The sequence below is a fragment of the Candidatus Campbellbacteria bacterium genome (assembly GCA_024653945.1).
Classification (GTDB): Bacteria; Patescibacteriota; Minisyncoccia; order Phycocordibacterales; family EsbW-18; genus EsbW-18.
Genome location: JANLIT010000003.1, coordinates 113694 through 169899, shown reverse-complemented (window position 1 = coordinate 169899; position 56206 = coordinate 113694). Strand labels below are relative to the sequence as shown.

At 42.2% G+C, this 56206-nt stretch carries 66 protein-coding genes and 7 tRNA genes (2 of these 73 only partly in view); 48 read left to right on the top strand and 25 right to left on the bottom strand.

Features of this window, described 5'->3' with window-relative positions; genetic code table 11:
- The 4 genes from NUW02_02715 to NUW02_02700 all read left to right on the top strand — a co-directional run.
- Positions 1–1242, top strand: partial view of an HAD-IC family P-type ATPase gene (locus NUW02_02715; protein MCR4274934.1) — the 3' portion only. 1422 nt of this gene lie to the left of the window's left edge; 1242 of the gene's 2664 nt are visible here — the last part of the coding sequence; its start codon lies off the left edge, out of view; its stop codon occupies positions 1240–1242.
- A gap of 18 nt (positions 1243–1260) precedes the next feature.
- Positions 1261–2310 carry a DNA recombination protein RmuC gene (locus NUW02_02710; protein ID MCR4274933.1) on the top strand — a complete coding sequence of 350 codons (1050 nt, stop codon included), beginning with the start codon at positions 1261–1263 and terminating at the stop codon, positions 2308–2310.
- 89 nt (positions 2311–2399) lie between these two features.
- Positions 2400–2912: a hypothetical protein gene (locus NUW02_02705; GenBank protein ID MCR4274932.1), complete on the top strand. Its 513-nt coding sequence runs from the start codon at positions 2400–2402 to the stop codon at positions 2910–2912.
- Positions 2897–3022 carry a hypothetical protein gene (locus tag NUW02_02700; GenBank protein ID MCR4274931.1) on the top strand — a complete coding sequence of 42 codons (126 nt, stop codon included), beginning with the start codon at positions 2897–2899 and terminating at the stop codon, positions 3020–3022. Before NUW02_02705 ends, NUW02_02700 begins: the two co-directional genes overlap by 16 nt.
- A 34-nt stretch (positions 3023–3056) precedes the next feature.
- Here the strand turns inward: NUW02_02700 and NUW02_02695 are convergent.
- From NUW02_02695 to NUW02_02680, 4 genes are all read right to left on the bottom strand, one after another.
- Positions 3057–3128: transfer RNA gene (locus NUW02_02695), tRNA-Met, on the bottom strand.
- A gap of 45 nt (positions 3129–3173) precedes the next feature.
- Complete coding sequence (locus NUW02_02690; protein ID MCR4274930.1) at positions 3174–3950, bottom strand: SIMPL domain-containing protein; 777 nt, start codon at positions 3948–3950, stop codon at positions 3174–3176.
- 315 nt (positions 3951–4265) lie between these two features.
- Positions 4266–4339: transfer RNA gene (locus NUW02_02685), tRNA-Asp, on the bottom strand.
- Positions 4340–4737: 398 nt separating this feature from the next.
- Positions 4738–4811, bottom strand: a tRNA-Met gene (locus NUW02_02680).
- 319 nt (positions 4812–5130) lie between these two features.
- On the opposite strand from NUW02_02680, the gene NUW02_02675 reads away from it, so the two are divergent.
- From NUW02_02675 to NUW02_02640, 8 genes are all read left to right on the top strand, one after another.
- On the top strand, positions 5131–5775 hold the full coding sequence (locus tag NUW02_02675; protein MCR4274929.1) for a hypothetical protein: 645 nt from the start codon (positions 5131–5133) through the stop codon (positions 5773–5775).
- 82 nt (positions 5776–5857) lie between these two features.
- The gene (locus tag NUW02_02670) at positions 5858–6463 is read left to right on the top strand and encodes a hypothetical protein (GenBank protein ID MCR4274928.1); all 606 of its coding nucleotides are present in this window, start codon (positions 5858–5860) and stop codon (positions 6461–6463) included.
- A gap of 349 nt (positions 6464–6812) precedes the next feature.
- A tRNA-Thr gene (locus NUW02_02665) sits at positions 6813–6885 on the top strand.
- Between the two features lie 10 nt (positions 6886–6895).
- Positions 6896–7795 carry a PCRF domain-containing protein gene (locus NUW02_02660; protein ID MCR4274927.1) on the top strand — a complete coding sequence of 300 codons (900 nt, stop codon included), beginning with the start codon at positions 6896–6898 and terminating at the stop codon, positions 7793–7795.
- Positions 7796–7816: 21 nt separating this feature from the next.
- Entirely contained in the window at positions 7817–8497 is a 681-nt protein-coding gene (gene ftsE / locus NUW02_02655) for a cell division ATP-binding protein FtsE (GenBank protein MCR4274926.1), read from the top strand.
- 134 nt (positions 8498–8631) lie between these two features.
- On the top strand, positions 8632–9558 hold the full coding sequence (locus tag NUW02_02650; GenBank protein ID MCR4274925.1) for an ABC transporter permease: 927 nt from the start codon (positions 8632–8634) through the stop codon (positions 9556–9558).
- A 6-nt stretch (positions 9559–9564) separates the two neighbouring features.
- Complete coding sequence (locus tag NUW02_02645; protein MCR4274924.1) at positions 9565–11229, top strand: CTP synthase; 1665 nt, start codon at positions 9565–9567, stop codon at positions 11227–11229.
- Positions 11230–11236: 7 nt separating this feature from the next.
- Positions 11237–11773: a cob(I)yrinic acid a,c-diamide adenosyltransferase gene (locus tag NUW02_02640; protein ID MCR4274923.1), complete on the top strand. Its 537-nt coding sequence runs from the start codon at positions 11237–11239 to the stop codon at positions 11771–11773.
- 10 nt (positions 11774–11783) lie between these two features.
- On the opposite strand, the gene NUW02_02635 is transcribed toward NUW02_02640, so the two are convergent.
- The 4 genes from NUW02_02635 to NUW02_02620 all read right to left on the bottom strand — a co-directional run bounded on the left by NUW02_02635 (position 11784) and on the right by NUW02_02620 (position 15412).
- Entirely contained in the window at positions 11784–14111 is a 2328-nt protein-coding gene (locus NUW02_02635) for an ATP cone domain-containing protein (GenBank protein ID MCR4274922.1), read from the bottom strand.
- A 217-nt stretch (positions 14112–14328) separates the two neighbouring features.
- Positions 14329–14682 carry a hypothetical protein gene (locus NUW02_02630; protein ID MCR4274921.1) on the bottom strand — a complete coding sequence of 118 codons (354 nt, stop codon included), beginning with the start codon at positions 14680–14682 and terminating at the stop codon, positions 14329–14331.
- 93 nt (positions 14683–14775) lie between these two features.
- Positions 14776–15117: a hypothetical protein gene (locus NUW02_02625; GenBank protein ID MCR4274920.1), complete on the bottom strand. Its 342-nt coding sequence runs from the start codon at positions 15115–15117 to the stop codon at positions 14776–14778.
- Positions 15098–15412: a hypothetical protein gene (locus NUW02_02620; GenBank protein ID MCR4274919.1), complete on the bottom strand. Its 315-nt coding sequence runs from the start codon at positions 15410–15412 to the stop codon at positions 15098–15100. Before NUW02_02620 ends, NUW02_02625 begins: the two co-directional genes overlap by 20 nt.
- A gap of 187 nt (positions 15413–15599) precedes the next feature.
- Between NUW02_02620 and NUW02_02615 the strand changes: the two genes are divergently transcribed.
- The 16 genes from NUW02_02615 to NUW02_02540 all read left to right on the top strand — a co-directional run bounded on the left by NUW02_02615 (position 15600) and on the right by NUW02_02540 (position 28307).
- Positions 15600–15670: transfer RNA gene (locus tag NUW02_02615), tRNA-Gln, on the top strand.
- A gap of 11 nt (positions 15671–15681) precedes the next feature.
- Positions 15682–16251, top strand: coding sequence for an alpha/beta hydrolase (locus NUW02_02610; GenBank protein ID MCR4274918.1), 570 nt, complete (start codon positions 15682–15684; stop codon positions 16249–16251).
- A 102-nt stretch (positions 16252–16353) separates the two neighbouring features.
- The gene (locus tag NUW02_02605; GenBank protein ID MCR4274917.1) at positions 16354–16962 is read left to right on the top strand and encodes an HD domain-containing protein; all 609 of its coding nucleotides are present in this window, start codon (positions 16354–16356) and stop codon (positions 16960–16962) included.
- 230 nt (positions 16963–17192) lie between these two features.
- Entirely contained in the window at positions 17193–17750 is a 558-nt protein-coding gene (locus tag NUW02_02600; GenBank protein MCR4274916.1) for a CYTH domain-containing protein, read from the top strand.
- A gap of 122 nt (positions 17751–17872) precedes the next feature.
- Entirely contained in the window at positions 17873–18298 is a 426-nt protein-coding gene (locus NUW02_02595) for a hypothetical protein (GenBank protein MCR4274915.1), read from the top strand.
- Positions 18299–18411: 113 nt separating this feature from the next.
- Positions 18412–19605, top strand: a complete 1194-nt coding sequence (locus tag NUW02_02590) for an MFS transporter (protein MCR4274914.1) — start codon at positions 18412–18414, stop codon at positions 19603–19605.
- A 118-nt stretch (positions 19606–19723) separates the two neighbouring features.
- On the top strand, positions 19724–20257 hold the full coding sequence (locus NUW02_02585) for a DoxX family membrane protein (protein MCR4274913.1): 534 nt from the start codon (positions 19724–19726) through the stop codon (positions 20255–20257).
- Between the two features lie 196 nt (positions 20258–20453).
- Entirely contained in the window at positions 20454–21098 is a 645-nt protein-coding gene (locus tag NUW02_02580; protein ID MCR4274912.1) for a YdcF family protein, read from the top strand.
- 15 nt (positions 21099–21113) lie between these two features.
- Entirely contained in the window at positions 21114–21698 is a 585-nt protein-coding gene (locus tag NUW02_02575; protein MCR4274911.1) for a VTT domain-containing protein, read from the top strand.
- Between the two features lie 199 nt (positions 21699–21897).
- Positions 21898–22800 (top strand): M14 family metallopeptidase, encoded by a 903-nt coding sequence (locus NUW02_02570; protein ID MCR4274910.1) that lies wholly within the window; start codon positions 21898–21900, stop codon positions 22798–22800.
- Positions 22801–22834: 34 nt separating this feature from the next.
- Complete coding sequence (locus NUW02_02565) at positions 22835–23710, top strand: M14 family metallopeptidase (GenBank protein ID MCR4274909.1); 876 nt, start codon at positions 22835–22837, stop codon at positions 23708–23710.
- A 19-nt stretch (positions 23711–23729) separates the two neighbouring features.
- Positions 23730–24581, top strand: a complete 852-nt coding sequence (locus tag NUW02_02560; protein MCR4274908.1) for a peptide-methionine (R)-S-oxide reductase — start codon at positions 23730–23732, stop codon at positions 24579–24581.
- Between the two features lie 75 nt (positions 24582–24656).
- Positions 24657–25040: a hypothetical protein gene (locus NUW02_02555; protein ID MCR4274907.1), complete on the top strand. Its 384-nt coding sequence runs from the start codon at positions 24657–24659 to the stop codon at positions 25038–25040.
- 84 nt (positions 25041–25124) lie between these two features.
- Positions 25125–26108 carry a peptidoglycan DD-metalloendopeptidase family protein gene (locus NUW02_02550; protein ID MCR4274906.1) on the top strand — a complete coding sequence of 328 codons (984 nt, stop codon included), beginning with the start codon at positions 25125–25127 and terminating at the stop codon, positions 26106–26108.
- 5 nt (positions 26109–26113) lie between these two features.
- Positions 26114–26761 carry an HAD family phosphatase gene (locus NUW02_02545; GenBank protein ID MCR4274905.1) on the top strand — a complete coding sequence of 216 codons (648 nt, stop codon included), beginning with the start codon at positions 26114–26116 and terminating at the stop codon, positions 26759–26761.
- 46 nt (positions 26762–26807) lie between these two features.
- Positions 26808–28307 (top strand): ATP-binding cassette domain-containing protein, encoded by a 1500-nt coding sequence (locus tag NUW02_02540; GenBank protein MCR4274904.1) that lies wholly within the window; start codon positions 26808–26810, stop codon positions 28305–28307.
- Between the two features lie 11 nt (positions 28308–28318).
- On the opposite strand, the gene NUW02_02535 is transcribed toward NUW02_02540, so the two are convergent.
- Both NUW02_02535 and NUW02_02530 read right to left on the bottom strand, forming a co-directional pair.
- Positions 28319–29026, bottom strand: a complete 708-nt coding sequence (locus NUW02_02535; GenBank protein MCR4274903.1) for a pseudouridine synthase — start codon at positions 29024–29026, stop codon at positions 28319–28321.
- A gap of 70 nt (positions 29027–29096) precedes the next feature.
- Positions 29097–30368 carry an NAD(P)/FAD-dependent oxidoreductase gene (locus tag NUW02_02530; protein ID MCR4274902.1) on the bottom strand — a complete coding sequence of 424 codons (1272 nt, stop codon included), beginning with the start codon at positions 30366–30368 and terminating at the stop codon, positions 29097–29099.
- Between the two features lie 75 nt (positions 30369–30443).
- Between NUW02_02530 and NUW02_02525 the strand changes: the two genes are divergently transcribed.
- From NUW02_02525 to NUW02_02485, 9 genes are all read left to right on the top strand, one after another.
- A complete protein-coding gene (locus tag NUW02_02525) occupies positions 30444–31160 on the top strand; it encodes a ZIP family metal transporter (protein MCR4274901.1) in 717 nt (238 codons plus the stop codon).
- 33 nt (positions 31161–31193) lie between these two features.
- Entirely contained in the window at positions 31194–31598 is a 405-nt protein-coding gene (locus NUW02_02520) for a cupin domain-containing protein (GenBank protein MCR4274900.1), read from the top strand.
- A 69-nt stretch (positions 31599–31667) separates the two neighbouring features.
- Positions 31668–33092, top strand: coding sequence for a methionine--tRNA ligase (gene metG, locus NUW02_02515; protein ID MCR4274899.1), 1425 nt, complete (start codon positions 31668–31670; stop codon positions 33090–33092).
- Between the two features lie 3 nt (positions 33093–33095).
- A complete protein-coding gene (locus tag NUW02_02510; protein ID MCR4274898.1) occupies positions 33096–33638 on the top strand; it encodes a hypothetical protein in 543 nt (180 codons plus the stop codon).
- Between the two features lie 10 nt (positions 33639–33648).
- Positions 33649–34149 (top strand): VIT1/CCC1 transporter family protein, encoded by a 501-nt coding sequence (locus tag NUW02_02505; protein ID MCR4274897.1) that lies wholly within the window; start codon positions 33649–33651, stop codon positions 34147–34149.
- Between the two features lie 21 nt (positions 34150–34170).
- The gene (locus tag NUW02_02500; protein MCR4274896.1) at positions 34171–34596 is read left to right on the top strand and encodes a Gmad2 immunoglobulin-like domain-containing protein; all 426 of its coding nucleotides are present in this window, start codon (positions 34171–34173) and stop codon (positions 34594–34596) included.
- 7 nt (positions 34597–34603) lie between these two features.
- Positions 34604–35521 (top strand): serine protease, encoded by a 918-nt coding sequence (locus tag NUW02_02495; GenBank protein MCR4274895.1) that lies wholly within the window; start codon positions 34604–34606, stop codon positions 35519–35521.
- A 32-nt stretch (positions 35522–35553) separates the two neighbouring features.
- Positions 35554–35829, top strand: a complete 276-nt coding sequence (locus NUW02_02490) for a hypothetical protein (GenBank protein ID MCR4274894.1) — start codon at positions 35554–35556, stop codon at positions 35827–35829.
- A gap of 9 nt (positions 35830–35838) precedes the next feature.
- Positions 35839–36234: a hypothetical protein gene (locus NUW02_02485; protein MCR4274893.1), complete on the top strand. Its 396-nt coding sequence runs from the start codon at positions 35839–35841 to the stop codon at positions 36232–36234.
- Positions 36235–36309: 75 nt separating this feature from the next.
- Here the strand turns inward: NUW02_02485 and NUW02_02480 are convergent, their stop codons facing one another.
- The 5 genes from NUW02_02480 to secG all read right to left on the bottom strand — a co-directional run bounded on the left by NUW02_02480 (position 36310) and on the right by secG (position 41868).
- On the bottom strand, positions 36310–36588 hold the full coding sequence (locus NUW02_02480) for a glutaredoxin family protein (GenBank protein ID MCR4274892.1): 279 nt from the start codon (positions 36586–36588) through the stop codon (positions 36310–36312).
- A 69-nt stretch (positions 36589–36657) separates the two neighbouring features.
- A complete protein-coding gene (locus tag NUW02_02475; protein ID MCR4274891.1) occupies positions 36658–37815 on the bottom strand; it encodes an MFS transporter in 1158 nt (385 codons plus the stop codon).
- 12 nt (positions 37816–37827) lie between these two features.
- Entirely contained in the window at positions 37828–39804 is a 1977-nt protein-coding gene (locus NUW02_02470) for a ribonuclease J (GenBank protein MCR4274890.1), read from the bottom strand.
- 83 nt (positions 39805–39887) lie between these two features.
- Positions 39888–41603: a peptide ABC transporter substrate-binding protein gene (locus tag NUW02_02465; GenBank protein ID MCR4274889.1), complete on the bottom strand. Its 1716-nt coding sequence runs from the start codon at positions 41601–41603 to the stop codon at positions 39888–39890.
- Between the two features lie 43 nt (positions 41604–41646).
- The gene (gene secG / locus NUW02_02460) at positions 41647–41868 is read right to left on the bottom strand and encodes a preprotein translocase subunit SecG (GenBank protein ID MCR4274888.1); all 222 of its coding nucleotides are present in this window, start codon (positions 41866–41868) and stop codon (positions 41647–41649) included.
- Between the two features lie 109 nt (positions 41869–41977).
- Here secG and NUW02_02455 point away from each other — a divergent pair, with 109 nt between their 5' ends.
- The 8 genes from NUW02_02455 to NUW02_02420 all read left to right on the top strand — a co-directional run bounded on the left by NUW02_02455 (position 41978) and on the right by NUW02_02420 (position 48507).
- Complete coding sequence (locus tag NUW02_02455; GenBank protein ID MCR4274887.1) at positions 41978–43663, top strand: FAD-binding oxidoreductase; 1686 nt, start codon at positions 41978–41980, stop codon at positions 43661–43663.
- Between the two features lie 71 nt (positions 43664–43734).
- Positions 43735–44067, top strand: a complete 333-nt coding sequence (locus NUW02_02450; GenBank protein ID MCR4274886.1) for a co-chaperone GroES — start codon at positions 43735–43737, stop codon at positions 44065–44067.
- 96 nt (positions 44068–44163) lie between these two features.
- Positions 44164–45795: a chaperonin GroEL gene (groL, locus tag NUW02_02445; GenBank protein ID MCR4274885.1), complete on the top strand. Its 1632-nt coding sequence runs from the start codon at positions 44164–44166 to the stop codon at positions 45793–45795.
- A gap of 72 nt (positions 45796–45867) precedes the next feature.
- Positions 45868–46419 carry a LemA family protein gene (locus tag NUW02_02440; GenBank protein ID MCR4274884.1) on the top strand — a complete coding sequence of 184 codons (552 nt, stop codon included), beginning with the start codon at positions 45868–45870 and terminating at the stop codon, positions 46417–46419.
- Positions 46420–46424: 5 nt separating this feature from the next.
- Positions 46425–46907: an NUDIX hydrolase gene (locus tag NUW02_02435; GenBank protein ID MCR4274883.1), complete on the top strand. Its 483-nt coding sequence runs from the start codon at positions 46425–46427 to the stop codon at positions 46905–46907.
- A gap of 8 nt (positions 46908–46915) precedes the next feature.
- The gene (locus tag NUW02_02430) at positions 46916–47101 is read left to right on the top strand and encodes a hypothetical protein (protein ID MCR4274882.1); all 186 of its coding nucleotides are present in this window, start codon (positions 46916–46918) and stop codon (positions 47099–47101) included.
- 122 nt (positions 47102–47223) lie between these two features.
- A complete protein-coding gene (locus NUW02_02425) occupies positions 47224–48120 on the top strand; it encodes a M48 family metallopeptidase (GenBank protein MCR4274881.1) in 897 nt (298 codons plus the stop codon).
- A gap of 3 nt (positions 48121–48123) precedes the next feature.
- Complete coding sequence (locus NUW02_02420) at positions 48124–48507, top strand: hypothetical protein (protein ID MCR4274880.1); 384 nt, start codon at positions 48124–48126, stop codon at positions 48505–48507.
- Positions 48508–48587: 80 nt separating this feature from the next.
- Here NUW02_02420 and NUW02_02415 read toward each other — a convergent pair whose 3' ends face one another.
- The 8 genes from NUW02_02415 to miaA form a co-directional block, all read right to left on the bottom strand.
- Positions 48588–48797, bottom strand: a complete 210-nt coding sequence (locus NUW02_02415; protein MCR4274879.1) for a hypothetical protein — start codon at positions 48795–48797, stop codon at positions 48588–48590.
- Between the two features lie 52 nt (positions 48798–48849).
- Positions 48850–49002, bottom strand: a complete 153-nt coding sequence (locus NUW02_02410) for a lmo0937 family membrane protein (protein MCR4274878.1) — start codon at positions 49000–49002, stop codon at positions 48850–48852.
- 465 nt (positions 49003–49467) lie between these two features.
- Positions 49468–49668 (bottom strand): YHS domain-containing protein, encoded by a 201-nt coding sequence (locus NUW02_02405; protein ID MCR4274877.1) that lies wholly within the window; start codon positions 49666–49668, stop codon positions 49468–49470.
- Positions 49669–49775: 107 nt separating this feature from the next.
- Positions 49776–51200, bottom strand: a complete 1425-nt coding sequence (locus tag NUW02_02400; protein MCR4274876.1) for a hypothetical protein — start codon at positions 51198–51200, stop codon at positions 49776–49778.
- Positions 51201–51261: 61 nt separating this feature from the next.
- The gene (locus NUW02_02395) at positions 51262–51723 is read right to left on the bottom strand and encodes a hypothetical protein (GenBank protein MCR4274875.1); all 462 of its coding nucleotides are present in this window, start codon (positions 51721–51723) and stop codon (positions 51262–51264) included.
- Positions 51724–51974: 251 nt separating this feature from the next.
- A tRNA-Ser gene (locus NUW02_02390) sits at positions 51975–52059 on the bottom strand.
- Positions 52060–52197: 138 nt separating this feature from the next.
- Positions 52198–52842 carry an FkbM family methyltransferase gene (locus NUW02_02385; GenBank protein ID MCR4274874.1) on the bottom strand — a complete coding sequence of 215 codons (645 nt, stop codon included), beginning with the start codon at positions 52840–52842 and terminating at the stop codon, positions 52198–52200.
- Between the two features lies 1 nt (position 52843).
- Entirely contained in the window at positions 52844–53737 is an 894-nt protein-coding gene (gene miaA, locus NUW02_02380; GenBank protein ID MCR4274873.1) for a tRNA (adenosine(37)-N6)-dimethylallyltransferase MiaA, read from the bottom strand.
- A 336-nt stretch (positions 53738–54073) separates the two neighbouring features.
- Between miaA and NUW02_02375 the strand changes: the two genes are divergently transcribed.
- Entirely contained in the window at positions 54074–54430 is a 357-nt protein-coding gene (locus NUW02_02375) for a YggT family protein (protein MCR4274872.1), read from the top strand.
- A gap of 11 nt (positions 54431–54441) precedes the next feature.
- The gene (locus NUW02_02370) at positions 54442–54594 is read left to right on the top strand and encodes a hypothetical protein (GenBank protein MCR4274871.1); all 153 of its coding nucleotides are present in this window, start codon (positions 54442–54444) and stop codon (positions 54592–54594) included.
- 155 nt (positions 54595–54749) lie between these two features.
- Here the strand turns inward: NUW02_02370 and NUW02_02365 are convergent, their stop codons facing one another.
- Together NUW02_02365 and NUW02_02360 are read right to left on the bottom strand one after the other, a co-directional pair.
- On the bottom strand, positions 54750–55067 hold the full coding sequence (locus tag NUW02_02365; GenBank protein MCR4274870.1) for a hypothetical protein: 318 nt from the start codon (positions 55065–55067) through the stop codon (positions 54750–54752).
- Positions 55068–55280: 213 nt separating this feature from the next.
- A tRNA-Leu gene (locus NUW02_02360) sits at positions 55281–55362 on the bottom strand.
- A gap of 91 nt (positions 55363–55453) precedes the next feature.
- Between NUW02_02360 and NUW02_02355 the strand changes: the two genes are divergently transcribed.
- Positions 55454–56206, top strand: partial view of a ParB/RepB/Spo0J family partition protein gene (locus tag NUW02_02355; protein MCR4274869.1) — the 5' portion only. It continues 213 nt past the right edge of the window; 753 of the gene's 966 nt are visible here — the first part of the coding sequence; its start codon is at positions 55454–55456; its stop codon lies beyond the right edge, outside the window.

Sequence of the window (56206 nt, the reverse complement as noted above, 5' to 3'; positions counted from 1 at the left end):
CGAGAAAGTGAGAAGGGGTATCGTGTTATTGCGGTTGCGTGGAAAGATGTCCCACACACGTTTGATGTACAACATCTTACACGAGAGACTGTCCTCAACACCCTTGTATTTGGCGGGCTTATTTCATTCGAAGATCCACTTCGTTTTGATGCACGTGGGTCAGTACTGCGCGTACAGAGTGCGGGTGCACGTGTATGTATGATTACGGGAGATAATCAAAAAACAGCAGCAACAATCGCGGCAGCCGTTGGAATTAATGGCGCACATGCAGTACTGACAGGAGTAGAGATTGAGCCTATGTCAGATAGTGAATTATTACAAGCACTACAAACACACAGTGTCTTTGCTCGCGTGCTTCCATTACAAAAAATGCGCATGGCAAAGGTGTTGAAGGATGCAGGTGAGGTGGTGGCTATGACCGGAGATGGTATTAACGACGCGCCAGCACTCAAAGCAGCGGACATCGGGGTTGCGCTTGGAAGTGGCACAGAGGTTGCTAAAGAGGCATCTGATCTTGTTCTCATTCATGATAGTTTCTCCATCATTGTGTCCGCTATTGAAGAGGGAAGGCGCATCATGGACAACCTTAAGAAAATGGTGACACACCTTCTTTCTACGAGCTTCGGAGAAATTATGATTATTATCGGTGCAATTATTGCGGGCATGCAGTTGCCTATTTTGCCAGTACAAATTTTGTGGCTCAATATTATTGAGGAAGGTGTGTTGTCGTTTGCGTTTGCGTTTGAACCCGTTGAGAGTGATGTGTTACGACGTAATCCAAAAAGTGAGGGAGTAAAAACACTCCTCTCATCAAACGTGAAGAAGATGATTCTTATAAGTGGTGTTGTGTCTGGGGCGCTGGCATTTGGTATTTTTATAGCTCTATCGTCGTTTGATTTCTCTATTGAATACATTCGAACACTCATGTTCGGTGTCCTTTCTCTTGGTGCAATCGTGTTCGCACTGTCTCTTAAAAGTTTGTCGGAGCCAGTGTGGCGCATCAAACTTTTCAACAACCCGTATCTTTTTTGGGCAGTCGTTACAAACACACTCTTGTTTGTGTTGACCCTTACCGTGCCAGTTCTCCAGAATCTTCTCTCAGTCGTTTCACCGGGAGCATTTGGCTGGGGTTTGTTCGTAGTTTCGGCTGCTCTAAACCTTGCCATTATTGAAATCGTTAAACTTCTTGTGTTCAAAAGAAGGCGTGAGGGAGCCATTCGCCCAGCGCAAGCCTTTGTATAAAACGTGTATACTATCTATATGACTGATATCTTATTGATTATATTGTCTATCCTCGTGCTTACTGCTATAGGTGTGCAGGTGTTGCTCTCTATGCGTAAAAAAGAGGCTGTAGGGGAAGATAAAGGGCTCTCACTCATCCTTCAGCAGCTCAATGAGATGTCTCGAACGGTGGACGCCAAGCTCGGTGAGAGTGCAAAAACGATGCATGATTCTATGCGCTCTCAGCTGTCTGAGTCAACGCGTATCGTCAAAGAGGTGACGGAGGGTTTGACGAAGCTTGATGAGACAAACAAACAAGTGGTATCGTTTGCCGACCAACTACAAAACCTCCAAGATATTCTTAAGAATCCAAAACAACGAGGTATTTTGGGTGAGTATTATCTTGAGAGCGTCTTGCAAAATGTGCTTCCTCCACGAACGTTTCAAATGCAGTATGCATTTGCGAATGGTGAAATTGTTGATGCCGTGGTGTTTGTCAAAGATAAAATTGTTCCAATTGATGCAAAATTTTCGTTGGAAAACTACAACCGTATTCTTGAAGCCCGTGATCCTGCCGAGCGTGAGCAGTATGAAAAAACATTTAAACAAGATCTTAAAAATCGTATTGATGAAACAAGTAAGTATGTTCGTCCTGCAGAAAATACGATGGAGTTTGCGTTCATGTTTATTCCGTCTGAGGGTGTGTACTACGATTTACTCATCAATCAAGTGGGTGCAGTGAAGACATCCACGCGCGATTTGATTGACTATGCGTTTGGTAAGAAAGTAATTATCGTCTCACCAACATCATTCCTCGCATATTTGCAGACAGTGTTGCAAGGACTTCGTAGTTTACAAATTGAAGATCAAGCAAAAGAAATTCAGAAGCGAGTTGGTGAATTAGGTCGTCATATTACAAACTACAATGTGTTTATGATGAAGTTAGGAACTGCACTCGGAACAACAGTCAATCATTTTAACACTGCACACAAAGAGTTAGCAAAAATTGATAAAGACGTCGTCCGTATTGCTGGAGAAACAGGCGGTGTTGAAACACTCTCTATTGAAAAACCACAGATGGAAGAGTAGGCGGTTTCACCCCGTTGGTGTACTATTTCCCCAGATAATGAATTGAGAGGAGGACTGCCTTGCAAAATAAGAGTGGTTTTGCCATCGTAATGTCTAAGAAAAGGAATCCGCGAACGCCAAACGGACTTGCGGTGTTCTTTGGACCGTCTGTATCTGACGGCGTTGAATTTCTTTCAGAGAACATCACTTCAAACGGATTTATGTTGTTTGAGGAGGAGACAACGGCTAGGAGGGCTGTTGCTGAAAGAAAAGAGCACTTTGGTAAAGAATTTCCAACTGTACGGTTGGTGGGGATGGAACTGCACATCGCAGAATCTCGGGGTGAGTGGAAAGAACTTCGTTCCTTTGGCTCATACGTTGTGGCTTACGGAGAAAGCTTTCGTGAGTGTAGGTTACACGGAACTCCGTGTGTAAATGGAGAGCGTGTGGGTTCAGCACACGACTCGTGGGCCTCATTCAATCAAAATGGCTGTCGGCCGTTCACTTCGTTCAGGTGTCTTATCGGCGAGGTTGGACTAGGAACTATTCCTGAACTTCTTCGACAAGGCGATGGAGGCGGGGTGTTCCTTATCGGAATCAAGATTTTGTGGCACATACAGTAATCGCTCTTCTTGAAACTCTAGAGGTGTGTCTAATGGGCACACCTCTTCTTTATTTACTTATTGCGGGTGTTGAAACACTCACTATTGAAAAACCACAGATGGAGGAATAAAAAAACACCCTTATGGGGTGTTTTTTTATTCTTGTTGCGGGGGTAGGAATTGCACCTACGACCTTCAGGTTATGAGCCTGACGAGCTACTACTGCTCTACCCCGCTGTGGGGAAGTATAGAGCATTGATACGCACAAGGCAAGTTCTAGCCTTATTTTATCGAGTAGTTGAGGTTTACTTGCACGATAACTTCCTGTGTTCCAGAAGAAACCATTGGGGAAGATTTCATATCTCCACCACCGTATCCCATACCCATTTCTCCACCATACTGAGGAACAAGGCCAGGAACACTAATTGGATTTTCCCACCATGAAATAACTTCTTTAAGTCGAACACCCGCTGCCTCTGCGGTTTCTTGCGCGCGTCCTTTCGCGTCTGCAATGGCAATAAGGAGCGCTTGTTGTTGGAGGTCTTCAATATTTGATGCGGTAAACGCCACACCAACAACTTGGTTTACACCTTGTGCGCTTGCTGTTTCAATAACTTTTCCAATACGTGTGTCAGAGGCGCCATTTTGGAGTGTGAGTTTGATGGAAAGTTGTTGGTCAGCGCTGTACCCACTAATCACGGCAGGTTTTCCTTCAGGATAATAATATTGAGGAAACAAATTGTATGCTTGTGTTGAAATATCTTCTGCAGGAATACCAAGTGCAACGATCGCGGGAATAACTTTTGCAATGGTGTCTGACAATCGTGTGAGTGCAGCTTGTGCAGTTACTGCATTATCAACATGCACACCGAGGGTTACTGTACCTTCGTCGGGTGTGTAGGGGACTTTTCCTGTTCCCGTGATACTTACTTGTTGCCAGTCTTGAGCAACAATTTTGTCGCGAATAATGGCTACGGTAATAACTCCTGCAAGCAAGAGCATACCAAGGACAACAACACCCGTTGTCATACCTCGCGAATATGTTGGCTGTGAATACATATCTATATAATTAATAATTTATAAAATGCTTCTTTATAAAAAGTGGGTGTCACCAGTATAACGCACGTTCATATATATCGTGAAGGTGTGGGTTGGTTACAAGGGAGGGGACTCGGTCACAAAGAGTTTTCAGAGGGACTCGGTCACTCTCGTGGATTTTTGTTTTGTCTACAACTCACAAAAATCTCACTCCATCGACCCCCACTCGGACCGCCGCCTGCGGCGGGCTTCGTCGGTCCTCGGTTCGAGTCCCGCCGATTCGATATCTACACAAGACAAAACCGACTAGCATATGCTAGTCGGTTTTGTTTGAGGCGGAATCGACGGGACTCGAACCCGCAACCTCCTCCGTGACAGGGAGGCGCTCTAACCAGTTGAGCTACGACTCCAAATGAGGGTTGTACGCAGATGCGAACGCGTATTTCCGAAGAAAGAGAGAAAAGAAAAGCTTGTTTTTGTTTTCTCTCGACTTTGAGGAAATGAGGAGCGTGAGCATCCATGTTCCCCGAACGCCGGAGTCGCAAGCTACTGCTTACAACTTACAACCCCAGGTCGTCATACTATACCAAAAATACTCCCAAAATCAACGAATTGTGTCGGTGGCAGGACTTGGCCACGAATCTCTAAGGATTTTTGCGCATTTGCGCCAAAATCCTAAGTGTTCTCGGCCCCATCTCGCCAGCACTCAAATAGTTGAGTACTGGCTCCGATCTGCAAGTCCTTACTGTAAACAAACACACAAGGAACGAAAATAGCCGAACACAAGGCTCGACTATTTTCATTCCTGTGTCGGTGGCAGGACTTGCACCTGCGACCTAGGGCTTATGAGTCCCTCGCTCTAACTACCTGAGCTACACCGACAAATGAGGGTTGTACGCAGATGCGAGCGCGTATTTCCGAAAAAAGAGAGAAAAGAAGAGCTTGTTTTTGTTTTCTCTCGACTTTGAGGAAATGAGGAGCGTGAGCATCTATGTTCCCCGAATGCTGTCGATGCAAGAGGGCCAACGGCCCGATTACACCGACAGTGGTACTACTTTACAATAAACAACCACTACTCGCAATTCATTGAATTGTACACCTCGCAACGATATACTAGAGAATACCATTACTAAGCTTTAATTAATAACAACAATAGTCGCGCCTTAGCGGACAGTTGCGCGACACGATTTTGTGAAATCGCATGAAAAAACTATCAATTAAGGAGGCATTCGGGTCAGCGTGGAGAATATTCTCTAATCATGTGTGGGTGTTTGTTGGTTCAACGGCACTTATTGGGGCGATATCGTTTATTATGAATCAAGTAGGCAAAGACAGCGGTCCCGGAGATTTTATTATCGGTCTTGCGGGGGCGGTATTGTCGTGGTGGCTCTACATTGGTTTTATTCGTATCGCGATGACAGCGTACGCGGGTGGAATCATTTCTTTTGACATGTTGTTTAAAGAAAGAGGGATGACATTGTGGCACTACATACTTGCTGTCATTCTTTCCGGTCTCTGTGTTATTGTCGGTCTTGTGCTGCTTATTATTCCCGGAATTATAGTACAAGTTGGACTTATGTTTGTTCCATTCCTTATTCTTGATAAAAACATGCAACCCATTGCATCACTCAAAGAGAGTTGGCGTTTAACGAAAGGATACAAATGGAATTTGTTTGGTTTTTTCCTTCTCGTTATTCTGATTAATGTGTTCGGTGCCCTTGTTACATTTGGTCTGGGACTTCTTGTGACAGCACCACTTTCTCTCCTTGTGTTGACGTATCTCTATCGTGAACTTGAAAAGGGTGTACAAATGGAGCCGGTGGCACCAACAACTCCTGTACATTAATTTTTGCAGACTTACTCCAAATAGCGTTTTTTAGTATTACCTCTTTAGAAAAATTTTATCTCTAAAATGATTTACTGAAGAGATGGTTTTTCTTGCAAAAAAAGATATACAACGCCTCTATTTTCAAGACAAGAGGTCTCTTCAAGAGATTTCAAAAATTATTGGTGTTTCAACACATACGATTTGTTACTGGATGGATACATACAAACTACCGCGTCGTAATAGGTCAGACGCGCTCTACATAAAATATAATCCAAACGGAAATCCGTTTATGTGTAAGAATCTTGTGTCACACAAAGATTGGTTCTTATTTGGATTAGGAATTGGTTTGTATTGGGGCGAGGGCACAAAAAGCAATACACATTCTGTACGTCTTGGTAATACTGACCCACATCTTATTAAAATGTTTCTGTTATTTCTAAAAAAGTGCTACGAAATAGATGAGAAAAAATTACATTTCGGACTTCAAGTTTTTCGCGACATGTCAGCCGTGGATGCAAAAGAGTTTTGGAAAAAACATCTCAACATAGAAGAAAAACAATTTCAGAAAATTATTATTACTCCGACACTTGGTGTGGGAACGTATCGGAAGAAAACACAATACGGGGTTTTGACCATTTATTTTAACAACAAAAAACTCAGAGATATTCTGGTCGGTGAGATTGAAAAAATGAAGAAAATAAGGTAATCTCTTAACAGGATAAAGCCGATGTAGCTCAGATGGTAGAGCACGTCCATGGTGGAGAAATTCTGCCCGTTCGCGTAGAAATGCGCGTTTTGTATCCCGAATAACGGTTAATAACCTACACACAAGGCCAAGACCGTAGCATCCACATGAGGTGGAGGCTCGAACGACTGACAAGGGATGCGTCGCTATTATGCACGTACAAGATACAGTCTAGTCCCTCAATACGTGTGTGTTTTTAAATGAGGGTGTATACGAAGGACGGGGTCGCCGGTTCAATCCCGGCCATCGGCTCAAAGTAGTGGAAGTTAGAAGTTGGGAGTGAGAGGTTGGTAGTTGGAAGAAGCATCTTGCCGCCTTAGCTCAGCTGGTAGAGCAACGGTATCGTAAACCGTAGGTCCCCAGTTCAAATCTGGGAGGCGGCTCAGTAAAAATATGGACGAAAACGAAATCAAACAAAAAATAGAAGGTATTGAGGCAATGATGGAACGTAGTGACTTTTGGAATGACAAAGAAAGCGCCCAAGCCGTGCTCAAGGAGTATCAAGAATTAAAACTTCAAGTCGAGGGAAAGGAAAGACACGACAACGGAAACGCTATTGTAACGATTTTTTCTGGTGCCGGAGGCCTTGATGCGGAAGATTTTGCCCGAATGCTCACAGGTATGTATCTTGCCTATCTGGGGCGTAATGGGTGGGACCATGTCGTGATGCACCAAAATGAAAATGACCACGGGGGTATCCGAAATATCACGTTTGAAGTGCAGGGAAAGGGAGCATATGGTGAACTCAAACACGAAGAAGGTGTGCACCGTTTGGTGCGTATCTCGCCCTTTAATGCAAAACAACAACGACACACATCATTTGTGATGGTTGAAGTATTGCCGAGGCTTGAAGATGAGCACGAACTGGAAATTCCAGAGACAGATATTGATATTCAATTTACACGTGCTGGAGGACCGGGTGGACAAAATGTCAACAAACGGGAAACCGCTGTGCGTATCGTTCACAGGCCAACAGGAATAGCAGTACATGTCGCTACACAACGTAGTCAAGCGCAAAATCGTGCTTATGCACTAGAAATTTTGCGTGGAAAGTTGTATCATAAGGAGCAGGAAGAGAAGTTGTTGCGCGCGCGCGGACTTTCAATTTCAGCAACAACGGACGCTGAGTGGGGAAATCAAATACGTTCGTATGTATTGCATCCTTACAAAATGGTAAAAGACCACCGAACGGGCGTTGAAGTCAACAATACCGACAAAGTGCTTCAAGACGGAGATATCGATGAGTTCATTGATGCTCATAAAAAGATGCAAACGAATTCTCAGGTTGCTTAATTTCACCCATATATGATGCACATGATTTCATTTGATAATGTTAGTAAAATATACTCGGATGACTCAAAGGCACTCCAAGAGGTAACTTTTACCATAGAGCCAAGCGAATTTGTTTCTATTGTGGGACACTCGGGGGCGGGAAAGACGACGCTTCTCAAACTTTTGCTTGCCGAAGAACGTCCAACAGGGGGATCAGTTTCCTTCGGAAACGTTGATATTCATTCGTTGTCTCGTCGTGAGATTAGTGCCCTACGACGTAAAATAGGAATGATTTTTCAGGATTTTCGTCTCCTTCCGTACAAAACAGCATTTGAAAATATTGCATTTGCAATGGAAGCTGCAGGACGTAATGATGTAGATATTGAGAGCGATGTGCCGTACGCACTTGAACTCGTTGGACTTCTTGATAAAGCATGGAAATTTCCTAATCAAATGTCCGGAGGAGAAAAACAACGCCTTGCCATTGCACGGGCAATTGTGAATCAACCAGACGTGCTTGTGGCAGATGAACCAACAGGAAACCTCGACCCGCTCAACTCGTATGAAGTTGTTCAGATTTTGAAAAAGATTAATGATTTAGGAACGACAGTTCTTTTGACGACACACAACAAAGGCATTATTGATAGTTTGGGTAAGCGCGTTATTACAATGGAGAAAGGGCGTGTGGTACGTGATGATAAGGAGGGAAGGTACGTCTTATAAAATTCGAATATCGAAGCACGAAAATCGAAACAAATAAAAATGTATGAATATCCAAATGTTTAAAAATTTTAAATTTAAAAATTAGATATTATTTCGGATTTCGACATTCGGATTTCGTGCTTAATGTAACTATTATGTTTTGGATTAACACAAAAAGAATACTGAAAGCGGGATTTGTGAATTTTTGGCGCAACGGTTTTGTGTCGCTCGCCTCTGTCCTGATTATGGTGGTAACACTGTTTACTCTCGGAGCAGTTATTTTTTCTGGAGCAATATTGAATGCATCACTGCTGCAATTGAAAGAAAAAGTTGATGTGAATGTGTACTTTTTGACGGACGCCACAGAGACCGATATTTTAAAGCTTAAAGGAGCTCTTGAAGCACTTCCTGAGGTGGCAACCGTTGGGTATGTTACACGCGAACAAGCTCTTGTAGCATTTCAGGAGCGACACAAAGACGACCAAACAATTCTCGGCGCACTTCAAGAGTTGGATGATAACCCACTTGGTGCGGTATTTAATATTCGCGCAAAGGAGACATCTCAATATGAGGCTGTCGCGGCGTTCTTAGATAGTCCAGCATCTCTCGGAAGTAGTAATAATGTTATCATTCAAAAAGTAAACTATAACGATAATAAGGTGGTTATAGAAAAATTAAGTAATATCATTAATTCAGCAGAACGACTCGGACTTGCTCTCAGTGTGATTCTTATTGTTCTCTCCCTCATTATTACATTCAATACTATTCGGCTTGCGATTTACACTGCACGCGAAGAGATTTCAGTTATGCGCCTTGTCGGTGCTGGAAATATGTATGTGCGTGGACCATTTGTTGTTGAGGGTGTTATGTATGGTATTGTGTCTGGAATACTTGTCCTTGCACTCTTTTACCCTCTGACGTACTGGATTGGGCCATTTACCAAAGAATTTTTTGGTGCAATGAACTTGTTTGAATATTACGTAAGCAATTTTGGAGAGATGTTTCTCATTATTCTTGCTGCTGGAATTTTTCTTGGTGCAATCTCAAGTTATCTCGCTGTTCGTCGGTATCTTCGTGCATAACACACCATGACCCTCCGTCACCGACACAAATATATTTTTGTTATCGGGGGTGTCATGTCGGGTATCGGTAAAGGAATCACCACTGCCTCCATTGGTAAAATCCTTCAAGGAAAAGGGTATAGGGTTAATCTTATGAAAGTTGACCCGTATCTTAACGTTGATGCTGGCACCATGAATCCAACAGAACACGGTGAAACATTTGTACTTAATTCTGGACTTGAAACGGACCAAGACATGGGGAACTACGAACGCTTTTTAGGAGTTGACGCTGTCACGGAGGATTACGTAACGAGTGGTATGGTGTACTACAACGTATTAACACGTGAACGTGCTCTTGGATATGGGGGGAAGTGTGTTGAAGCAATGCCTGATATCGTGAATGAAATAACAGACAAAATTACCCACGCAAAGCGGCATGGGCGGTCTGATGTCACTGTGGTTGAGATTGGTGGAACAATCGGTGACTATCAAAATACACTTTTTATTGAAGCTGCCCGAGTCATGAAAATTGAGCATCCCAACGATGTCGTCTTTGTTCTTGTTAGTTACGTACCAATGCCAAAAAGTATTGGTGAAATGAAGACACGCCCTACTCGTATCGCTGCACAGGCATTAAATTCATACGGTGTACAGGCAGATTTTATTATTGCGCGAAGTGATGTTGTTATGGACACCAAGCGACGAGAGAAGCTTGCTGCGGGATGTATGATTCCTCCGGCGCACGTTATTTCAGCACCAGATGTTAAAAGTATTTATGATGTTCCTTTGAATTTTGATAAGGACCATATTGGCAATCTACTCTTAAAACATCTCGGGTTGTCCCACAAGAAAAATGACTTGCGTGATTGGCAGACGTTCGTGCACAAAAAAAATCGCGCAAAAAAAGAAATTTCTATTGCTATTGTTGGAAAGTATTTTGATACAGGTGACTTCACTCTTGCTGATTCGTACATATCAGTTATTGAGGCAATCAAAATATCGGCGTGGACGCTTGGATATACACCAAAGCTCACGTGGTTAAATGCAAAACATTTTGAACAAGATGTTTCATTATTAAGAAAAGTGGGCTCTTTTGACGGTGTTATCGTACCTGGAGGTTTTGGTTCCTCTGGTGTTGAGGGAAAAATCGCTGTTATCAAGTATGTACGGGAACACCACATTCCGTTTTTTGGTTTATGTTATGGAATGCAGTTGGCTGTTGTAGAATCAGCAAGACATATTCTCAAATGGAACGACGCACACACAACAGAAATTGCTAAAAACACCACACATCCCGTTATTGATATTTTGCCAGAGCAGAAGGAGCTTTTGAAAGCAGGGCACTATGGTGCAACAATGCGATTGGGTGCGTATCAAGCGAATTTGCAAAAAGGAAGTATTGCTGCTCGTGCATATACCACATTAAAAATTTCTGAACGACACCGTCATCGCTATGAAGTAAACCTAGACTACATATCAGAACTTGAGAGGGCGGGACTTGTTTTTTCTGGACGTTCCCCCGATGGAAAACTCATGGAAATTGTTGAACTACCAAAATCAGTCCATCCTTTTTTTCTTGGTACACAATTTCATCCAGAATTTAAAGCACGGCCGACGTCCCCACACCCGCTATTCAGTGCTTTTATTATAGCTGCAACAAAAAGACGCTTGAAAAAAACTAAGAGCGTCTAATACACATATGTTATTTACAAGAAAAGGTGATGATGGTACATCGGGATTATTTGGAACAAAAGATCGTCTCTCTAAAGATAGCCCTCTTTTTGAGGCGCTTGGCACAGTTGATGAACTTAACTCATTGCTCGGTGTTTGTTTTGCGATAGCACACACACAAGACACTGGCACAATTTCCCTTGCATCCATACTCCATCAGATTCAGGAGCACCTCTTTATCGTACAAGCAGAACTTGCTGGGGCAGATAAAACCATCTCTCACGAGCACGTGGTGTGGCTGGAGGGTGTATCAGGGGACATTGAGGCACTTATTGGGAGTCCAAAAACCTTTCTCATTGCTGGGGGGACAGAACTCTCAGGTCTTCTTGATTTTACTCGTGCGGTGTCACGCAGAGCAGAGCGACGCGTTATTTCTGCACACCACCAAAAACTCATATCTTCAGAGACAAGTATCTATCTCAACCGACTCTCAAGCGTGCTCTACGCACTCGCACGATATGCAGCATGGAGGGCTGGCGCACACGAACAAGCACCTTCATATTAACTGAGTTGTGTTACGCGCTTACTGATTTTGTCGTCTCAGTTGGCATGTCAATTTCACAGAGACCACCGACGCACGCAAGTTCTTTTTTCTGCTCCGTTCCGTCGGTGAGTTCATAGGTAAGTAGTTTGGAGTAATCAACATCAGGAAAGGCAGCAACAAGCTCTTCATATCGCTTCTTGTTTATTTCTTCATATGGTGCAAGTTGGTACACATGATCAAATCGTGGAAGAAAGGAAAGTCCGCCAATAATCTCCCAGTTTTTTTGAATCCAATCTACAACACTAATCCACTCATCTTCACCAACAGAAATGGTTGCAGACGGGTTATGTTCCGTGTAATTGAGTTTTACATTTTTCCAATACTCAAGTTGTTCCAATGCCGTAAAGTCGTCTTTGAATTTGGAACTTTCAGGTGATTCAACAGGAAACTCAAGTACATACGTTGTTGCATTCTCAAGTGTTTGACCAACTTCCGGGTAATAAGGTACTCCTTGGTCACGTAGCATTTTGAAGAGTGAGTCTGCTATGGAAATTCGTACACGGCGAATGTAGTACTTTGAATGGCGAGGATGAATACCCGATGAGCAGTTAAATGTTTGTGAAACGTTTCCTGATGGTTTGACTGCCGTAACTGACATTGATGGCTTAATACCAAAGCGTTTTGCATACACTGCATTTGTTTTAACTGCCGTGTCTCGCATAGCACGCAGTGTTTCCGGTTGACGTGATGCCTCACAGTCCCATTGACCAGTTACAGAAACGCCCAACAATGCCTCATCCCTACAATGTTTGGTCCAGTCCTTTGAAATATATTTGAAGTTGGTGAGTGATGCTTGATACGTACCGAGAATGGAAGCCAAGCGTGCCTTGCGAACTAGGCTTTCGGGTGTGTCATCCGCACGAGCAATTACTTCCGACAAGTTACAGAACTGTTTTGATTGGAGAATAATTTCTCCGCATGGATTGGGTCCAATCGGTCCCTGCACTACACCATCGTCATTAATAAAACCAACCTTCTGAAAATATGCAACTCGTCGTTTTGGCATTGTATTTGCAAGTGCACCGCGGTTAAATATTCCGCGCTCTCCAGAGTTACTTTTCATGAGTGCCACCCACTCCTCCATGAGCTCTGTATTGGACGGTTTTGTTTCGTACACAGCGGAGTTGTTTGCCACTGAACGGTACGGCTCTGTATTGAAAAACTGCCCCTTTTTAGCATCACGCAAGTCAGAGTCATCAAGGTCAGATAAGCTAATCATTGCTGTTCGGCGTACACCTCCTGAAACAACACATTCACCGATTTTACAGATGATATCGTGTGCATCAATTGGTCGCAGGCGACGACCTTGTCGTTTAAATATTCTTTCGCGTGCAAATGCAAGAAGAGAACGAAGTGGTTCTGGACCGGATGCTTTGCCACCCATAACCTTAAGACGCGAACCGGCTGGACGGATTTGTGAGAAATCAAATTCAATATCGCGACCGGAGTACCATGTCTGTAATCCCAACGTCAAGGCGTCACACCAACCCTCTTTTGAGTCAACAATGACGTGGGATGGCAATTTTTTTCTACCTTGCTTTTGTATCTGGGGAAGTTGTTCAATGTTTTGACTTTCAACTGCAAACCCAACCCCACATCCCTGCATAGAGAGGTACATAATTTCAGCGAAATCCTCCAGTTTTGTTGGTGCGGTAAATGTGCAGTTGTATGCGCACGTGTTACATCGACGAGCTGCTTCTCCCGCAAATTGCATGAGTCGCATGGACGGCATAATTTCTTGTTTGAGTATTGCTTCTCGTAGTTCAGCATATTCTTTAGCGGAAAGTTTTTCGCCAAGATTTTCTTTCATGAACGATACATAGCGGTCCACTGTTTCTACCCACGTCTCGCGTCTATTTTCTGATTCAATCCATCGTGCATAGGTGCGCAAGTATACAAACTCACCAAGTGCGTTGTTATGGAAATATTTTTTACTCTCAGAGGCAAGTGCGCGCACATGTTCTGGCACATCTCCTTGCTCAGCGCGTACACGAGCACGTTCCGCTCGGTATAAAATATACGCTTTTGCTGTTGCGCCAAATTTGTGGAACATCAACTCTGTTTCAACAGCATCCTGCACGTTCTCAACGGTTGGTGTATATATTTTGTTGAGCATTTTTCGCTCAAGAAGTCTTTTGGTAACACCCTCAGCTATCGTTTGCGGTGCTCCGTCACGAAATTCTCCAGCTGCTTTCATTGCCTTTTCAACCGCAAGAGCAATTTTTGTAGAATCAAAAGGTTTTTGAGAACCATTTCGTTTAAGAATGGTAGTGAGCAGGGCGCTTTTCGTTCGGGACATAGGATAAAAGAATTACTTTATAAAGGTGTATGCATTATACTCGTGTCTACCCACGAACGGGTATAAAAAACTGTGGAAAAAGTGCACGGACACGAAATGGGAGGTAGGTCCAGAAGGTACTTCAAAAAAGGTTTCTTACATTGACCAAAAAAGACACTCTTTTAAAAAAGAGACAAAAAGAAAAACATAAAACACGTCATTTGGTGTCCGAGGGGTGTTAATGGAAGGCCTCCACGAAAAAGACACAGTCCTCTGGTTTTGTCATTTGGATTTTTTCCACAAGATCGTTGCATGCCTTCTCTTGACCACACACATAGACATCACTGATATCAAATTGTAGGTTTTTAATATGGTCTTGAATGTGCCCTGTGTGTTTTAAAGGTGTGTGTTCAGATGGACGAGATATGGTGTATGTATATGAGACGTTCGTGTTCTTTTGTGCCACATCTTCAAAAAACTCTTTGTACAGAACGTCATTTTCATCTCTTGAACCTGTCACAATAACAATTTCACGCAGAGGAGAGTCTTTTGCTAGATGGTGTGTAAGTGCTTTGATAACCGAAACGCCAATACCAAAACCAAATAAAAATATTTTTTTTATGACACATCTTATCCGCGATGTTGAGTCTAGATATAGGTACGAACAACTCGCGCAAGTTAATATCTATACAAGCACAAAACCAAGAAGACCAAACTCTTTTATTTTTTCGGTGTAGTTCGGATAGGAGTTGTAGATTTTTTTCATTTCCTCAATCGAAGAAATACTCGGCATCACTTTCTTGAAAGGAATTTCCTTGACCATACCATCAACGCTCGGCCAATGATATATTTTGGTAACTTTCTTTGAGAACCGATTTTTTCCGCACACAAAAATCAACTCGTCTCCAACTTTGATATTCTGATGTCGAGGTGTACCCGCGCGCGTTTCAATACTTTTTAGACCACTACGCACTTCTTCAAAAATACCTGTATCAGTTTGTCTAAGCCTAAGTGCGTGGGATGTCATTGTCTTTTTTAGGAAAGCCCCACTGCCATCGTGGTTTTTCTCCAGTTTTGTAACAGATTGCAATAAGAACAATCACAAGGATGAATGTTTGCACAAGAAATGCGACGGGTACATCACCAGAGAGTGATTGGGTATCTGTTCGGTACGCATTGCCAACTATCAAAGCGATAAAGAGCAGAAGTATCAGCCAACCCTGCCACGTTGCAGGAGTCCAACCCCACCCAAATATTTTTCGTTTGAACCAGTATTTTTCAGGATTATCTTTAAGATACTCAATGTATTTTTGTACTATCATACATAAAGTGTACGCTCACTGCCGTGCTAACGAAAGGGGATTGAAAAAAGCCCCAAAATAGGGCATTGTGTAGCTACTTTGCTGGGTCATCTAACGCTCCCTGTTTGTTCAAGAGCAAAGCGATTGAATACAAACAGCAGTGCAAGCGAGGCCTTTGGCCGAGTCGTAGTAGGACACAACTATGTATTGCTGGGTCATCTAGCGGTAGGATGCGACTCTCTGAAAGTCGTCACCTTGGTTCGAATCCAAGCCCAGCAACAAACACTTTTATGAAACGCGCATTTATTGTTCATCGATGGTCGGGGGGCGCAAGTGATGATTGGCGACCGTGGCTTAAAAAAGAATTAGAAAACAAGAGTTACGAGGTTTTTGTTCTTGAAATGCCAAGTACAGATACCCCCGTTATCGAGAGCTGGGTAAATCATTTGGCATCTGCAGTTGGAACACCGGACGAAAATACATATTTCATTGGTCACTCGATTGGGTGTCAGACGATTCTCCGTTATTTAGAGTCAATCAATACTCCGATTGGTGGTGCAGTGTTTGTTGCTGGTTGGTTTAATCTAGCAAACCTAGAAGGCGATGAGGTAAAAGAAATTGCGAGACCATGGATAGAGACCCCAATTAGTAAAGAAAAGATAAAGGGAGTAATATCTCGCTCAGCCCTTCTTATCTCGGACAATGATCCTTATGGATTTTTTAAAGAAAACGTTGCTGGATTCAAACAATTGGGAACGGAGGTCGTTGTCCTTCATAATGCTGGTCACATAACAGAGGATGATGGCTTTAAGGAATTGCCTCAAATTTTTAAAGATCTTGGTATCCTGACCTCAAAATAAGTATTCTACCATCGTCCCATACAGCCAACACGCTTATGCTACGTTAGGTGATTGAGAGGTATAGCTCACTATCTCGAATATGGCGTGTGATAGAATAAAAATATGGAAAAAGATATAGGACAGATACTGGACTTTCTTAAGGAGATAAGGAAACTTCATCATACCTATCGTTTCACACCCCAACCGAACGGTGGATACGAAAACGACGCAGAACACTCATGGTCTGTTGCAGTAACTTGCATGCTCCTGAAACCTCGTCTTGAAAAGGAGTTTGAAACAAAACTAGACGGTGAAAAGATGCTCAAGATGGCACTCATACACGACCTTGCAGAGATACAGACCGGTGACACAAAAACGTGGGATACCGATTCGAGAGTGAATAAAGAGGAAAAAGAACGAGCGGCGATACATAGCATGACAACAAAACTTCCAGACGATCTTCGAGATGAAGTATTAAAACTGTGGGAAGAGTGTGAAGCAAAAGAAACACCAGAAGCAAAAGCTGTGAAGTCAATTGATCGGTTTGATTCCGTTGTTCACCGAACGACATTTGAAATTGGATGGAAAGGAAAAATGGAAGAGGAACATGCCACCGTCTCTGCACTTGATGCACGCCAGCTTCCTCGACACTCTTTTTCAAAAGTTTTAACGATGTTTTATGAACTAATCCGAAACGAAGGGGTGTCCAAGGGGATGTTTCATCAGGACTAAAACATAGACACCCCACCAGTCTTTTTACTGTCTATCGTATCTATCGAGACCCGACTGAGAGGCCTCGTTCTGCTATACTGAAATCGTCTCAGAAACCCCTCAACGGTCTTGTTGGGCAAGGTTTCAGACTGACTCAGCCAACACGCTTATGCTAAGTCAGGTGATTGAAATGCCTCAAAAGAAGGTACTTGCTTATTGAAAAATGAATACTTAAGTTAAAATTGAAAAACATGGAACACAAAGAAATAGAATGCAGATTTTTGGAGATAGATAAAGATAAGTTGGTTAAAATCCTGCTTGGTCTTGGCGCAAAAGATTTAGGTGAAGTGATGCTCGAAGAAACAATTATTTACGATCAAGCTCTTAAGTGGAAGGAAGCAAATCGTTTTGTTCGGATAAGGAAAACGGGAGAGAGGGTAAAGCTTTCATATAAAGAACATAATGCTCATGCGGTAGATGGTGCGTATGAAATAGAGTTTGATGTAAGTGACTATAAAAAGGCTGAGTTACTCTTTGAGAAGGTGGGACTTGTACCGTACCGTCATCAGCAGAAAAAGCGCCACACACTTGAGTTGGATGGGGTTACGTTCGACATTGACACATGGCCCCGTATTCCGACCTATGTCGAACTCGAAGCTGAAAATGAGGGTGATTTAAAGAAGGTGGTTTTAAAAATTGGGTATGACTGGAAAGATGCGATTTTCAACAATGCCGCTTGGGTTATTGAGGAGAAGTATGGGATTCCGGTAAGGAAGTTGCGATGGTTTACTTTCGACAGAATGGAATAAAACAAGGCTAGATCGAGATGGGTTGGGGGTACTTAGTAACTCGTGACCGAGTTCTAGTCCAGCAACACGATATTTATAGTTAGTAGTACGCAAAAGGAGCAACTAAAGAATAAATAATCAAGATGAAGAATATCATTAAGCTATCCGTTATTTCTGAGGTTGACGCCCAAAGTCATGCAATTTTAAAAGTGCAAGAAGGTTCTGTCATAATGAGAGGTGGTGATGAAGATGGGTACGACTTTGAGTGTGGAAATTGCAATGAGGTGTTGGCTACGAATGTTTTCCATCAACAAATTCGTAATATAGTCCTTATCTGTAATAGATGTGGAAAACACAATATAATAAGGTTTGATTGGAGTGTTTATATATTTAAGTATTTTAGAGAGGAAATAAACTATTCTGCGGTTCTTGTGGGACTTATCCTTGCCCTATCAGTATCTATTTATACGGACTTTAGTGTTTTAACAAAAATAGTGATTACTGTAGTAACAGTGGTTTTGTCTCTTTTTTACAAAACCCTAGTGCAAATTTTTCAAGAAAATAATTAGCAGTCTGAGTTTATAAAAAAGGTTCCACCATCATCCCACAGGGTCAACAACTGAAAATGAATAAAAAATTGTTTTTGTGGTCCCTCTACGATTTTGCAAATTCCATAGTTTTAATGGGATTTCTATTTTATTTTTCACAATGGCTTGTTATCGATCAGGGGAAGCCCGCTTGGTGGTATAACATTGCGCTCGTTGTTGCCTCTGTTCTTTTTATTTTTACGGCACCTATCATAAGTAAGAAAATTGATACCCTAAAAGTAAAAATTATAGGGCTTCGCTTCTGGACCGCTCTTACTTTCATCGGATATTTAGTAGTGGCTCTACTCACGATGCTTTCGGATGGCGCAGAGGCTTTGGTTACAGTGGTATATGCACTTTCAACGTATACGTACCTTACCTGTTTCTTGTACTTTACTCCGATGTTAAATGATTTGTCGAATGGTACTGATCGTTCATGGAAATCAGGAATAGGGCAAGGTGCAAACTCACTTGGTCAGGTGGTAGGAGTTTTGATTACTCTTCCTTTTGTAAATGGAATTACGTTATTTGGTGATCCGGGAAGGGCACAGGCTTTGTTGCCCGCCACAATCCTTTTTGGATTACTTGCATTGCCCATGCTTCTTTTTTATCGAGAGGATCAAAATATAGTTTTGATTAAGAATAGTATTGAACCTCGACCAACCCTCGTGTCTTTGTTCAAAGAAGTTTTTGCATATAAACCCTTGGCGCTTCTTTTGATTGCCTACTTTTTATTCAGTGATGTGATGCTTACATTTGCCAATAATTTTCCGCTTTACTTAGAAACCGTGCATCAGACAACTGACACTGTAAAATCTATTCTTACCGCAGGCATTCTTGTTCTTGCGGCCGCAGGAGCAGTTCTCTTTGGTAAAATTGCTGACAAAAAAGGAAATCTAAAGGTTTTGAAAATGATTCTTATAACGTGGTGTTTCATTTTTCTGGCGATGGTGTTGGTCACAGATTTTAAGATACTCGTCCCAATCTTTCTATTTGCTGGGATATTATTTGGTCCAGTGTGGGGGATAAGCAGAGCCCTTGTAGGGGAACTTGCTCCACCAAACCTCGTAGCTTCTTCTTTTAGTTATTATGTCGTTGCAGAGAGGTTTGCAACATTTGTTGGTCCCGCTATATGGAGCATTGTTCTTGTTGTTGTCGGAGAGAATGTTCGAGGATATCAAACAGGACTTGCCTCGCTTGCTCTGCTTCTGGTAGTAAGTCTATTTTTCTTAAATAAGATAGAGAGGAGTAAATTAAAAGCACTCGCTGGACTAGCGGAGCAAGGTTAATTCGGTGTTATTATGGTTCCAACATCGTCCCCCCCCGGCCGTAGCCTATGGGCGAGGCACACAGCCAGCAACCATATTTTGAGGTACAATTATCTTATTACTAGCCACATTCATTTTTATGCAACATTACCACATTGAGGAGTCACCGATTTCTCATTTTTTATTTAACAACACGAAAGTTGCTTGGTTCTGGCTTTTTGTACGACTCTATGTCGGATACGAATGGCTTGTAGCTGGTTGGGCCAAAGTTACCAGCGATGCGTGGGTTGGGTCTGGCGCCGGAGGTGCTATTACCGGTTTTCTTACCAAGGCTCTAACTAAAACGGCTGGCGCACATCCTGACGTACAGGGATGGTATGCAGACTTTCTACAAAATGTTGTGCTCGCATACCCGGTCTTCTGGTCACACCTCGTTGCGTGGGGAGAATTGGTGGTCGGCATAGCACTTATTCTTGGTCTTTTCACGGGCATTGCGGCATTCTTTGGTCTCTTTATGAATTTGAACTATCTGCTCGCAGGCACGGTGAGCTCAAACCCCGTACTCTTCACCCTTTCAATCGGATTGATTCTTGCATGGAAAGTTGCTGGCTACATTGGCATAGACCGTTATCTTTTGCCGAAACTGGGTACTCCGTGGGGAAGGGCACTCTGAAATACACCCACACATGAATACAGTAGGTACAAACATTACGATATTTATTTTATTTTTTGGAGTTGCAGTCATCCAAGCAATTCAGACCCGCAATTGGCCTATGGTTTCCTTCTGGGTTGCAATCGGTCTCGTATTTCTCCTAGCTGGTTTAAAAAAGTCTTGATAGGAAGATTTCAAAGTAGCGTATACTTAGGGAATGAAGCGTTTCAAACTGTATGTTCTGGTGAGCTTGTGTTTTTTAATTGCTTTTATTTTTGTCACCAATAGTGTTATCTATGTAGGGACTAAACCATACATATATAGTGACGTTACATCTGCTCCAGATGCCGAGGCGGCACTTATTCCTGGGGCGGCTGTTTTAGGAGATGGTACACTCTCACCTATTTTTGTAGACCGTGTTGAAATGGCCATTAGATTGTATGAAGCAAGAAAGGTGTCAAAAATTCTTGTTTCTGGCGACAACAGCACCGTGAGTCACAATGAGGTGAATCCAGTTCGCCTTTATCTTATACATAGGGGTGTTCCCGACCAGGATATTTTTCTTGACCACGCAGGTTTTGATACCTATAGCACCATGTATCGTGCGCGTGACATTTTTGGGGTTTCTTCCGTGCTCATTACCACACAGTCGTTCCATTTACCTCGTTCTGTTTTTATTGCACGCCGACTCGGAATACAAGCGTATGGGGTAAATGCGGATGTTGGAAATATTCTTTTCCGCAACACTATTCGCGAGGTTTTTGCCAATGAGAAGGCAGTACTTGATCTCATGTTTCATACAGAGCCAAAATATCTGGGGGAGGAAATCCCAATAACCGGAGACGGTAGAAACTACCCATAATTTTTAAACATACCAATGTCTTTTCTTCGTTCAAAAGCATATTTTGTTCTTCTCTGGCTTACCTTGCTTCTCGGGGGGCTGTATATGTATTTTTTTCATCCAACCTTTTTTCAAGGGCAGCTTGCTCGTGTGATGGGGGTATCAGTCTATCTCGGGTATGCGATACTTTTGGTTGTAGGATCACTACGCGGTTTTACGCTCATCCCATCAACATATCTCATTATTGCTGGACTCTTATTTTTTGAGCCACTTCCACTCTTCATACTTATAATGGCAGGTATTATTGTTTCCTCTCTGAGTGTGTATTATTTTTCAGAGTTCCTGCACCTTGATTTGTTTTTTGAAAAACACCACCATGAACGGGTTGCGCAAATAAAAAGTGCGCTTGAAAAGAACGAGCTGCCGATTATTATTTTTTGGGCGGTGTCACCATTTTTACCAACGGATATTATTTGTTACGTGTGTGGGACACTACGGGTTAATGTACACAAGTTTATTCTCGGTATTTGTATAGGAGAGTCCATAATTGTCGCTACATACGTATTCTTTGGAGAATATCTCTTGAAGTATAGTCACAGCATTTTTTTCTTTTTTGTATAAATTGTTGGGTCAATGGAACCAAGAAAGCCTTACAACATAAGGGGATTTTGGGGTGTTGGCTAGTAGGTAGTTTTTGCCGTATACTATATGGCATATGAATCCCGTTAGAGATTGACGGGAAGTGATGAAATGGGCGGTGCCCTATAGAATTTAGGTGGTATTTATAAAAAATATAATTAGACGCTAGGTCTCTCATAAGATGAAAAAAACAATCATTGCACTCGTCGTCATTATTCTCATTATTGTTGGTGGTTATTTTTTGATGAAACAAAAGACAGTAGATGTGCCTAATCCAGTTGCAACAACAACTACGACTACAACCACGGTGGTTGTACCTCCTGGTGAAGACCAGGGTGATAAGGCCCAAGTTGTTATTGGTACGTCTGTGCAAGGGCGCGACATTCTTGCCTACAACTACGGCAAAGGTAGTACAAAACTTCTCTTTGTTGGAGGTATACACGGCGGATATGAATGGAACACGGTTCAGGTTGCATATGAATTGATGGACTATTTGAAAGCAAATCCTTCTGCTATCCCCGCAAACATACAGGTTAGTGTTATTCCAGTAGTGAACCCAGACGGTCTTACTAAAGTTGTGGGTACTGATGGACGTTTTACATCAGCAGATGTTTCACCATCACAAGCAGTTGCTGTGTCTGGTCGTTTCAATGCAAACAATGTTGACCTCAATCGAAACTTTGATTGTGACTGGCAAGCAACAGGTACATGGCAGAACAAATCGGTTTCCGGTGGAACGAGCGTATTTTCTGAACCAGAAAGTAAAGCTGTCCGTGATTATGTAAACGCACTTGATCCTACTGCAGTTGTTGTGTGGTACAGCGCCGCTGGTGGTGTCTATGCATCAAGTTGTAATGGCCCCGTTCCTCCAGAGACACTCGCGGTGACAAACGCATATGCAAAAGCTTCTGGATATCCTGCATACGAAAGCTTTGATTTCTACGAGACAACAGGTGACATGGTGAATTGGTTGGCCAAGAACAACATTCCTGCAATCAGCGTTCTTCTCACTAACCACACCGACACTGAGTGGGCAAAAAACAAGGCTGGTATCGAGGCACTCTTTAAGGCCTACACTAAATAAAACTGACTAATTTGGAGTAATGCGATCTTTCTCTTTGAGGCGAATCGTCACAGTTATTGGTATTCTCGCTGTACTTGGTATAGGTGTATTTGTCTTTTTCAGTCTGCGTGGAAAGACACTCGAACCACTACCAATACCAGATGAGAAGACAGAGAATGTAGGTACACATGAGGTGATTGGTACGTCTGTGCAAGGCCGTACTATTGATGCGTACACATACGGGACAGGAGCGATACACCTATTATTTGTGGGCGGAATACATGGCGGATATGAATGGAATAGTGTACTTCTTGCATATCAATTCATGGATTTTCTCACGGCAAACCCCACAATTATTCCTACCAACCTAACCATTACCGTTATTCCATCCGCCAATCCCGACGGTGTCTTTAAGGTAGTTGGTAAAGATGGACGTTTTACCAGTGCAGATGTTTCCTCGTCTCAAGAGGTTGCCGCATCGGGGCGATTCAATGCGCACGGTGTTGATTTGAATCGTAATTTTGATTGTAAATGGAAGAGCGAAAGTACGTGGCGTTCACAAATAGTTTCTGCAGGAACATCAGCATTTTCTGAACCAGAAACCACCGCTCTCCGTGATTTTATCTTGAAAGATACACCGTCTGCAGTTGTTTTTTGGCACAGTCAGTCAAATGCGGTCTATGCATCAGAGTGTGAGAAGGGGATTCTTCCCGAGACACTTTCTGTGATGAATGCCTATGCTGGTGCTTCAGGATATCCCGCTGTTACAATATTTGACGCATATCCGATTACTGGTGACGCCGAAGGATGGCTTGCATCTATCAACATTCCTGCTGTTACTGTGGAACTTCAAACACACGAGACAATCGAGTGGGAACGAAACCTTGCGGGCATTAAGGCACTATTTACTTTGTACCCCGCGGTACAATAGTGTGAGTGATATGGTGGATATGGACGAAGAAGCTTTCAAAAAGAAATTAAATCCAGAGCAGTATCGCGTCATGCGACAGAAGGACACCGAGCGTCCTTTTTCTGGCAAATTTTGGGACCATGATGAGCACGGTGTCTACACATGTGCCTTCTGTGGCACTGCTTTATTTGCATCGCTTTCAAAATGTGAGGCAGAAAATGGATGGCCGACATTTACTGGTCCAATCAACATAAAAGACGTAGTTCTCATCCCTGATGGCACAACGGCCGGAAAGAGCGAAGTAACATGCAAAGAGTGTAGTGGTCATTTGGGATACACAATAGAAAAAATACATGACGATACAAAAGAAATGCGGTATGTTATCAATTCCGCATCGCTTAACTTTTTAAAGTTGCCGGAGATAAACACGGATGATGGAGACAAAGACGCAGAGGATGAAAAAAATACATCTGAATCACAAAAAAAGGAACTATCTTCAAAAACAACAAGCGGTGTTTTGAGCCCATCCATTCAAAACATACTCCTGCTTTTTGCAGCACTTCTTATCGGTGGTGTAGCGGGAGCGGGGTATGGTTCGTATGTATGTCAGAATGGAATACCGAGTCTTATTGAACCAACGGCGACATCAACAACAGAAGTAACAACAACGACAGAGGTAACCGTAACAACAGGAACACCCCGGGGAATGGGAACAGTATCAACGGTGGTGGGGACGACACCCGTCGCCTCCACGTCGGCAGTAGTAGCAACATCTTCTGCGGGAAGTGCGACCACTACCGTAGTTACCACTTCTTCTACCACAACCTCGTCTACTGGAGTGCCACCAGCAGATGCGACAAGTAGCACTTCTTCAACTACAGGAACACCTTAAAGCAACACAGTTGCATTCCAAAACTACGAGGTGCACAATACGGTCAGAGTGGCCAAACGAAAAGGGGGGTAGAACATGAAAAAGCTAGGGATGTTTCTCGTTGCGCTATGCATTACCGGTGCAGCACAAGCACAGCCAAAGTACCCACTGGTGTCGGTTGCAGACGTTGTGACATCGACCGGAGAAGTTCGCTGTGGAGACTTCTTCGTCTTTACAAGGAGTACTCCGCAAGGGCCAAGTGTCATGTTTCGGTATTCTGCAGGCGGACGTGTCTTTCTGAAGGTTGTTGCGCTCTCGCACGTGACGCTGACGGTCGACGCGACCGCCACAATCCCGTTGGTGGTGATGGCATCCGTCGATAACGAGGTGTCATCCGCCAATTTTCAGATGTCAAATGAGCAGATGGGGGAGGCTAAAAAGTGTTTTCCACCACCCGCCACAGTTCTTCTTTCCCCATGAAGGGGAGCAACACCGTACCCCGCCCGCGCACACTAGCGCCGGCGGGGATGTTTTTTGTGCCATGTCTATTTGCTATACTAAGATATGAATAAATTACCTCCTCGCATCGCTCTTTTCCTCGGTTTCTTTATTTTTATTTTAAGTGTATGCATACCGCTGTCTGTGGATGCTCAATATAGTAGACGCATGTCAAGTTCCTATCGTACCAAAATCAATAAATTGGACGACGATGCGGTTGAGCATCTTCCTATTCCAGTTCTTTTTGGTGTGACACCCGGCATGCTATGGCCCAACTTCGGCGATCCGCGTGGAGAGGGGACGAGAGAGCACGAAGGAGAGGATATTATGGCACCAAAAGGAGCACCTGTTGTATCTCCTACGGAGGCCGTTGTTACCCGTACTGGTACAGGTTCAAGCTCAGGTAAATATGTCACTACCGCGAATCCGGGAGGCGAAACATTCGTGTATATGCACTTGAGTGAAATTTCGGTTTCAAACGGCGACGAGCTTGATGAAGGTGAGCTCGTTGGGCTTGTTGGCAATACCGGTAACGCATCTGGTGGGGCAGCACACCTTCATCTTGAAATTCGTGACGGTCGAGAGGCGACTGACCCATTTCCACGCTTGACTCGCGAGTTTTCACTCAAAGATAAAATAGAGTTCCTTACAGATGCTTTGAATGATGTAGATGATGAAGACGAATTTATTTCATTTGTTGTAGAACACTATCAAAGTGAGCTGTGGCAAGCAAAGGGTGCAGGTATTGAACTTCCTAGTGATATAGAAAAGGAACTCAAGGCTATTCCGACATCTACTCCTGTGGGAGCAACGGCAGTAGGAGACCTCACACTTGATTCACAAGGACCTCCTGTTGCTACACTTCAAGGATTTCTTATTGCAAAAAATACCGGACCATCCGCCGTTGCATTGGCATCTGCGGGAGCAACGGGCTACTTTGGCCCTATCACACAACGCTCCCTTATTGAGTACCAAGTGGCACACAACATTTCACCTGCGACAGGATATTTTGGTCCAAAAACCCGCGCGTATATTCTGGCTAATGAGTAATTATCATGATTAAAGTAGCTATCTTTGATATGGACGGGCTGATGTTTGATACAGAATCGGCATATTCTGTTGTGCACGGTGCTATGTCAAAGAAGCGTGGAAAAGAGTACACGCTAGAATTGAAAAATAGTTTCATGGGGAAACGTGCTTCCGAGGTTATAGAGGGGCTCAATATATATTGGGGGAAAAATGAAAACGTTAAAGATCTTTTTAAAGAACAAGATGCTGAGCTTGTGAGAATATATAGTGAGTCAGTGGAAAAACTTAAAGGTCTCGATAGTCTACTTACTTTTTTGAATGAACACAGTATTCGAAAGTGTATCGGAACATCCTCACGACGTTTTTTGGTGGGCGTGCTTCTTAAAAAGTTTAATCTTGAAAGTGAGTTTGAGTTTATTGTTTCTGGAGATATGGTTGAAAGGGGTAAGCCAGATCCTGAAATTTATTTGAAATGCATTGCACAACTCGGTGTTTCTCCCGAAGAGTGTTTAGTTTTTGAGGACTCTCTTAATGGTGTGAAGGCTGGTGTTTCTGCAGGGTGTAAGGTCTGTGCAATACCGTCGGAATATACACATCACGATGATTTTTCTATAGCATCTCTACTTGCTGAATCTTTAGATGATAAGGTGATTGGGAATTTCATTCTTCTGTAGCCCGAGGTATCCGAATAGGGCCTTTTTGTGCTATTGTGCATGTCCCGTGTCCCGAGATGAAATAATACTGCGTTTCGAAGAGCTCAGTTTTGCGTACGAGCCCACAAAACCCATACTTGATGAGGTTTCTTTCTCTATACGTCGAAATTCAAAATTGACCATCATGGGACAAAATGGTGGTGGAAAAAGTACTATTTTTAAGCTTATTACAGGAATAGTGGAGCCAGAAGACGGTGAGGTGTCTCGAGTGAATGGACTTACAATTGCGATTGCTCGACAAGTTATTCCTCGTGATGAACTTAGTTTGACGGTGCGAGATTTTTTTGTAAAAGCATTTGAAGATTCCGTACAAGCAGGTTTGCGAAAAGATATTGGGAAAATTCACAACATTGATCCCAAGATTGATGATGTGCTTGAGGTGGTGAACTTGAAAGGGCACGAAAAAATGCACGAACGAATCATACGTTCTTTTTCTGGAGGTCAGCAGGCACGGCTCCTTCTTGCGTCTGCATTAATTCAAGACCCAGATTTACTTCTTCTTGATGAGCCGACAAATAATTTGGATAAAGCGGGTATTGAACACCTCACTGATTTTTTGAGAGCGTATAAAAAAACACTGATGGTTATTTCGCATGACTCGGAATTTTTAAATGCATTTACTGATGCTGTGTTGTACTTGGATATCTATACTCAAAAAGTGCAACAGTACGTTGGAAACTATTTTGATGTGGTTGAGCAGATTGCTGCTCAAGTGGAGCGAGAGAATCGAAAAAATGCACAACTTGCTAAAAAAATTCAAGACAACAAAGACAAGGCAAACTTTTTTGCACACAAAGGAGGAAAAATGCGTTTAGTTGCAAGGCGTATGCGTGAAGAAGCCGAAGAACTTGAGGAAAGTAAGGTGGACACACGGAAAGACGATAAAACTATTCGTCCGTTTATTATTCCGTTTCAAAAAGGGCTGGTTGGAGATATCCTCACGATTACCAAGTTTAAGACGATGAGTCCAAAAACACACAAGTTTGTAGAACGAAAGGCGAATGTCACCGTGCGCAAAAATTGGCACCTTCTCTTAAAAGGACCGAATGGTATTGGTAAAAGCACGCTTTTGGAAGCAATTGCCAAGGGGACAGCGGACGGTTCAAAAATTTTAGAAGGTGCAACCGTCGGATACTATCGACAGGATTTCTCAACACTCAATTTTGAAGACACTGTCTATGAGTCCCTTGGAAGCGTGATGAAGGAACGTGTAGAAGAAACTATGCGTGCAACCGCTGCGGGATTTCTTATTAATGCAGAACTTATTCAAAGTAAAATCGGTAGTCTTTCAGAGGGGCAGAAGGGACTTGTTGCATTTGCACGACTCGTACTTCAAAAACCAGGACTTCTCATTCTTGACGAGCCCACAAACCATATCAACTTCCGTCACATTCCTGTTATTGCTGAAGCGCTCAACAAGTATGAAGGAGCGATGGTGTTAGTGTCTCACGTACCCGAATTTGTGGAGAAAATTCGTATTGACGATATTCTTGATTTGGAAAAATAGATTTCTCAAAACTACGCCAACTCCAGTGTGTGTAAAAAGGTGCGGAGTTCTTCACCTTTCAGTTCGCGGTGTTCTCCTTCGGTGAGGTCGTCAAGCTCAACATTCATAATGCGTACACGCTTGAGGTCTTGTACTTCTTGAAAAAGAGCAACACACATGCGTCGAATCTGATGTTTCTTTCCCTCGGTGAGTATTACTTTAAATGTATGATCGTTAAGAATACGAACCTTACACTTTCCGGTGTGTTCTTTTTCGATTTGTACTCCCGCCTCCATTTTTTCTTTGAAATTTGGTCGTAGTTTATTTTTTGTTTTGACGAGGTACTCTTTTTCGTGCGCATAGGTAGGACCAAGAAGTCGTTCAGTAATACGTCCGTCATTCGTGAGGATAATAAGACCATGTGAATCTTTATCCAAACGTCCAACAGGGAACACGTCTTTGACAGCCACAACTTGTTTAATCTCTTGCTCACCCTCTTGTGCAGAGTGTGTGATGATACCTCGTGGTTTATTGTAGGCGATATAGAGGTATGGTTTTTGTTTTCCACGGTAGCGTACATCCACCTCATCTTTTTCGTTTACTTTGTCGCCAAGAACAGCCAATTTTCCATTAATAAAAACCTGCTTCTTTTTGATGAGTTCATCGGCACCACGTCGTGTAGAGTGCTTCTTCAGCGCCAAATACTTGTTAATCCGCATGGGGAATAGAGGTTTTTCCATATAGAGTAGGTAATAAGGCAGTATACCCAGCACTCAACTTTTAAGCAAAGATTGAGTGCTGGGTGTACTTTTATGCCTGTTTTGATGCTGACAGTCCAGCAACAAACCCAGTCGTCCAACAAAGCTGTAAACTGTATCCACCAGAAGGTCTATCAACATCCAACATGTCACCGATAATATAAAGATTTGGAAAGAGACGAGAGCGCATTGTTTTGAAATCTATTTCATCCAGAACAACTCCTCCGCTCGTGATAATTGCTTTTTCAGTGCCTAGTAACTTCTTCACGTGTAGTGGAATGTGTTTAAGTGTCTTCACAAGCTTAAGACGCTCTTCTCGTGTGATGCTATTGCAGTGTGTTTCTCCATTAAAACCCCCGAGTTCTATAATTATAGGAACCAGTGCTTTGGGGATGAGATTTGAAAGAGCATTTTGAAATTTTTTCTTATCGTGTTCTTTGAAGAGTTCTTGGAGAGCAGTATTTAGTTTTCCGTAATCGTGTGTAGGGAGCAAATCTAGAGCACACACAACTTCACCATCTCCATATTTCAAAAGTTCACCAATATCTTTACTCATATTGAGTACCGTTGGTCCACTGATACCTACATGGGTAAACAAAATTTTACCTTTTGCTATAAAATATTTTTTTTCATTTTGAAACACCGTTATTTTGATATCAGACAATGTAATTCCAGCAAGTTTTTTTACCCATACATCTTTAAGCGCCACAGGGACGAGCGATGGAGTAGGCAATACCACAGTATGCCCAATTTTTTGAAGCCACGCATATGCGTCCCCCGTAGAACCTGTTTCTGGTCGAGACGTTCCTCCTGTTGCAATGATGATAGATTTTCCACGGACTATTTTTTTACTTTGTAATTGGACACCGACAATATTTCCATCTTCACGAACAATATCGGTGACTGGCGAATTGGAGAGTATTTCTACGTTGTGTTTTTGTATATTTTTAACGAGGACACCCCACACAGACTGTGCGGAATTTGATGTAGGAAATGTACGCAATTCTGCTTCTACCTTCGTCGGCATACCTCGGGTGTGAAAAAAGTCCAATGTTTCCTTTACGCCCCACTGTGCAAACGCAGAAAAAAGAAACTTGCCATTTTCTTTAAATTTTTCAAGAAATTTTCTAGTATCAAATTCTGAGTTGGTGACATTGCACCGACCACCACCCGTAATGAGAAGTTTTTCTCCAAGCTTACCGTTCTTTTCAATGAGAAGAACCTTAGCACTATTTTGTGCTGCGGTACCCGCTGCCATCATGCCAGAGGGCCCTCCACCGATTACAATTACATCCCATGGGGTTTTTGCGTCCATTAATGCCATCCTAGCAGAAAAGTTCAGTAGACTCCATGAATCCCAGTGTTCCCTTGCTTTCCTATAGGTTATATACTTTGGTACATGATTATTGTCATAATTACTATTGCAACATTTTTAGCAACACTTTTAGGTGGATTGTTTGCACTACACCTCAAAGATCGTCTTCATTTGATATTAGGATTTAGTGCCGGTGCGGTTATTGGTGTAGCGTTTTTTGATTTAATTCCAGAAGCGATTTCATTGGGTGGCATGACATACTCTGCATCTTTTATCACCACTATAATGGCGGTTGGTTTTGTGTTGTATTTGTTGCTCGATAGATTATTTTTGATGCACGGACACGACGAGCATTGTGCACATGAAGGGAGGGGGAGGGTTGGTGCAGGAAGTTTGTCATTGCACAGTTTTCTTGATGGTGTTGGAATTGGTTTAGCATTTCAAGTTTCTCCTGCAGTTGGTGCGATTGTTGCTGTTGCGGTTTTGACGCATGATTTTTCAGACGGTATCAACACCGTTGGTTTTATTCTCAAAAATGGTGGAAATAGAAAACAAGCACTGCGATGGCTCCTCGTTGATGCATGCGCGCCCGTTCTCGGTGTTCTTTCAACCCTCTTCTTTTCGGTTCAGGATGCAACACTTGCACTTCTTCTTGCTCTTTTCTCTGGATTTTTCTTGTACATCGGTGCAAGTGATTTACTGCCCGAGAGTCACCACGCACATCCTGTGAAATGGACAACATTTGCAACCATCCTCGGTATTGGTGTGATGTACGGTGTTATTCGTTTAATGGGGGTATAATTAAGATACTATTACATATCTAAATATATAACCATGAAAAAAGGATACAAGGAAAATATTGAAAAACTCACTGTTGAAAATAACTCTTTTAGAAAAGTGCTCTATACCGCACAACACTGCCAATTAGTTCTCATGTCGCTTCTTCCTGGTGAAGAGATTGGTTCGGAAGTACACGAAGACGGGGATCAGTTTTTTCGATTTGAAAGAGGGGAAGGGAAGGTGGTGATTAATGAAACAGAATACAATGTTAGTGATGGTGATGCGGTTATTGTTCCCGCAGGAGCACAACACAATGTATTCAACACATCTGCAACAGACACTCTTAAGCTGTATACCATTTATGCACCCACTCATCACAAAGACGGTATTGAGCGAGCTACAAAAACGGAGGCGGTTGCTGATGGTCCAGAGTTTGACGGTACTACAACCGAAGCGTAAGCCACAATCTCTTTTTTAGTAAGATACCACGGCCCCAAAAGGGCCTTTATTTTGCTATACTGGAGAGGTATGAGAAATACGTACATTACGACAACTTTGCCATATGTGAATGCTGAACCACACATTGGTTTTGCACTTGAAATTGTGCAGGCGGATACATATGCCCGCTCTCGAACACTTCAGGGTGATGAAGTGTTTTTCAATACAGGCACAGATGAACATGGTCAGAAAATTTTTGAAAAGGCACGTGCAGAGGCCAAAGAGCCACAGGTATATGTAGATGAGTGGGCAGAGCATTTCAAAACACTGAAAGACACACTAGGTCTCATGGACACGCTGCATTTTATTCGTACAACTGACACGCACCACATGGCTGCGGCACAGGAACTCTGGAAACGGTGTGAGGCTTCTGGTGATATTTACAAAAAAGATTTTGAAGGATTGTATTGTGTTGGGTGTGAACGTTTTCTTGTCGAACGCGACTTAGTTGATGAAAAATGCCCCATTCATCCAAATTTAAAACCAGAAACAGTGCGAGAAGAAAACTATTTTTTCAGATTCTCAAAATATACTGACCAACTTCATGCGTATACATTAGGTACTCACATTGTTCCAGATACACGCAAGATTGAAGCATTACAGTTTATTGAACAAGGATTGGAAGATTTTTCAATTTCTCGAAAGAAGGACCGCATGTCCTGGGGTGTATCAGTTCCTGGTGATGATGAGCATGTGATGTATGTGTGGTTTGATGCCCTTACAAACTATATTTCTACACTCGGTTGGCCCGAGGATGTAGAGGGAACATTTAAGAAGTTTTGGGTTGATAGTACCACCATACAAATGGCAGGGAAGGACCAAGTGCGGTTCCAGTCACTCATGTGGCAGGCGATGCTGTTTTCTGCAAACATTAAACCAACTGACCTCGTTATGTATCACGGTTTCATGACGAGTGGGGGACAAAAAATGAGTAAGTCAGTGGGAAATGTGATAAGCCCAGCGGAATTAGTGCAGGAATTTGGTATAGATGCCGTGCGTTATTTTTTACTACGACACGTTCACCCTTTTGAAGATTCTGATTTTACTCGAGAACGTTTTGTTGAAAGTTATAATGCTGGTCTTGCTAATGGACTTGGCAATCTTGTCTCGCGTGTTATGAAGATGGCCGAAGACCACCTTGACACACCTGTCCAGGTTCCAGAATGGGAAGATTTTGGTGCGTATTTTAAACTACTTGATGTATATCAATTTAGTGATGCGTGCGATATGGTATGGGCTGAGATTGCGGAGTGTGATTTATCTATACAAGAAACGCAGCCATTCAAGGTAATTAAAATAGACCCAGAAAAAGGAAGGGCGCTTATTGCAGAACTTATAGTGAAACTCTATCGTATCGGTCGAATGCTCAACCCCTTGATGCCCACAACATCTCGTATTATTAAGGAAGCAGTAAAGACAAACAAAAAACCAGAAAATCTCTTTGTAAGAAAATAGGATATGCGAGCATCTCTAAAGTTCATTGGAATTTGTATAAGTATTGCGGTAGCTGTGTATATTCTCAAAACAGATGCCACGGATGTTTTCTTTCTGTATCTCCAAAATTTTGAATTACTTGGAAGCTTTGTGGCAGGATTCTTCTTTACATCAGTATTTACTGCAGCACCGGCAGTAGCTGTTCTTGCAGAAATTATGCGAGAAACCGCCGTGTGGCAAGTGGCACTTATAGGAGGATTTGGCGCTGCCCTGGGAGATATTTTACTTTTAGTCATTATTCATAAAAGTGTTGATGCAGAAACAAAATACCTTCTTGGTCAACCACGGTTTGGCCGTTTTAAAAAAATTTTTGAAACGAGACTTTTCCATCGTTTGTCGTTTTTTGTCGGCGCTCTTATTATCGCCTCGCCCTTACCCGATGAATTAGGATTGGCACTTATCGGAGTGAATCACATCTCAAAGACACAACTTTTTTGTATTTTGTTTATAATGAATAGCCTCGGTATAGCAATTACTGGATACGCTGTTATTGCTCTTATTTTCTAACCAATACCTTATGTTCAATTTTTTTAAAAGTTCAGAAAACGTTCGCAACTTTGTGTTCGGAGTTGAAGACAGCCTTGTTTCTACGGTTGGATTTATCTCCGGCATTGTGAGTGCTGGTTTACCACGACGTGAAATTTTAGTCTCTGGGTTTATTCTTATTCTTGTAGAAGGGTTTTCTATGGGGGTCGGCGCTCTTATCTCAGAAAATTCTGTCGCTGAAGTATCTGAACATAAAGAACTTCCATACGCAGCGTCGCGTGCGTGGGCATTCATTATGTTTCTTTCATATATTGTTGCTGGGGCATTTGTGATTGCCCCATACGGACTTCTCCCAGTTTCTTCAGCATTCTGGGTTTCAGTCACCGTCGCCCTCATTCTTCTTTTTGGTGTAGGTGCAATTATCGGACACTATGCAAAGATTTCACTCATTAAAAAAGGTTTATCAGTAGCACTTATTGGTGGCCTTGCTATTATCATCGGTGTTGCTGTCGGGTCGTTTTTAAACGTATAACGTAAGAATCCATATAACTATATGAAAAAAGTACTTCTTTTTGGCATCATACTCTTTTTCTCGCTCTTTGCTGCTTGGTTTATTTTTGATAGGGGTGTGGGTGGTTCACTTGTTGCAAGTATCCCTAATATGATTGAGGTTCAATCTCCGCGTATTAATACAGAAGTTTTCTCCCCACTGATTGTTTCTGGGCGGGCACGTGGAACATGGTTTTTTGAGGGGTCATTTCCACTGGTGTTGGTAGATTGGGATGGACTTATTATTGCCGAGGGTTTTGCGACCGCGCAAAGCGAGTGGATGACGGAGGAGTTTGTTCCGTTTGCGGGCACGCTGGAATTTATCAAGCCCGTCTATGGAAAAAACGGCTGGCTTATTTTACAGAAAGATAATCCATCAGGACTTTCTGAGAATGATGCGGCGCTTGAAATTCCAGTCATCTTTAAATAATCTTGTTGTGAGATTTCGTGTTACAAAAAAACATATTATAGAAATCATCTTGCCAGCGGTTGCGGTCACTGTGTTGGGCATTGGGTTTCTTGTTGGTATGTATGTGATGCGCCCCACCCTTATCACCACCACTGAAAAACTTTCAAATGTGTCCTCACGAGTTGCCACCCTCGAAGAGCGACTTATATTTTTAACTGGGGATGCTGAATTACTTCGTACAAATGTCGCACAGGGCGACGAAGATCGAGCAAAAGAACAAATACTTCTTCAAGAAAAGCTGGGAACACTTTCTGGAAATCTTGATGTTCAAGGAACACAAATCAAGGAGATTGTTGAAACAACAGACGTGAGTGGTTTGGTGACACAGTGGGGGATGTTTGTATACCGTATGACATGTTCCTTCAAAAATATAGATACTAGAGAGACACAAACCTCTAAAGGTTCCGCAGTACTTGAACAAATGTCAACGGGCATACGATTTATTACCAACAAACACGTATTGCAGATGGATTCCGCTCGTCTTACAAAGTGCACGCTCTCAACCCTGGAGGGTGATGTGGAAATTGTTATTGATGATTCAGAGGTTGTGGTTTCGGAAGATATTGATTTTGGATATGGGTATATCAAAGAAAGTTTTCCTGCCATGCTTTCTTTACAACAGTGTGCAGAAAAACCAAGTATTGGTGATACCGTTCTTATTCTTGGGTATCCCGTTATTGGTGCAAAAGAGTCTGTGACCGCAACAGAGGGTATTATTTCTGGATTTGATGAGGAATACTATACGACTTCTGCAAAGATAGAGAAAGGAAATTCTGGTGGTGCAGCAATAGATGTCAAACATAACTGTTTTTTAGGTCTGCCAACCCTCGTATTTTCAGGAAAGATAGAATCTCTTGCAAGAATATTACCAGCCACCTCTTTTTAGAATGAGACCAGTTTGATATACTGTATCTACATATGTATATACAAGAACTATTGTACACAGCGGATATTCACCTTATTGTTAAGGTTGCTCTCATTTCACTGTCAGTGATGATTGGGTGCTTAATTGGATGGCACAGTACTCGTACAAAGAGGAACATTCAAAATATACCAACAAAAAACGCAGAGGTTTTTACATCTACAGAGAACTCTACAGTACATTCTCGTGAGGGAGTAATAAGTGTTACGGTGTCCACCACTGATACTATTAAAAAAACAGGAAAGCTTCCTAAAAAAATAATTGTTAGTTAACTGTTCCACATGAGAAAAAAAATATTCATACTTCTTGTTGTTGTCGTCATTGTTCTCATTACCATTTTCTTTTTTAAAGTGAATGACGGCGCGACAAACCTTTCTTCGGATGATCCAGCAGTAGCCTTATCTGCCAAAGATATGGAAAATATTATACAAATGGTAGGCAGACACATCCGGATTCCAGAAGAAAAACCGAATATTGGAGTAGTGACAGACATCGCATCACTTTTGCAGAATGAACCTTTTTATCAAGGAGCAAAAAATGGTGACGTGCTGCTTATTTATCCAAGTATTTCACGCGCCATTCTCTTTGATCCGCAACAAGATGTCATTATTAACGTGGGACCGGTTGTTTTTGAAAACCCAGAAGAAGGGCCAGCGTCCAGTACCGTTGGAGAATAAAAAGACAACAAAACCAAAGATACAAAAAATGGCTCAACTAAGCCATTTTTTGTTTACAGAGGTCCGACCTCTTAATTATGCAATGTTGAGAAGTTGTCGAATATGGCCCTCGTCAAAACCAATAACCAATTCCTCATGACCTTGTTCTCCTTCAGGAACAGATGGATTGACAATAGAAATGACAGGAACTCCAAGCTGGCCAGTTTTAGTAACCATTTCACTACGTTTCTGTGCATCTTCGGCAACATTGTAATCTGTAAACAAAATTCCTTTTTCACCGAAGAACTCTTTTGCCATGTGACAAAAGTGACACGTTGGAGTTGAATAAATAGATACAGTTTTTGTTTGCTCCATATGGATAGTCGATTTTTAATAGTAGGGTTAAAAGTATACCACACCACGCACCTTGTCAAAAATCTCTAACTATTTTGTATCTTGAAGTGAGAATGCTGGAATAAGACCACAAAGGACCACGACACCAAGCATAAGAAATATGTATTGAATATCGTAAAAGAGTAGGAACACAGAGGCAAGTATTGGAGCCACTACATACGCAACTGGTTCAACAATGCGATATAAACTCATCATTTCAAGGTCTTTCCCTTGAATATGCTTGAAAAAGTATGTTTCGGTCATTATTTCCACAGTACTTGCCCCTATTCGTGTCACAAGAAGAGCCACACTCCAGACGACAATACTGATGGTTGTTATCCAGGGAAGTAGCGCTGTTGCAGTGCCGGTGATAATAAGGCCGACAATAAGCATTTCCTTTTCACCAAAATGTTTATCTGCAAGGTAGCCAAGAGGGAACTCAAAAAGGACAAAGGGGATAAGCATAATGGTAAAAATAATGCCGATGCTACCCCATGGTAGGGAAAGTGTTGTGTGTAAATATATTCCCACATAGACCACCATAACCGCATAAAACATACGAAGTACCATGTTTAATATAAATATCCGACGAAGGGCCAGGGTTTTCCACATTTTTTGTAGTGTTGGTGCGAGAGTGATGTGGGTGTAGTGGGGGTCTGTGAAGTGCTTAAAGGAGTGTAGGAGTATAAAAAATGCAAAGATAATAGCACATAGTGCTATAACAAAAACGCGCATATATGCGTTACCGTCTTGTAAAAGAAAGCCGACCAGAAGGGGAGAAAGAACAAGTGATGTGTTAATGACAGTTAAAAAAATCCCCCGGGTGCTCCCCGTTGTTGCATCATGCGAAGCACTCTCAATCAACACGTCAGCGTCAAGTAGTAGAATACGTAAAAGAATGGTGTGTGCAAAAAAAGCACCCACAACCACAAAAATGTTTGTGCTACTGACAAAATAAAAAAGAGCCGCACCTTCAAGAGCGAGTGTCGCAAGGGTAATCCGTACATCTCCAAATTTTTTCAGTACGTGCGGAAGGAAAAGGAGTACGGGAATGGTGAGGAGAGAACCTAAGGCAAACAACAAACCAACTTGTTTTTGAGAAACAAATTGCTCAAGAATACTTGAATTGATGTACAAGAAGAGAAACCCGTGGAGTCCAAGAAAAAAAGTGAAGAGGTAGGTGTTCTTCAAGAGTGTCTGGCGTTTCATTGACGGTGTGTATTAGACTCCAATAACTACAGGAATAACTATAGGTGATTTACCTGTTTTTTGGAAGAGAAATCGTCGCACGTCATCGGTTAAAACAGTTTTAACAATATCAAAGTTGATGGGTTGCATACCATGCGTTGTTTTCTCAACCGTTTTAGTTACAAGGGTTCGTGCGCCAGAGATAAGTTCTTGTTGTTCTTTGAGGTACACAAATCCACGGGAAATAATATCGGGAGATTTACGAAGTTTTCCTGTGCGCGGATTGACTGAAACAACGATGACAAAAATACCATCTTCAGCAAGTGTTTGTCTATCACGAATAACCACCTTTTGGTGTTCTCCGACAGAAAATCCATCAACCATAATTGCACCAGACGGCGCTTTCTCTTTTCGGACGTCAATTTTTGTTCCATTTTCACTGATTTCAATAATTGACCCGTTATCCGGTATGACAATGTTTTCTCTCGGTGTACCCAGACTTTCAGCGAGTTCCGCATGAATACGGAGCATATAGTGGTGTCCGTGAAGTGGTATAAAGAATTTGTACTTAATTTGTTGGTGAATCCAGCCGAGTTCATCGCGGTTGCCGTGTCCTGATGCGTGCACTGCGGAATCTTGATACGTAATGATACGCGCTTCCTGGCGATAGAGATTGTCTTTGAGTTTTGTGATGGAGTTTTCATTTCCCGGAATGACCGATGATGAAAATACGACGGTATCCGCACGAGAGAGTGTGATGTACTTGTGCGTTTTGTTCGCAATACGATCAAAGACCGAGTACTCCTCACCCTGTGCTCCAGTTGCGAGAATAACAATTTTATTTGCAGGGTAGTTATCAATCTCTTCTATAGGAATGACATTATCAAATTTTACTAATTGTAATTGTTTTACGATTTCAACATTTGATTTCATAGAACGACCGTCAACGGCAATCATTTTGTTGTACTTGTGCGCGATTTGAATAAACTGAATGATTCGTTCAACGTTTGATGCGAATGTTCCAATGATAAGACGACCCGCGACCTCCTTCATAATTTGGTCGGTTGTTTGAATGGCGTGTGATTCAGGGAGTGAGAACCCCGGTTTCTCAACGCTTGTGGAGTCCAATGTAAAGAGCACAATGTTTTTGTCTTTGAATGCTTTCCAGTGCTCCTTTTCTTTTTCCGTTGGTACGCCGTCAACGTGGTCAACGCGTACGTCTTCAACAAATGCTACCGTGCCGACGGGGGTATCAATAAGTAATCCCATGGCGTCGGGAATGGTGTGTGAAATAGGGAAGAAACTCACGGAAAAATTATTGCCGATCTTGATGGTCTCGGTCCCGCGGACGGTGCGAATGGTGAGCGGTGGCACATCAGGAAATTCAACCTGCCGTTTTTGAATGATGAGCGAGCCGAATTCACGTGAATAAATCGGCGGGTTCCCCATCTCTTCAATGAGATAGGGAATAGCGCCAATGTGATCATAATGACCATGTGTGATAAAAAGAGCCTTTACCTTCTCTTGGCGTTCTTTGAGATAGGTGACATCTGGAAGGATAAAATCAATACCCGGAGTTTCAGCCTCGCTAAATTGAAATCCAGCATCAACAACAATTATTTCATCACCATACTCTAAAACAGTCATATTCTTTCCAATTTCCTCTGTACCACCGAGGGGAATAACACGCAATACACCAAGTGCTGGTGGTGGAATAACAGGACCTTTTTTCTCGGTGTTCTCGGGCTGACGGTTAATTCTTGTCTGCATTGGTTTTCGGCCACGGTGTCCTCCTCCATGACCGCTCTCACGTCTCTTGTGTGGTGATGGGCTTTTTTTCTGTGTTGAAGAGGTAAAAGCTACTCCGCTTCGTTGCGGGTGTTGGGGATGTGCGGTATTCATGAGCGGGCTGTACACGCGACGTTGTCGTGGCTGTGCTGGGTTTTGTTTTTGTGCGGTGCTCACGCGTTGCTGGGGTGCTGATGCGCCAACAGTTGTTGTTGAATGCATGACGCGAATGCGAGACCGACTAGGTCTGTGACCTTGGTGCCGTTCCATACGAATATGTTATGAGTTTTGTGATTAATGAAATGCTAATAGGTGTTTCCTGTAATAAGAAAAGAAAATACGTTTTGTGAGTTTATATACCACGTGTTGACATCCAAGAATCTCTCGGCCCCTTCTTGTACTGGTCCGGAAGTAACACCACGGATGTGTTCAGGAAGAACATACAAAAAATCAGGAATATAGACGAAGATAGCTGGGACATCAGAACGCCATTCATCAAGAAATGATGTGTATAAGGCAGAGCGCTCTTTTACATCAAGGGTTCCTCGTAGTTCATCAAGTGTAGCATCAACATCTGCGTTTGTATAGAGGGCAATATTGAGTCCCGGAGCATTACGTTGTGAAGAGTGCCAGAATGGGTATGGGTCCGCGTCTCGGCCCAACGCTTGACCGAACAAAAGTGCATCATAATCTCGTGGTTGGATAATCATTTGGTCGAGTTGTCCGAGATCGAACAGCTCAACTGATACAGAGGCGCCGAGAGCGTTCCACTGGCTTTGTATGAATTCAGCAACAAGTTTGAGTTCAGGACTATTGACGGTTTTGATGGTAAACGACAAAGATGTATCTTTTTTCATATACACACCAGACTCAGCATCTCGTTTCCATCCATCCGCCTCAAGTAAGGCACGCGCCTCTTCCACAGTGTGTGTCTTTGAAGAACCTATTGAGTTGGTAATGTACGGTGGTAATGGATCGTATAAAGGAGTTCCAAAACCGTCGAGTACTGTTTTGAGTATTTCTTGTCTGTCGAGTGCATGCGACAGCGCCTTACGTACAGCAACATTTGTAAAAATTTCTTTCTTATTATGATTGAGAAAGACGCCAAATGTACGAGGGAGTGGGTACGGAAGGAGAGAGTCGTTTGTTTTGAGAACGCGCTGTGTAACAAAGGCGTCTATACCATGGAACGCTTCTATTTTTCCTTGCTCATATGCATCAAGTAAATCTTTTTCATTTCCAAAAATGCGCATAACGAGACGTGAAATGTACGGCGCACCGAGAGTGTTGTACGCAAAAGAGCGAAGAGTGTATGTCTGAACAGAGTCGTCATTGTTGATGTCCACAGTTTCCACGCCGTATGGTCCAGATCCAATAGGATGAACATTGTATGAAGAACCGTGAAAATCTTCAGCAGCAACTTCCCCCCATATGTGTTGAGGAAGAATACCTAGGGTTGTATTACCAAGAAATCCAGCGTATCCCTTAGAGAGAGTAAAACGAACGGTATACTCATCAAGTGCTTCCACTGTAATTCCCTCCCACATATTTTGTTTTGGACTTTGAATGCGGGGGTCTTGAGCACTCATGACGGTAAATACTACATCATAGGCGGTCAGCGGAGTCGCGTCATGAAAACGTGCGTCTTTGCGGATACTAAATATATATTCCGTTCCATCATCAGAGATAGAGTAGGACTCGGCAAGATCTTTAATAAGTTCTCCGCCACTTTGTGCGCGCATAAGTCCCGAATACACAAGAATTGTTAAATCCTTATCCGCTTCAGTTTGAGCGAGGAGTGGGTTAATGAATCGTGGTGTGCCAACAATGCCTTCAGAAAGCGTTCCCCCTGGTGCTGGAATAGTAACGGTGATGTTGTTGTGGACACGCACAAGTATCCATACCGCACTTACTATGAAAATGGTAAACAGAACTGAAACAAGCGCCTTTTCGAGAAACGAAAACGACGATATAGCCCTATGAATGTGTCCCGTTCCGGGTATATGGAATTCTCGATCCATGTCGTATAGAGATAAGTATGGTGAAATGAGAGACAAAAAATATCTATTGAAGAAGCAGTGCTACGATGGCTGAAACTACAAAAAGCACAGTTATCACAATAGTTGTTGTAAAAAGCATTTTCTCCGCTCCGCGCCGTGTTCGTCGCATGCCTCCGTCATCACTTCCAAACGCACTTCCTAGACCAGCATCTGATTGCTGTATAAGTATAAACACAATTAAAAGTAGTGCGAGGCCAATTTGAATGAAGGGAATGAATGTCGCCATGGTGTCGTTATTTTAGAAAACCCACTATAGCATATCATTGTGTGCAGGTGAAGTGTACACAGATATCTGTTTTTTTATGAATACTTGACGTACACTGTTCTCTATATATATGACAGAAGGTTTATATGGAGAACTGGCACGTATACTCTCAGGAGATGTGCATACGGATGATGAAACCTTGCAGACGTATAGTACCGATACGTCTCTTTTTACTGTTCAACCGCAAGTAGTAGTATCGCCACGCACAGTGCGGGACGTGTGTACTCTTGTTTCATATGCCGATACTCACGGAACAACATTGACGGGGCGTTCTGCGGGGACTGGTATGGATGGTGGCGCACTTTCAGAGGGTGTTGTTGTTGATTTTGGGACATACTTTAAAACTATTGGGACGATTACTGCGGATGCAGATGGAACAACGGGACATGTATCTGTACAACCAGGAGTTTTCTATCGTGATTTTGAAAAAGAGACACTAAAACGAAATTTTCTCATGCCGTCGTATCCAGCATCTCGTGAACTATGTATGGTTGGTGGTATGACGGCGAACAACGCAGGGGGAGAACTAACATTGCGATATGGAAAAGTTGAAAACTATGTTGAGCAAGTAAAAGTTGTTCTTTCTGACGGGCACGAATACACACTAGCGCCACTTTCTCATGACGCACTCCAAAAAAAACTACTTCAGAGAGATTTTGAAGGTGACATCTATAGACAAATGTACGCGCTTGTCACTGGTTCACAAGACATCATTCAAAAAGCGCGTCCAAAAGTGTCAAAAAACTCCGCAGGATACTGCCTTTGGAATGTGTACAACCGTGAACATGACACATTTGATCTCTCAAAGCTTTTTGTTGGGTCTCAAGGAACACTAGGACTTATTACAGAAACAACATTTCGGCTGATTCGCCCGTCAAAGCACTCAGTCATGGTCATTATGTTCCTTGACTCTCTTGAAACTATTGGGACCTATGTGGCAACGACGCTTACACATAAACCTACAACATTTGAGTCGTATGACGATAAAACGCTCAAACTTGCATTGCGATTTTTCTGGGAGTTTATAAAACGCCTCGGTGTACGAAATATTTTTATTCTGCTGTTTAATTCTCTTGGTGAGGGGTGGTCAATGATTTGTCACGGTATTCCAAAGCTTGTATTACAAGTAACCTTTGATGGGGATGATGAATCGGTATTGCTTTCCCAGGCACAACAATTAGTGCACGACATTTCACCACTTTCACCACGGTACAGTGAAGTAGTGAGTAGTTCAAAAGAAATGGCCGAATATTGGTTAATTCGCCGAGAGAGCTTTAACTTATTGCGCCACAAAGTACAAGGAATGAAAACGGCGCCGTTTATTGACGACATTGTTGTTCCACCAGATGTGCTGACTGATTTTTTCCCGAAACTATATGCCATTCTTGAGGAATACAAGCAGTACATGATTCACAACATAGCTGGTCATATTGGTAACGGCAATTTCCACATCATTCCACTTATGGACCTTACCAATGAAAAAGCGCGTGCAATAATTCCCGAGCTGTCTCGTCGTGTGTATGACCTCGTACTTTCCTATGGAGGTTCAATTACAGGAGAACATAATGACGGTATTATCCGTACACCATTTCTTAAACAACAATTTGGTGATGATATGTACGCACTATTTGAAAAAACCAAAAAAATCTTTGATCCAAAGGGAATTTTTAATCCCGGAAAAAAAGTTCCTTCAACGCGCGCTGGACAGCCGACCGGCACACTTGGATACGCAATGACTCATATCAAGAAAGGGTAGTGACCCTTGTGTCAACACCTTTTTAAAGCGTATACTACGGGCGCTTTATAAGCCCCTAATAGTTTTTGGATATGAAGAAAAAACAAAGTAAAAAAACTGAAAAAAAATCAAGCGTCATACCTCTTGGTGACCGCGTACTTCTCAAACCTCTCTCAACAGATGAGTATGGAACAAAACGCGCTTCGGGCATCATCATTCCAGAAACCGTTGACAAAGAACGACCAGAGCAGGGAAAAATTATTGCCGTTGGTCCGGGGCGGTATGGTGACGGAAAGCTAGTACCTGTCCGGGTAAAGGTTGGCGACACGGTTGTATTTTCAAAATATGGATATGATGAGATTAAAATAGACGGTGTTGAATACTTTATTTTAAAAGAAGATTCTATATTAGCAGTGATAAAATAAACACAAAGCTCAAAGCACAAAATCCAAAAAAAACTAAAATTTTAAACTTCAAAAACTTTTGAGCTTTGGACTTTGAATTTTGAGCTTCCCAATACCATGACCAGTAAAAAAATTCTTTTTGATACAGAGGCGCGAGAAGCATTGAAATGTGGTATTGATAAGGTTGCACACGCAGTGCGCGTCACCCTTGGTCCGCGCGGACGCAATGCTGTTTTGGAAAAAGGATATGGTGCACCGATGATAACCAATGACGGCGTGTCAATTGCAAAAGAGATTGAACTCTCTGATCGATTTGAAAACATGGGCGCGGAAATTGTAAAGGAGGTTGCTGGAAAAACCAATGATATTGCCGGAGATGGCACAACAACCGCCATCGTTCTTTTACAGGCACTTGTGAATGAGGGACTGCGACACACAACACTTGGTGTGAATTCTATGGCCATTCGTCATGGTATGGAGCGCGCAGGTGAGGATGTGGTGAAGGCCCTGCATACTCTTGCAAAACCAATAAAAAATAAAGAAGAGATACAACAGGTTGCAATGATTTCTTCAGAATCAAAAGAGTTAGGAAAAATTATCGCCGAAACAATTGATACTGTTGGTAAAGACGGGGTGGTAACTGTTGAAGAATCACAAACGCTCGGTGTTGATTCTGAGGTGGTTGAGGGTCTTGCGTTTGATAAGGGATATATTTCGCCGTACATGGTTACCAACAGTGAGCGTATGGAAGCAGAGTATCGTGATGTGTTTATCATGGTAACGGACAAAAAAATCTCGGTCATCAAAGAGGTTCTCCCACTTCTTGAAGGGCTTGCTCAGAGTGGAACAAAAGAATTGGTGATTATTGCAGATGATATTGATGGGGAAGCACTCGCGACGTTTGTGGTTAACAAACTGCGTGGTGGGTTTAATGTGTTGGCAATTAAGGCTCCAGGATTTGGTGATAGGAAGAAAGAAGTACTTGCCGATATTGCCATTACTGTTGGTGCAAAAGTTATTTCAGAAGAAACGGGAATAAAGTTGGAAAAAGCAACGGTAGAAATGTTTGGAAAAGCACGACGCGTTGTGTCTACAAAGGATTCAACAGTGATTGTTGGAGGAAAAGGAAAGAAGGCAGATATTGATGCTCGCGTTGCCCAACTTCAGACACAGCTCAAAAACACAGATTCAAAATACGATAAAGAAAAACTTCAAGAACGCATTGGAAAACTCTCGGGCGGTGTTGCGGTGATTCGTGTAGGTGCTGCAACGGAAACCGAAATGAAGTACTTGAAACTCAAAATTGAAGATGCGGTAAATGCGACAAAAGCTGCCATCGAGGAGGGAATTGTTCCTGGAGGCGGTAGTGCATTGGTCAAAGTTGCTAAAAAACTATCAACTGGAAAAGAGGGAACAGACGCAGAAAGTATCGGATACGCCATTGTGGTGAAGGCACTGAGCGCCCCACTTCAACAAATTGCCATTAACGCTGGAAAAGAAGACGGACTCGTTATTGTTGAAAAAGTAAAACAAAGTGGAAAGAACTCTGGATATAATGCGACAGATGACACACTTGTGAATGATATGTTGGAAGCAGGAATCGTTGATCCAGTGAAAGTAACACGTACGGCCCTTCAAAACGCAGTTTCTGCGGCTGCTATGCTCATTACAACCGAGGTGGCGATTGCTGAAGAGCCAAAGGAAGAAAAACCAGTACCTCATGAACACGGGGGCGGAATGGAGTACTAGGAAGGAATTTTGAGGTGTTTAGCATCAAAAAGTGATATACTTTTTGATATATAAGCTTTATTTTTATTCTCTATGTCACCACTTACACTGCTTCTTATAGTTATTGCACTCGTTGTTGTTTGGGCGATTTTTATGTACAACCGTTTTATTCGATTTAATAATCGAACCGATGAGGCGTGGTCAGATATTGATGTACAACTCAAACGTCGGTATGACCTCATTCCAAACCTCGTTGAGGCGGTGAAGGGATATGCAACTCATGAGCGAGAGGCGTTTGAAAACGTTACCAAGGCGCGTGCCGCTGCTATGGGCGCACAAACAGTTGAACAACACGCAGAAGCAGAGAATGCTCTAGCAGGAACTTTGAAATCACTCTTTGCTATCGCAGAAGCATACCCAGAGCTCAAAGCAAACCAGAATTTCCTTGAACTTCAACGGGAACTGTCCGACACTGAAAACAAAATTCAAGCAGCACGACGCTTCTACAACACAAATGTTCGCGACCTCAATACCGCAGTGGATTCATTTCCAAGTAATGTTATTGCTCGTGCATTTAACTTTGTAAAACGTGCATTCTTTGACGCCGACGAAAGTGAGCGCGAACCAGTAAAAGTGCAGTTTTAACCGCTATGGTTGAGATACACAATAAGGAACTCCACCGTGTTGCGATTACGTGTATTATCTATAACACTGAGAGAAAATATCTTGTTACAAAACGAAGTCCAACTAAAAAGGTGCATCCAAACAAATGGACCGTTCCTGGGGGTGGTCTGGAAACAGACGATTATATACATACGCCACAGACACACGGAAATGCGGGTTGGTACGGAGCAGTAGAAAAAGCTCTCAGAAGAGAACTACAAGAAGAAGTATGTGTGGAAGTTGGTAAAGTTGAGTATTTACTTGATATGACGTTTATTCGTCCCGATGGGATACCTGTGTTGGTCTTGAGTTACTACGCACCCTATCTTTCTGGAGATGTTGAGCTTGACGAAGATGCCGTAGAGTATAAATGGGTGAATCTTACTGAAGCGCGTGAGCTTGACCTTATTGCGGGTATTTTTGAAGAAATACAAGAGGTTGATGCAATCTTAAAAACGCGTACAAAGTAGGTTTATCTATGCAATCAGTCTATTCACATTTTAATCGAAACGTCAGTTCGGTTTGGTATATTGTGGTTATTGTTGTTGTGTTGATGGTGATTGTGACATGGCGTGCATATTTATTGATACAAAGAATTGAAATGAGAAATCAAGAAATGGTTGCGCAAATGGGTGACCTCATGGCAGAAAATCAACCACGCTAAGATAAAATCCGAAACTCGAAATACGAAATTCGAAAAAATCAACAAATTCTTATGTTTAAAGTTTTTGAATTTAGAGAATTAAACATTATTTCGGGTTTCGATATTCGGATTTCGTACTTTACATGAGCTCCTTATACTCCAATAAAGAAAATAATATTACCAAAACATGGCTTCTTATGGTTGGTTTTTTGTGCATTATTGTAGTTGTTGGTTGGTTTTTCGGACAAGTATATGGCGCACCAGAAATTGTGTATGCGGCTGTTATTTTTAGTTTGGTGATGAATATAGGAAGCTATTGGTACTCCGACAAATTGGCACTTTCTCTGTCTGGTGCACGCCCCGCAGTACGTGAAGAGTTTTTTGATTTATACACCGTTACAGAAAATCTCTCCATTACTGCAGGTATTCCGATGCCAAAAATCTACGTGATTACTGATGATGCTCCGAATGCATTTGCGACTGGGCGAAATCCAGAGCATGCAACAATTGCCGTAACAACAGGGTTGCTACATATGTTAGATAGATCAGAGCTTGAGGGTGTCATTGCCCACGAACTCTCACACATACGCAATTGGGACATCCTTTTGTCGACAGTTGTTGTGATTATTGTTGGTTTTTTAAGTCTGCTCTCTGATTTTTTCTTGCGTACGTCGCGTCATATTCGAGGGGGTGATGACAATCGAGGAAACGCACTTTTTGTTATTGCCGGCATTGTACTTGCTATTCTGACGCCAATTGCAGGTCTGTGCATACAGCTCGCTATTTCACGCAAACGTGAGTTTCTAGCAGATGCATCGGGGGCATTGCTTACGCGCTATCCAGAAGGGCTTGCAGGAGCGCTCTCGAAGATATCCTCATATACACAACCCATGAAGCGAGTACACAAAGCTACAGCACATCTTTTTATTAGTAGTCCGCTTGGTGGAGGACACGAGAAAAAAATTGGTTTCTGGAGAAAGTTGTTTTTGACTCACCCGCCAGTTTCCGAAAGAATCGGAGCACTTCTTGGAAAAAACTAGCATATGTCACGAATTCCTTTTATTTCAAAAACATGGCGCGAGGGTAGGGTATGGGATTTATGGATGGTGGTACACCTTTTCTCCGGTGTCACGATTGGTTTTGCCAATTCGTTTCTAGGGCTTTCAACCCCAGTTCTCTTTTTTGTCACACTCACTGGAATGATTATTTGGGAAATTGTGGAAATTTTTAACGGTGTGCACGAAATGGATGAAAATCGCATTCTTGATATTCTTCTTGGATTGATTGGTCTTTTTGGTGCAGTGCAATTTTCTCGGTACTTTTTAGAACCACAACAACATATCGCGTTTTATATAAGTGCACTTATTCTTACGTTCGGATGTTATCTAGGTTGGCGTGCATACCAAAAACGAGTTGCGGATTTGTAGATTTTTGAAACACGGCTCCATAAAATACAAAATGCACTACTTTAAATAGTGCATTTTATAAACTCAAAGTGCTGCTTTGTTTAGGGTGTTGTGGTATCTGGAGTAGTAGGGGGAAGATTCACGTCGATAATAGTAACACCTGGATCAGCAGGAGGTGTTGGGCTATTTTGATTTTTGTACCACCAGAAACCAAAACCTGCGAGAATAAGGATAACAACAACAATCAATACCGTGTTTGCTCCAGAGCTGTTTTCTTGTTGCACAGGTGGATAATTAGTTTGATTTTCCATACATTGTTTTTTTAATTAGTATAGTAAATAGTAATGAGTGACTATCGACCGATTACTTAAGAGGATTTTCTCCGCGGATAACACGAATCAAAAACAGAATAATTGCTATCACGAGAAGTATGTGAATAAAACCTCCAAGAGCAGGGAAACCAAGAAAGCCAAGTAACCATAGGGCCACTAAAATTATTGCAATTGTCGTAAGCATATAGTAGAGGGGTTTAAAAAATACTAATAAATGAAAACGAGCCACAAGACATAACCCAATGTTAGTACACCACCTTTTTAAGTCAAGTGCGGTGTTTGTTGGACAAAGTTCGAAACTATTTCGAGCAAAATCCAAACGATTAAAGCGGACTCGGCGGGGCGAAACAATTTGTCTGGGGGAATGGATTCGCCCTGCCTCGGCTGATTTTCCGCCCGCAGGAGGGTGAGAAGCGTAGCTTCGCAAGGCCGGAGCCCGACGGGGCGAGGCAGGACTGAAAGATTTTTCAGTAGAAAAATACTTTTGGTCTGGGGTGAGAAAGTGTGGGACACTTTTGCAAGACCTTTTGAGAGATTTTGTGAACGAAGTGAGACAAAATATCCAAAAGGTGTACTGCTCCTGTAAGGAGGAATGCGGGCGGGATTCGGACTGGGGTTTTTATTTTAACATTCTTTTGAAGTTAATAAATTAATTTTTAGTATAATTTTCTGGATTCTTCTCAAACTTCTCCGGGCAACCATTACAACAGAAATAGTATTTTTCACCTTTGTATTCACGAACAAGCCCTCTTTTTTCCGCCTCTGCTTTATCAACCGGACTTCCCATTATCGGACAGACTACCTGATTTTCCACACTATTTGATTTATTTAAATTTCCACAACAATTCATATTTCTTATTTTTTTAATTTTGATAAATTTATTTCGATCTTTTGTAATTTTATCTAACTATGTTTTTAAAAGCCACTATTCTCTATTGCCAGAAGGAAACATCCGACTTATTGGGTAATAAAAAACCCCGCTATTAAAAATAGAACTGCGGCGATTCCTGCGGATGTAAAATTATACGGGCTGGCATATTTTAAATATTTAATATGATCGGCACGAGTTATATCGGATGACATATTAGTCATTCCAGCAACAGGTGAAGTAACATCTCCAAATGTCCCCCCAGTGATAACCGCCGCTACGCAAATTGGAATTCCTACTCCAGCGGTTACGGCAAGAGAAATTGCAAAAGGCATAATTAAAGAAGCTGCAGCCCAGCCCTCGCCGATAAAGTATGTAACGGCAGAGGCCACAACAAAGAGCGATACAGGAATACTCCACGCGGGCAGGGAACCCCCCAGTTGCCCTTGAATGAAATTACTCAAACCTAATTCCTGTGAAATCATTCCTAAAGACCATGCCACAATAAGGATAGCCAATATATTCATAAGTTCATTCCCTCCCGAGATTATGTCAGTTGTCATTTTTTTTACGGAATATTTTTGGAAAAAGTAAATAATGCCGGTAATGATTACTGAGATAGACAAAGCCACTAACATTGCCTTGTTGGGTTCCGTGGTGGCAATGATAGATGAGACTGTTCCGCCCCCTGCTTTTCCAAAGTACCAGAAGAAAAAGAAACTAAAAAAGATTACTGTTAGCATTGGAATTGCAAGGTTAATTATCCGTGGCTTTATTTCCGGCATGACGTCTTCCATATTCATATTCATTCCGTCAGAGGTTTCTTTTTTTGCGTGGTCTGTTTGTCTTTCGGTAGAAGGCTTTTTCCACTGAAAATATATGGTAAGAAAAGTTATGACCAGAACCACAATACTAAAAAACTCAAAAGGTATGGCTTGAAGTAAAATTTTGTATGCGGATTGTTCTTCAAAGACTCCCGCAGCTTTTAGTCCCTGACCGATGTTGGCTATGTTAAACCCTACATAAGTGGTGGCGATTGGAATAAGCTCAATAACCGGACTAGCAGTATTGTTAATCATAAAAGCCAACCGTTCTTTGACGACTTTATTTTTTTCGGCAAGCGAACGTATAATCGAACCTGTGCCTATAATCCTAAATGCACAGTCAATAAAAGTAGCTGGGATCAAAGCCCACAAAGTGTAAAAGACTCCCGTTTCACTTTTTACATATTTACTGACCCAAATAGAAAATGCATTGATGCCCCCCGCTTTTCTAATAAGAGCAATCAATCCGCTGAACAGATATAGAAACAATATCACCTGCAAATTATCTTTATCAGATAATATCTCTACTACCTTTTCTAAGGCAGTTTCCAGTCCTCCTACGATCGAAGGATTTAACAGGTAGCCGCCAACCAACAAGCCCAGCAGAAGCGAAGGTAAAATTCTTTTTGACCAAATCGCAGCAACAAGGGTGATTATCGGGGGTAAGATTGAAAGCCATGCATTATCCATAAAATATTTAGATTATTTCAAAAATTCTATCATTTTCTGTCTAATACTTTTTTGAAAAACTTTAATTCATTATCACCATGGGTAAATAGCTTCTCTTTCGCATTTTTTTATTAAAGTACCAGTGAAGGATTTTGCCCATTATTGAATCAGGGAAATCAATGTAATAATCATGGCTCATTTTTGAGACGCCACCATTCTCTTCGATTCTTACTAAGCCGCCCTCTGCTAAGTGAAAGGTTATAAAAGAACCGAGTAGCTTATATTTGGCGAGCCCCCGCCAAACTGTTATTGAAGGGAAATCCGCATACTGTATGTGGCCCTTCAAATCATTGTAGAGTCCAGCAACCATTTCTTTCTGATAAAATTCTACACCTGTCTCCGGACGATTCTGGTCATTATAAAACTTCAATCCCAAGTGCTCTTTTGGATTAGAGGCAGTCCAGTTAACTGGATCAGAGGCGTAGTCGGCTATATTTTTTGCCGTATTATTAATAATTATCTCTACGTGAATTTTTACCAACATATAATAAAAATTATTTTATAATTCCTCCATTGGAACGCCTAACGACCTGGCGATTTTTTGGATTGTTTGAACACTTGGTTTATTAACTGTGCCGCTTTCTCCCACACTCGGCAGGTGTATGTTCCGCCTTTCGAATCTCGTCCTCCTGACACAAAGAATACCCCTCGCGGGGTATTTTTGCATCAGGTGCGGAGGCGGAGAGATTCGAACTCTCGGTGGTGTGACCCACACACGCTTTCTCCCACACAAAGCGGAGGGTATGAGATTCGAACTCATGGTGCCTTGCGGCACACACGCTTTCCAAGCGTGCGCACTAGACCACTATGCGAACCCTCCGCTTTATCTGGGATTGTGATTTACAATACGCTCGGTTTACTCGTGTGTAAATCGGGAACAATCGTTGCACACTAAGACGCCATGCGACGCCTCCGTAAACACGAGTTTAACACACACCAAGATAAGAAAAGAGTGTGATTAGTTAGTCCAAGCGAACGTGTTTCGAACCCCGTTTTTAAATTGGTAGCCGTTTGATTTCAAAAGTATTTCACCAGCCGTTTTTTCTTCGGCACTTAGATGTTTGTGCTCGTAGTAAATCATAGACGGTCTAATTCTATTGAAAGGTACCTGTGCGAGTATTTTAAAATCATATCCTTCGGTATCAATAACAAGAAGATCTATTTTTTGAACACCATACTTTTGTAGGAGAGTATTGAAAGACAAACAGTTGAGTGTGCTTTCAATAATATTTGAACGTAGTCCTGGCGGGCGCCACCACCGCACATGCTTCAGAATATTTTCTTTAGAGAACGAGCTTAAAGATCCGCCAATAAGGCGGAGATACCAATTACTTTCTCGCACATGGTAAAAAACACGTTTTGTATTTTCTTCCGCGATTGCAACATTTTCAAAAGAAACATTCAGCGCATTGGTATAGGTTTTTTTGAGTTTTTTAAACCAATAGGGAATTGGTTCCACGAAAATCCCCTGCCAGTTATATTTTAAAACATACCGTCGAATAGGGTCGGGCCACCCCCCACCTTTCGCGCCGATTTGTATAAAGAAAAAACTGGGGGTTATTTCCGAGAGGGTTTTCACTTTTTTATGAAACAAAGCATTCATATTATGTGGTTAGGAACCGTTTCACCGTATCTTCGATGTTTTGCACGTCTTTCTTTGGGTCAAACCAGAGTATATTTTTGTTTCGTTTAAACCATGTTATTTGTCGTTTTGCATAGTGTTGAATTTCGAGCTCAAGCTGTGTGAGCATTTCTTTTTTTGTAATTTTCTTTTGCAAAAAACGTGAGATATAACGATATTCAAGCCCCAACTCCTCCATTCGCTTCCACGAGAGTCCATGTTTGTGTAGGTCTTGTACTTCTGCAACGAGTCCCAATTTCAGCCGTTTGATGAGTCGTTTGTGAATATTTTCATGCAACTTTTCTTTTGGAAGGGTGAGGCCAATATAGAGCGGGGAATAGAGAGATTTCTTTTTTGTTTTCGGCACTTTTCCAAGAGTATCAACAATTTCAAGTGCGCGAATAAGTCGTCGTTTGTTGTGTCTGTCGATGGTTTTTGCACGAGCAAGATCTTTTTTGTGCAGGAGAGAAAAAAGTTTCTCTGCACTCAGTTTTTCAAGTTGCATGCGCAATTTTTTATTTGGTGGAACGTTTGGAATTTGGAGTCCAAAAACAAGGGTATCTATGTATTGTCCTGTACCACCAACAAGTATTGGAATGTGTTTGTACCGATATATCGGTACAAACACATTTTTTGTATCGCGAACAAAATCGGTAACGGTATATTGTTGTTGTGGTGAGACCACATCAAGTAGGTGGTGGGGAATACCCCGCATTTCTTTCTCGGTCACTTTTCCTGTTCCGAGATTAAGTCCTTTATATACCTGCCGTGAATCGGCCGACACCACTTCACCACCATATTTTTGTGCAAGACGAACGGCCACATCACTTTTTCCAGTGGCGGTCGGTCCGAGGATAACGATGAGTTTTGGTTTCATGGTGTGCTGTACCTGTATACAACCACACCTAAGCCCATCTTAGCAAGGGTTTTCTATGGAAACTCATTAAGATAAAAGTCGGACAATAACCACACTACGTGCAATAACAAGAAGTGTGTTGGGTCGTTTCATAACAAATACCAAAATATCAAAAAGAAACCCCTACAATACATTTTGGAGATAAAATCTAGGTATTATCGCGCTCTAGTCGACAGTTGCGCGATATGATTTTGTGAAATCAGGTGGTATACTGGACACGAACAACACCTTATGGTTTATTTTTATTAGTACTTGTATTACAAGCGTAACATCTCTGCATTTTGCAGACAAAAATATATGGATTCATCTAACTCTCCCACAACCAAACCACTGTACCGAGGTACACAAATTGTTTGGTACATTCTTGGTTTTGTTGAGATATTGTTATTGTTTCGATTTGCTTTGAAATTACTTGGTGCGAACCCAGAAGCTGGGTTTAGTAGTTTTGTGTACGGGATAACCTATGTCTTTGCAACGCCGTTTATCAGTGTGTTCCGTGCCTCATATCTTCTTGAGGGAAGTATTTTTGAATGGACAACCCTTCTTGCGATGTTGGTCTACTGGGTTATAGCTATAGGTATTATCAAAATGTTTGTTATGGGAAAAACGGTTTCCACACATGAAGCTGCGGTCAAATTAAATAACCAAGAGTAGTAACATAAAATATGACAGACGATATAACACAAAAAGACGAAGAAGCGGAGAAACAAGACAGGTTAGCGCGCGAAAAAGAAGCTGAGGCTGCCGAAGCCCATAGAGTTGCCGCACAAGAACATGAGGAGAGGGCCGCTGAAGAGGAAAAAAAGAGTACTTCTTAGTCATCAGGGTTCTTGTGACACGTATTCTTGTTGGCATGTTGTGAAAATTACACAACTACTCCAAAGGGGTTATTTTCTTTTTTCGAAAGTAGTACCGCTTCGATTTTTTGGTAATAGCAAGAATGCTGATGACTGCGATGTATGTTGCAATAATTTCATGTGGTACTGTGTATGGTTTTCGCAGAATAACTTCTGCGGAGAAGATGAGTACCATAAGAACAGGTCCATGCGATGACATACAGTTCGCCGGGGTGGCGCCCTGCGTGGTTATCACTCCACCGTTCAAATTCTTTTTCTGCACTGTATATGACAAGTGCACCTGTATAAATTGCCGCAACAGCCCCGATAATATTTCCAAGTCCGTTGTTGGTCACAAAATCCCAGATAATAATCACAAAAAGAAAGACAGTCCACATATTCACGAGGTATCGCCACGACTGAGCACTTAATCCGAGATTTTGTAGTTTTTTCATGTTGTGCCGGGGGAGGGAATCGGTCACGAATACTTTTCTGGTGAAAAGTTCCGCGTCCACCTCACTTCGTTCGGACAAAAGCAAAGCAGTTTGCTTTTGTCCCCGTCTCAATGAGTACATTGACCTACTGGGTCGCACCGTCGTGCTCCGGCCTTCGATTCCCCAAAGGCGCAAAATATAAACATACACCCAGTATGTCCACATTTTCCGCTGTGCCGGGGGAGGGAATCGAACCCTCATGTCTTACGACACACGATTTTGAGTCGTGCGCGGCTACCAATTACGCCACCCCGGCAATGAGGTGATTCTACCAAAGTATCGCTTTTTTTGCTAAACTATATCTGTCTTCCTACGTTCCATATACTACATTCAATATTCTATTCACTATGAGCTTTCACAATAATGCAATTTTTTGGGTCGAGGTGGAAAAAATTGTTCCAAACCCATTTCAGCCGAGACGTTTTTTTGATGAGCAAAAACTCAAAGACCTTTCCGACTCAATCCGCCAGTATGGCGTATTGCAACCACTGGTAGTAACCCAACGAGAACACCAACGAGAAGACGGAGGCATCTCTGTTCAGTATGAACTCATTGCTGGAGAACGGCGTCTGCGCGCATCCAAAATGGCAGGTCTGTCTCTTGTACCAGTTATCATTCGAGATGATGAAGAAAGTGAACAGATGAAGCTTGAGCTCGCCATTATTGAAAATCTTCAGCGAGAAGATATTAATCCTATAGAACGTGCCCGTGCATTCTCACAACTAGCCGAACATTTTGGTTTGAAGCACGGAGAAATAGCACACAAGGTTGGAAAAAGTCGAGAGTATGTTTCAAATACCATCCGCCTCCTCCTTTTGCCTGTAGAAATGCAACAAGCGCTCTCTGAAGGGAAAATTAGTGAGGGGCACACACGACCGCTTCTCATGCTTATAGACAGGCCAGCAGAGCAACTAGTTCTCTTTAAGGAAATTATTTTAAATAAACTCACCGTTCGTGATGCGGAACAAATTTCTCGTCGTATTGCAGTTGAGAAGGTACGACGACATGATCGTTTATATGACCCTGATATTATTGAACTTGAAACACGTGCATCAGAGCGACTTGGGACGCGTGTTCGTGTAGAACCAAAAGAAGTCGGT

Coding starts and splice junctions, on each gene's coding strand:
- NUW02_02370 (MCR4274871.1), top strand. CDS start 54,442: ATGACAGACGATATAACACAAAAAGACGAAGAAGCGGAGAAACAAGAC.
- groL (MCR4274885.1), top strand. CDS start 44,164: ATGACCAGTAAAAAAATTCTTTTTGATACAGAGGCGCGAGAAGCATTG.
- NUW02_02420 (MCR4274880.1), top strand. CDS start 48,124: ATGTCACGAATTCCTTTTATTTCAAAAACATGGCGCGAGGGTAGGGTA.
- NUW02_02375 (MCR4274872.1), top strand. CDS start 54,074: ATGGATTCATCTAACTCTCCCACAACCAAACCACTGTACCGAGGTACA.
- NUW02_02475 (MCR4274891.1), bottom strand. CDS start 37,815: ATGAAACGCCAGACACTCTTGAAGAACACCTACCTCTTCACTTTTTTT.
- NUW02_02705 (MCR4274932.1), top strand. CDS start 2,400: ATGTCTAAGAAAAGGAATCCGCGAACGCCAAACGGACTTGCGGTGTTC.
- NUW02_02690 (MCR4274930.1), bottom strand. CDS start 3,950: ATGTATTCACAGCCAACATATTCGCGAGGTATGACAACGGGTGTTGTT.
- NUW02_02545 (MCR4274905.1), top strand. CDS start 26,114: ATGATTAAAGTAGCTATCTTTGATATGGACGGGCTGATGTTTGATACA.
- NUW02_02645 (MCR4274924.1), top strand. CDS start 9,565: ATGACCCTCCGTCACCGACACAAATATATTTTTGTTATCGGGGGTGTC.
- NUW02_02435 (MCR4274883.1), top strand. CDS start 46,425: ATGGTTGAGATACACAATAAGGAACTCCACCGTGTTGCGATTACGTGT.
- NUW02_02490 (MCR4274894.1), top strand. CDS start 35,554: ATGTATATACAAGAACTATTGTACACAGCGGATATTCACCTTATTGTT.
- NUW02_02520 (MCR4274900.1), top strand. CDS start 31,194: ATGAAAAAAGGATACAAGGAAAATATTGAAAAACTCACTGTTGAAAAT.
- NUW02_02575 (MCR4274911.1), top strand. CDS start 21,114: ATGTCTTTTCTTCGTTCAAAAGCATATTTTGTTCTTCTCTGGCTTACC.
- ftsE (MCR4274926.1), top strand. CDS start 7,817: ATGATTTCATTTGATAATGTTAGTAAAATATACTCGGATGACTCAAAG.
- NUW02_02585 (MCR4274913.1), top strand. CDS start 19,724: ATGCAACATTACCACATTGAGGAGTCACCGATTTCTCATTTTTTATTT.
- NUW02_02425 (MCR4274881.1), top strand. CDS start 47,224: ATGAGCTCCTTATACTCCAATAAAGAAAATAATATTACCAAAACATGG.
- NUW02_02640 (MCR4274923.1), top strand. CDS start 11,237: ATGTTATTTACAAGAAAAGGTGATGATGGTACATCGGGATTATTTGGA.
- NUW02_02430 (MCR4274882.1), top strand. CDS start 46,916: ATGCAATCAGTCTATTCACATTTTAATCGAAACGTCAGTTCGGTTTGG.
- NUW02_02610 (MCR4274918.1), top strand. CDS start 15,682: ATGAAACGCGCATTTATTGTTCATCGATGGTCGGGGGGCGCAAGTGAT.
- metG (MCR4274899.1), top strand. CDS start 31,668: ATGAGAAATACGTACATTACGACAACTTTGCCATATGTGAATGCTGAA.
- NUW02_02530 (MCR4274902.1), bottom strand. CDS start 30,368: ATGGCATTAATGGACGCAAAAACCCCATGGGATGTAATTGTAATCGGT.
- NUW02_02400 (MCR4274876.1), bottom strand. CDS start 51,200: ATGGATAATGCATGGCTTTCAATCTTACCCCCGATAATCACCCTTGTT.
- NUW02_02465 (MCR4274889.1), bottom strand. CDS start 41,603: ATGGATCGAGAATTCCATATACCCGGAACGGGACACATTCATAGGGCT.
- NUW02_02485 (MCR4274893.1), top strand. CDS start 35,839: ATGAGAAAAAAAATATTCATACTTCTTGTTGTTGTCGTCATTGTTCTC.
- NUW02_02510 (MCR4274898.1), top strand. CDS start 33,096: ATGCGAGCATCTCTAAAGTTCATTGGAATTTGTATAAGTATTGCGGTA.
- NUW02_02605 (MCR4274917.1), top strand. CDS start 16,354: ATGGAAAAAGATATAGGACAGATACTGGACTTTCTTAAGGAGATAAGG.
- NUW02_02440 (MCR4274884.1), top strand. CDS start 45,868: ATGTCACCACTTACACTGCTTCTTATAGTTATTGCACTCGTTGTTGTT.
- NUW02_02500 (MCR4274896.1), top strand. CDS start 34,171: ATGAAAAAAGTACTTCTTTTTGGCATCATACTCTTTTTCTCGCTCTTT.
- NUW02_02620 (MCR4274919.1), bottom strand. CDS start 15,412: ATGATAGTACAAAAATACATTGAGTATCTTAAAGATAATCCTGAAAAA.
- NUW02_02455 (MCR4274887.1), top strand. CDS start 41,978: ATGACAGAAGGTTTATATGGAGAACTGGCACGTATACTCTCAGGAGAT.
- NUW02_02660 (MCR4274927.1), top strand. CDS start 6,896: ATGGACGAAAACGAAATCAAACAAAAAATAGAAGGTATTGAGGCAATG.
- NUW02_02595 (MCR4274915.1), top strand. CDS start 17,873: ATGAAGAATATCATTAAGCTATCCGTTATTTCTGAGGTTGACGCCCAA.
- NUW02_02570 (MCR4274910.1), top strand. CDS start 21,898: ATGAAAAAAACAATCATTGCACTCGTCGTCATTATTCTCATTATTGTT.
- NUW02_02600 (MCR4274916.1), top strand. CDS start 17,193: ATGGAACACAAAGAAATAGAATGCAGATTTTTGGAGATAGATAAAGAT.
- NUW02_02625 (MCR4274920.1), bottom strand. CDS start 15,117: ATGACATCCCACGCACTTAGGCTTAGACAAACTGATACAGGTATTTTT.
- NUW02_02505 (MCR4274897.1), top strand. CDS start 33,649: ATGTTCAATTTTTTTAAAAGTTCAGAAAACGTTCGCAACTTTGTGTTC.
- NUW02_02525 (MCR4274901.1), top strand. CDS start 30,444: ATGATTATTGTCATAATTACTATTGCAACATTTTTAGCAACACTTTTA.
- NUW02_02550 (MCR4274906.1), top strand. CDS start 25,125: ATGAATAAATTACCTCCTCGCATCGCTCTTTTCCTCGGTTTCTTTATT.
- NUW02_02560 (MCR4274908.1), top strand. CDS start 23,730: ATGGACGAAGAAGCTTTCAAAAAGAAATTAAATCCAGAGCAGTATCGC.
- NUW02_02480 (MCR4274892.1), bottom strand. CDS start 36,588: ATGGAGCAAACAAAAACTGTATCTATTTATTCAACTCCAACGTGTCAC.
- NUW02_02395 (MCR4274875.1), bottom strand. CDS start 51,723: ATGTTGGTAAAAATTCACGTAGAGATAATTATTAATAATACGGCAAAA.
- NUW02_02410 (MCR4274878.1), bottom strand. CDS start 49,002: ATGCTTACGACAATTGCAATAATTTTAGTGGCCCTATGGTTACTTGGC.
- NUW02_02650 (MCR4274925.1), top strand. CDS start 8,632: ATGTTTTGGATTAACACAAAAAGAATACTGAAAGCGGGATTTGTGAAT.
- NUW02_02365 (MCR4274870.1), bottom strand. CDS start 55,067: ATGAAAAAACTACAAAATCTCGGATTAAGTGCTCAGTCGTGGCGATAC.
- NUW02_02675 (MCR4274929.1), top strand. CDS start 5,131: ATGAAAAAACTATCAATTAAGGAGGCATTCGGGTCAGCGTGGAGAATA.
- NUW02_02555 (MCR4274907.1), top strand. CDS start 24,657: ATGAAAAAGCTAGGGATGTTTCTCGTTGCGCTATGCATTACCGGTGCA.
- NUW02_02710 (MCR4274933.1), top strand. CDS start 1,261: ATGACTGATATCTTATTGATTATATTGTCTATCCTCGTGCTTACTGCT.
- NUW02_02415 (MCR4274879.1), bottom strand. CDS start 48,797: ATGGAAAATCAAACTAATTATCCACCTGTGCAACAAGAAAACAGCTCT.
- NUW02_02580 (MCR4274912.1), top strand. CDS start 20,454: ATGAAGCGTTTCAAACTGTATGTTCTGGTGAGCTTGTGTTTTTTAATT.
- NUW02_02385 (MCR4274874.1), bottom strand. CDS start 52,842: ATGAATGCTTTGTTTCATAAAAAAGTGAAAACCCTCTCGGAAATAACC.
- NUW02_02450 (MCR4274886.1), top strand. CDS start 43,735: ATGAAGAAAAAACAAAGTAAAAAAACTGAAAAAAAATCAAGCGTCATA.
- miaA (MCR4274873.1), bottom strand. CDS start 53,737: ATGAAACCAAAACTCATCGTTATCCTCGGACCGACCGCCACTGGAAAA.
- secG (MCR4274888.1), bottom strand. CDS start 41,868: ATGGCGACATTCATTCCCTTCATTCAAATTGGCCTCGCACTACTTTTA.
- NUW02_02635 (MCR4274922.1), bottom strand. CDS start 14,111: ATGTCCCGAACGAAAAGCGCCCTGCTCACTACCATTCTTAAACGAAAT.
- NUW02_02405 (MCR4274877.1), bottom strand. CDS start 49,668: ATGAATTGTTGTGGAAATTTAAATAAATCAAATAGTGTGGAAAATCAG.
- NUW02_02590 (MCR4274914.1), top strand. CDS start 18,412: ATGGGATTTCTATTTTATTTTTCACAATGGCTTGTTATCGATCAGGGG.
- NUW02_02535 (MCR4274903.1), bottom strand. CDS start 29,026: ATGGAAAAACCTCTATTCCCCATGCGGATTAACAAGTATTTGGCGCTG.
- NUW02_02670 (MCR4274928.1), top strand. CDS start 5,858: ATGGTTTTTCTTGCAAAAAAAGATATACAACGCCTCTATTTTCAAGAC.
- NUW02_02470 (MCR4274890.1), bottom strand. CDS start 39,804: ATGCATTCAACAACAACTGTTGGCGCATCAGCACCCCAGCAACGCGTG.